The organism is Paraburkholderia unamae, from assembly GCF_003268775.1.
Taxonomy (GTDB): domain Bacteria; phylum Pseudomonadota; class Gammaproteobacteria; order Burkholderiales; family Burkholderiaceae; genus Paraburkholderia; species Paraburkholderia unamae.
Genome location: NZ_QLSU01000003.1, coordinates 347919 through 404290 on the forward strand (window position 1 = coordinate 347919; position 56372 = coordinate 404290).

General features: G+C 66.5%; 52 protein-coding genes (2 of these 52 cut by a window edge). 29 read left to right on the top strand and 23 right to left on the bottom strand.

The genetic code is table 11. The features are described from left to right. A protein-coding gene (locus tag C7401_RS06735) for a sensor histidine kinase (protein ID WP_112170569.1) crosses the window boundary here: on the bottom strand, positions 1 to 1382 show its 5' portion. The gene continues 97 nt to the left of window position 1, outside the view; only the first 1382 of its 1479 coding nucleotides appear in the window; its start codon is at positions 1380 to 1382; the stop codon falls past the left edge of the window. A gap of 480 nt (positions 1383 to 1862) precedes the next feature. Here C7401_RS06735 and C7401_RS06740 point away from each other — a divergent pair, with 480 nt between their 5' ends. Beyond that, positions 1863 to 2504, top strand: a complete 642-nt coding sequence (locus tag C7401_RS06740) for an HD domain-containing protein (RefSeq protein WP_112170570.1) — start codon at positions 1863 to 1865, stop codon at positions 2502 to 2504. A gap of 29 nt (positions 2505 to 2533) precedes the next feature. Here the strand turns inward: C7401_RS06740 and C7401_RS06745 are convergent, their stop codons facing one another. Beyond that, positions 2534 to 3775, bottom strand: coding sequence for an MFS transporter (locus C7401_RS06745; RefSeq protein ID WP_112170571.1), 1242 nt, complete (start codon positions 3773 to 3775; stop codon positions 2534 to 2536). A 107-nt stretch (positions 3776 to 3882) separates the two neighbouring features. Between C7401_RS06745 and C7401_RS06750 the strand changes: the two genes are divergently transcribed. The 3 genes from C7401_RS06750 to C7401_RS06760 all read left to right on the top strand — a co-directional run bounded on the left by C7401_RS06750 (position 3883) and on the right by C7401_RS06760 (position 8429). Continuing rightward, the gene (locus tag C7401_RS06750) at positions 3883 to 4755 is read left to right on the top strand and encodes a LysR family transcriptional regulator (protein WP_112170572.1); all 873 of its coding nucleotides are present in this window, start codon (positions 3883 to 3885) and stop codon (positions 4753 to 4755) included. A 198-nt stretch (positions 4756 to 4953) separates the two neighbouring features. Continuing rightward, a complete protein-coding gene (locus C7401_RS06755) occupies positions 4954 to 6666 on the top strand; it encodes a diguanylate cyclase (RefSeq protein ID WP_181565509.1) in 1713 nt (570 codons plus the stop codon). A 188-nt stretch (positions 6667 to 6854) separates the two neighbouring features. Next, the gene (locus C7401_RS06760) at positions 6855 to 8429 is read left to right on the top strand and encodes an EAL domain-containing protein (protein ID WP_133254453.1); all 1575 of its coding nucleotides are present in this window, start codon (positions 6855 to 6857) and stop codon (positions 8427 to 8429) included. Between the two features lie 13 nt (positions 8430 to 8442). Here C7401_RS06760 and C7401_RS06765 read toward each other — a convergent pair whose 3' ends face one another. Continuing rightward, positions 8443 to 9021 (bottom strand): GNAT family N-acetyltransferase, encoded by a 579-nt coding sequence (locus C7401_RS06765; RefSeq protein ID WP_258396921.1) that lies wholly within the window; start codon positions 9019 to 9021, stop codon positions 8443 to 8445. 179 nt (positions 9022 to 9200) lie between these two features. Next, on the bottom strand, positions 9201 to 9848 hold the full coding sequence (locus C7401_RS06770; protein WP_112170576.1) for a GntR family transcriptional regulator: 648 nt from the start codon (positions 9846 to 9848) through the stop codon (positions 9201 to 9203). Between the two features lie 107 nt (positions 9849 to 9955). On the opposite strand from C7401_RS06770, the gene C7401_RS06775 reads away from it, so the two are divergent. From C7401_RS06775 to C7401_RS45480, 3 genes are all read left to right on the top strand, one after another. After that, positions 9956 to 10435: an OsmC family protein gene (locus C7401_RS06775; RefSeq protein ID WP_112170577.1), complete on the top strand. Its 480-nt coding sequence runs from the start codon at positions 9956 to 9958 to the stop codon at positions 10433 to 10435. 177 nt (positions 10436 to 10612) lie between these two features. Continuing rightward, positions 10613 to 10903: a hypothetical protein gene (locus C7401_RS06780; RefSeq protein ID WP_112170578.1), complete on the top strand. Its 291-nt coding sequence runs from the start codon at positions 10613 to 10615 to the stop codon at positions 10901 to 10903. Between the two features lie 36 nt (positions 10904 to 10939). Further along, entirely contained in the window at positions 10940 to 11191 is a 252-nt protein-coding gene (locus C7401_RS45480) for a hypothetical protein (protein WP_112170579.1), read from the top strand. A 320-nt stretch (positions 11192 to 11511) separates the two neighbouring features. On the opposite strand, the gene C7401_RS06790 is transcribed toward C7401_RS45480, so the two are convergent. After that, positions 11512 to 12441 (bottom strand): LysR family transcriptional regulator, encoded by a 930-nt coding sequence (locus C7401_RS06790; RefSeq protein ID WP_112170580.1) that lies wholly within the window; start codon positions 12439 to 12441, stop codon positions 11512 to 11514. Between the two features lie 170 nt (positions 12442 to 12611). On the opposite strand from C7401_RS06790, the gene C7401_RS06795 reads away from it, so the two are divergent. Next, a complete protein-coding gene (locus C7401_RS06795; RefSeq protein ID WP_112170581.1) occupies positions 12612 to 13658 on the top strand; it encodes an NAD-dependent epimerase/dehydratase family protein in 1047 nt (348 codons plus the stop codon). A 48-nt stretch (positions 13659 to 13706) separates the two neighbouring features. Here C7401_RS06795 and C7401_RS06800 read toward each other — a convergent pair whose 3' ends face one another. Both C7401_RS06800 and C7401_RS06805 read right to left on the bottom strand, forming a co-directional pair. Continuing rightward, positions 13707 to 14444, bottom strand: coding sequence for a peptidoglycan DD-metalloendopeptidase family protein (locus C7401_RS06800; protein ID WP_112170582.1), 738 nt, complete (start codon positions 14442 to 14444; stop codon positions 13707 to 13709). A 270-nt stretch (positions 14445 to 14714) separates the two neighbouring features. Next, complete coding sequence (locus tag C7401_RS06805) at positions 14715 to 16457, bottom strand: IlvD/Edd family dehydratase (protein WP_112170583.1); 1743 nt, start codon at positions 16455 to 16457, stop codon at positions 14715 to 14717. A gap of 285 nt (positions 16458 to 16742) precedes the next feature. Between C7401_RS06805 and C7401_RS06810 the strand changes: the two genes are divergently transcribed. From C7401_RS06810 to C7401_RS06845, 8 genes are all read left to right on the top strand, one after another. Beyond that, entirely contained in the window at positions 16743 to 17693 is a 951-nt protein-coding gene (locus tag C7401_RS06810; RefSeq protein ID WP_372460478.1) for an ABC transporter substrate-binding protein, read from the top strand. Positions 17694 to 17788: 95 nt separating this feature from the next. Continuing rightward, the gene (locus tag C7401_RS06815; RefSeq protein WP_112170585.1) at positions 17789 to 19312 is read left to right on the top strand and encodes a sugar ABC transporter ATP-binding protein; all 1524 of its coding nucleotides are present in this window, start codon (positions 17789 to 17791) and stop codon (positions 19310 to 19312) included. Further along, positions 19309 to 20346 carry an ABC transporter permease gene (locus C7401_RS06820; RefSeq protein WP_112170586.1) on the top strand — a complete coding sequence of 346 codons (1038 nt, stop codon included), beginning with the start codon at positions 19309 to 19311 and terminating at the stop codon, positions 20344 to 20346. Before C7401_RS06815 ends, C7401_RS06820 begins: the two co-directional genes overlap by 4 nt. Positions 20347 to 20379: 33 nt before the next feature. Next, complete coding sequence (gene yjfF, locus C7401_RS06825; protein ID WP_112170587.1) at positions 20380 to 21534, top strand: galactofuranose ABC transporter, permease protein YjfF; 1155 nt, start codon at positions 20380 to 20382, stop codon at positions 21532 to 21534. Between the two features lie 224 nt (positions 21535 to 21758). Beyond that, on the top strand, positions 21759 to 22862 hold the full coding sequence (locus tag C7401_RS06830) for a sugar ABC transporter substrate-binding protein (protein WP_112170588.1): 1104 nt from the start codon (positions 21759 to 21761) through the stop codon (positions 22860 to 22862). A 14-nt stretch (positions 22863 to 22876) separates the two neighbouring features. Then, on the top strand, positions 22877 to 23890 hold the full coding sequence (locus tag C7401_RS06835) for an ABC transporter permease (protein WP_112170589.1): 1014 nt from the start codon (positions 22877 to 22879) through the stop codon (positions 23888 to 23890). Continuing rightward, positions 23887 to 24702 carry an ATP-binding cassette domain-containing protein gene (locus tag C7401_RS06840; protein ID WP_373864424.1) on the top strand — a complete coding sequence of 272 codons (816 nt, stop codon included), beginning with the start codon at positions 23887 to 23889 and terminating at the stop codon, positions 24700 to 24702. The genes C7401_RS06835 and C7401_RS06840 overlap by 4 nt, the downstream gene beginning before the upstream one ends. A 51-nt stretch (positions 24703 to 24753) precedes the next feature. Then, complete coding sequence (locus tag C7401_RS06845; RefSeq protein WP_112170591.1) at positions 24754 to 25479, top strand: FadR/GntR family transcriptional regulator; 726 nt, start codon at positions 24754 to 24756, stop codon at positions 25477 to 25479. 31 nt (positions 25480 to 25510) lie between these two features. Here the strand turns inward: C7401_RS06845 and C7401_RS06850 are convergent, their stop codons facing one another. The 8 genes from C7401_RS06850 to C7401_RS06885 all read right to left on the bottom strand — a co-directional run bounded on the left by C7401_RS06850 (position 25511) and on the right by C7401_RS06885 (position 35441). Beyond that, a complete protein-coding gene (locus C7401_RS06850) occupies positions 25511 to 26365 on the bottom strand; it encodes a DUF5672 family protein (protein ID WP_112170592.1) in 855 nt (284 codons plus the stop codon). Between the two features lie 150 nt (positions 26366 to 26515). Then, positions 26516 to 27526, bottom strand: coding sequence for an L-arabinose ABC transporter permease AraH (araH, locus tag C7401_RS06855; protein ID WP_112170593.1), 1011 nt, complete (start codon positions 27524 to 27526; stop codon positions 26516 to 26518). A gap of 83 nt (positions 27527 to 27609) precedes the next feature. Beyond that, positions 27610 to 29145 (bottom strand): L-arabinose ABC transporter ATP-binding protein AraG, encoded by a 1536-nt coding sequence (araG, locus tag C7401_RS06860; RefSeq protein ID WP_224043581.1) that lies wholly within the window; start codon positions 29143 to 29145, stop codon positions 27610 to 27612. 53 nt (positions 29146 to 29198) lie between these two features. Then, positions 29199 to 30203, bottom strand: a complete 1005-nt coding sequence (locus C7401_RS06865) for an arabinose ABC transporter substrate-binding protein (protein WP_112170595.1) — start codon at positions 30201 to 30203, stop codon at positions 29199 to 29201. 70 nt (positions 30204 to 30273) lie between these two features. After that, complete coding sequence (locus tag C7401_RS06870) at positions 30274 to 31203, bottom strand: Gfo/Idh/MocA family protein (RefSeq protein WP_112170596.1); 930 nt, start codon at positions 31201 to 31203, stop codon at positions 30274 to 30276. A gap of 55 nt (positions 31204 to 31258) precedes the next feature. Further along, positions 31259 to 32188, bottom strand: a complete 930-nt coding sequence (locus C7401_RS06875; RefSeq protein WP_112170597.1) for a dihydrodipicolinate synthase family protein — start codon at positions 32186 to 32188, stop codon at positions 31259 to 31261. 39 nt (positions 32189 to 32227) lie between these two features. Then, on the bottom strand, positions 32228 to 33586 hold the full coding sequence (locus C7401_RS06880; protein WP_112170598.1) for an MFS transporter: 1359 nt from the start codon (positions 33584 to 33586) through the stop codon (positions 32228 to 32230). Positions 33587 to 33689: 103 nt separating this feature from the next. Further along, complete coding sequence (locus C7401_RS06885; protein WP_112170723.1) at positions 33690 to 35441, bottom strand: IlvD/Edd family dehydratase; 1752 nt, start codon at positions 35439 to 35441, stop codon at positions 33690 to 33692. A gap of 154 nt (positions 35442 to 35595) precedes the next feature. On the opposite strand from C7401_RS06885, the gene C7401_RS06890 reads away from it, so the two are divergent. From C7401_RS06890 to C7401_RS06900, 3 genes are all read left to right on the top strand, one after another. Continuing rightward, positions 35596 to 36612, top strand: a complete 1017-nt coding sequence (locus C7401_RS06890; RefSeq protein WP_112170599.1) for a LysR substrate-binding domain-containing protein — start codon at positions 35596 to 35598, stop codon at positions 36610 to 36612. A gap of 34 nt (positions 36613 to 36646) precedes the next feature. After that, on the top strand, positions 36647 to 37501 hold the full coding sequence (locus C7401_RS06895; protein ID WP_112170600.1) for a class I SAM-dependent methyltransferase: 855 nt from the start codon (positions 36647 to 36649) through the stop codon (positions 37499 to 37501). A 75-nt stretch (positions 37502 to 37576) separates the two neighbouring features. After that, positions 37577 to 38794, top strand: a complete 1218-nt coding sequence (locus tag C7401_RS06900) for a tyrosine-type recombinase/integrase (RefSeq protein ID WP_112170601.1) — start codon at positions 37577 to 37579, stop codon at positions 38792 to 38794. 351 nt (positions 38795 to 39145) lie between these two features. Here the strand turns inward: C7401_RS06900 and C7401_RS06905 are convergent, their stop codons facing one another. The 5 genes from C7401_RS06905 to C7401_RS44885 form a co-directional block, all read right to left on the bottom strand. Next, on the bottom strand, positions 39146 to 39886 hold the full coding sequence (locus C7401_RS06905) for a 3-ketoacyl-ACP reductase (protein WP_112170602.1): 741 nt from the start codon (positions 39884 to 39886) through the stop codon (positions 39146 to 39148). A 466-nt stretch (positions 39887 to 40352) separates the two neighbouring features. Next, on the bottom strand, positions 40353 to 40604 hold the full coding sequence (locus tag C7401_RS06910; RefSeq protein WP_165841856.1) for a hypothetical protein: 252 nt from the start codon (positions 40602 to 40604) through the stop codon (positions 40353 to 40355). Positions 40605 to 40689: 85 nt separating this feature from the next. Next, positions 40690 to 42642 carry an AI-2E family transporter gene (locus C7401_RS06915; protein WP_112170603.1) on the bottom strand — a complete coding sequence of 651 codons (1953 nt, stop codon included), beginning with the start codon at positions 42640 to 42642 and terminating at the stop codon, positions 40690 to 40692. Between the two features lie 158 nt (positions 42643 to 42800). After that, complete coding sequence (locus C7401_RS06920; RefSeq protein WP_112170604.1) at positions 42801 to 43436, bottom strand: MlaC/ttg2D family ABC transporter substrate-binding protein; 636 nt, start codon at positions 43434 to 43436, stop codon at positions 42801 to 42803. A gap of 153 nt (positions 43437 to 43589) precedes the next feature. After that, positions 43590 to 43736, bottom strand: a complete 147-nt coding sequence (locus C7401_RS44885) for a hypothetical protein (RefSeq protein WP_181565512.1) — start codon at positions 43734 to 43736, stop codon at positions 43590 to 43592. A 401-nt stretch (positions 43737 to 44137) separates the two neighbouring features. On the opposite strand from C7401_RS44885, the gene C7401_RS06925 reads away from it, so the two are divergent. The 10 genes from C7401_RS06925 (at position 44138) to C7401_RS06970 (ending at position 52973) form a co-directional block, all read left to right on the top strand. After that, positions 44138 to 45004, top strand: coding sequence for an STAS domain-containing protein (locus C7401_RS06925; protein ID WP_112170605.1), 867 nt, complete (start codon positions 44138 to 44140; stop codon positions 45002 to 45004). 19 nt (positions 45005 to 45023) lie between these two features. After that, on the top strand, positions 45024 to 45383 hold the full coding sequence (locus C7401_RS06930; RefSeq protein WP_112170606.1) for an STAS domain-containing protein: 360 nt from the start codon (positions 45024 to 45026) through the stop codon (positions 45381 to 45383). Positions 45384 to 45409: 26 nt separating this feature from the next. Further along, entirely contained in the window at positions 45410 to 45835 is a 426-nt protein-coding gene (locus C7401_RS06935) for an anti-sigma regulatory factor (RefSeq protein WP_224043408.1), read from the top strand. After that, positions 45820 to 46977, top strand: a complete 1158-nt coding sequence (locus C7401_RS06940; protein ID WP_112170607.1) for an ATP-binding protein — start codon at positions 45820 to 45822, stop codon at positions 46975 to 46977. Before C7401_RS06935 ends, C7401_RS06940 begins: the two co-directional genes overlap by 16 nt. After that, positions 46946 to 48376 (top strand): sensor histidine kinase, encoded by a 1431-nt coding sequence (locus tag C7401_RS06945; protein WP_112170608.1) that lies wholly within the window; start codon positions 46946 to 46948, stop codon positions 48374 to 48376. Before C7401_RS06940 ends, C7401_RS06945 begins: the two co-directional genes overlap by 32 nt. Then, a complete protein-coding gene (locus tag C7401_RS06950; RefSeq protein WP_112170609.1) occupies positions 48373 to 49893 on the top strand; it encodes an ATP-binding response regulator in 1521 nt (506 codons plus the stop codon). Before C7401_RS06945 ends, C7401_RS06950 begins: the two co-directional genes overlap by 4 nt. 55 nt (positions 49894 to 49948) lie before the next feature. Next, the gene (locus C7401_RS06955; RefSeq protein WP_112170610.1) at positions 49949 to 50419 is read left to right on the top strand and encodes a GNAT family N-acetyltransferase; all 471 of its coding nucleotides are present in this window, start codon (positions 49949 to 49951) and stop codon (positions 50417 to 50419) included. 144 nt (positions 50420 to 50563) lie between these two features. Continuing rightward, the gene (locus C7401_RS06960; RefSeq protein WP_112170611.1) at positions 50564 to 50941 is read left to right on the top strand and encodes a DUF2306 domain-containing protein; all 378 of its coding nucleotides are present in this window, start codon (positions 50564 to 50566) and stop codon (positions 50939 to 50941) included. After that, complete coding sequence (locus C7401_RS06965; protein WP_112170612.1) at positions 50938 to 52107, top strand: sensor histidine kinase; 1170 nt, start codon at positions 50938 to 50940, stop codon at positions 52105 to 52107. Before C7401_RS06960 ends, C7401_RS06965 begins: the two co-directional genes overlap by 4 nt. Beyond that, positions 52104 to 52973, top strand: a complete 870-nt coding sequence (locus tag C7401_RS06970) for a LytR/AlgR family response regulator transcription factor (RefSeq protein WP_112170613.1) — start codon at positions 52104 to 52106, stop codon at positions 52971 to 52973. Before C7401_RS06965 ends, C7401_RS06970 begins: the two co-directional genes overlap by 4 nt. A gap of 30 nt (positions 52974 to 53003) precedes the next feature. Here C7401_RS06970 and C7401_RS06975 read toward each other — a convergent pair whose 3' ends face one another. The 3 genes in view from C7401_RS06975 to C7401_RS06985 are tightly spaced (at most 3 nt apart) and all read right to left on the bottom strand, a layout consistent with a single transcriptional unit that may run on beyond the window. Next, positions 53004 to 53759: an ABC transporter ATP-binding protein gene (locus C7401_RS06975; protein ID WP_112170614.1), complete on the bottom strand. Its 756-nt coding sequence runs from the start codon at positions 53757 to 53759 to the stop codon at positions 53004 to 53006. Beyond that, positions 53750 to 55609, bottom strand: coding sequence for a branched-chain amino acid ABC transporter ATP-binding protein/permease (locus tag C7401_RS06980; RefSeq protein WP_112170615.1), 1860 nt, complete (start codon positions 55607 to 55609; stop codon positions 53750 to 53752). Before C7401_RS06980 ends, C7401_RS06975 begins: the two co-directional genes overlap by 10 nt. 3 nt (positions 55610 to 55612) lie before the next feature. Beyond that, positions 55613 to 56372, bottom strand: the 3' portion of a protein-coding gene (locus C7401_RS06985; protein ID WP_112170616.1) for a branched-chain amino acid ABC transporter permease. It continues 140 nt past the right edge of the window; only the last 760 of its 900 coding nucleotides appear in the window; the start codon falls outside the window, past its right edge — the gene reads right to left on this strand; the stop codon is at positions 55613 to 55615.

The window sequence follows — 56372 nt, forward strand, 5'->3', positions numbered from 1 at the left end:
ATCGTGAAGGTCGTATGAACATGCGCCTGCGATTCGCAGGTGATCGTGCCGCCCAGCGCCTCGGCCACGCGGCGGCAGAACGTGAGACCCATGCCGGTGCCGCGCCCATGCGACTTCGTCGAATAAAACGGATCGAAAACGCGCGGCAGAATATCGGCGGGAATGCCGCAACCGTTATCGGCAAAGCGCAGCACGCAAAAGCCCCCTTCGCTCGTCGCGCTGATCTCCACACGACCCGCGTAATCGCCTGGGCGTTCCGCGCTTTCCGCGTGAATGGCGAACAGCGCGTTTTTCAGCAGATTGAACAGCACGAATACCACGAGCGAATCCGAACCCGAGAAGCTCAGTTGCGCGTCCATGGGCGCGACCTCCACCATGTCGCGCTCGCCGGGGCGAAACGGAAAACGCTCCAGCGCGGCGTTCACGCAGGAGCGCACCGGGTAGGTCTCGAAGCTGCGCCGGTCGAGCCGGTCGAGCGTGAACGAGGCAAGCGACATCTCGACCACGGTGCTCGTGCTGTCCACCTGGCGGCGGATGGAGGTGGCCAGCGACGAGAGCCGCTCGGACTGCCCCGGATACAGCCCGTCCACGCATAGCTGGTGCTGCACGGCCAGCTGGTAGCCGCGCATCAGTTCGGGCAACACGTTGCCGATTTCCTCGGCATGCATGCCGATGGCCGCGAGCGGCGTGGCGACCTCGTGCGCCACGGTGGCCGCGATGAGGTAAGGGCGCATGAGCCCATAGCGCACGATCGTGACCGCGAGTATGCCGAGACTGATGGCGATGAACACGGCGCCCGCGGGATAGAACGCGAAGCCGTAATTCACGGCGTAGTCGGTGGCGGCGAGCGCGTAGAGGCCGAGGCTCAACACGCAGAGGTCGAGCAGCGTGCGGCGGTCGTGCGCCTGCGTCTGGCGGCGCGCGGCGAACAGCAGCCAGGCGCTGCGGCACGCGAGCAGCACCGTTTGCGCCACATGCACGGGATGCAGCATGCCGGCCTTCGGATACTTGCCGAAGAAGAACGTGCCGTAGCCGTCCACGACGGCGTCGCTCGCGAGCAGCAGCACCGCGAGCAGCACGCTCAGCGCATACGAGGCAATCAGCAGCGGGCGTTCGCCACGCCGCGCGCTCACTTCGGTCACGAAGTGATAAAACGTGGTGGGCAAAAAGAGAATAAAGAAGTAGCCGACCTTGACCAGCACGCCGGAGAGTTCCGGATCGGAAGTCTGGAACAGGAAGGCCCACGTGCCTTGCCAGAAGAACGTGGTCGCGCACATCAGGGCGAACGGCACCGAAAGGCGCGTGAGGCCCTCGGTCAAGAGCACGTAGACGCCGAATCCGAGAAATAATGCGGATACGAACGCTGGCAGGATCGAATACATAGTCTGTCGCGTGGTTTCTTGTTTTACCGAGCTGGTTGGCGCAGCGCGCCCTGCAACGACACGCAAAGACACGCAAAGACACGCAACGACGCGAAGTGATGATGCCATTGCGCGCCAAAGCGCCGTCTGCCGCATGCCCGTGACCGGATTGCCCCGGCCCGGACGTCCCCGTACGGCCAAAACGACTCGACCGCCCGATTTATTCGCAGGCCGGAACCCCTCACGGCCCATGCATGGCGCATCGTAATTGCGCGCCGATCGAATCGATTTTGCCGATTATCGCCGCTAATACGGTGCAGCGGAGAAATTTTACCGTTCGCGGCGCCCTTCGATGCGCGGCGGATCAAGTGAACGTTTGCGTGCGCCGGTTCGGTGCACGTATCGCGGCCGATTTGGCAGGAAACGACGGTATGCGTCGATTGAGGACAGCGCCCGCGCGGACCAGAATGAAGCTCATCCCCACCACGACGGAGCATCATCATGAGCCCGACCCTCGCCGATGTCGCCATCCCCGACAGCAAGCTGGCCCGCGAAATCACCGAACTCGTGCGCGACACCGAGTCGCCGCTGCTGTTCCACCATTCGAGCCGCGTCTACTACTTCGGCGCGCTCACGGGCCAGCGGCGCGGCCTGAAATTCGACCGCGAACTGCTCTACGCGGGCGCGATGTTCCACGACATGGGCCTCACGCACGCTCACAGCAGCGAGCACGAACGCTTCGAAGTGGACGGCGCGAACGCCGCGCGCGACTTCCTGCGCAGCCACGGCATTTCGCAGCAGGACATCGACCTCGTGTGGACCGCCATCGCGCTGCATACGACGCCGGGTATTCCGCAGCACATGCATCCAGTGGTCGCGCTCGTGACCGCGGGCGTGGAAATGGACGTGCTCGGCATGGCCTACGACCAGTTCAGCGACGCCCAGCGCGAGGCCGTGGTGCACGCGCATCCGCGCACCGAACACTTCAAGGAGGACATCATCCAGACCTTCTACGACGGCATCAAGCACAAGCCCGCAACGACTTTCGGCAACGTGAAGGCCGACGTGCTCGCCGACAAGGAACCGCATTTCCACGCGGGCAACTTCTGTAGCGTGATCCGCCATTCCGCGTGGCGCGGCTAGGGCGCACCGGGCAGGCGAAGATCAGACGCTCATGAGGCACTGGCCTTCGCCCGGCCCGCCTGCGCGCGTGCGATGACGATCGCGAGCGCGCCGCAACCCGCAAGCAGTGCGAACGAAAAGCCCGCCACCGCCGTCCACTGTCCGTTTTGCCAGAACCACCCGCCCCACGAGCCGAGCACGCTGGAGCCGAGGTAATACGCGAGCAGATAGAGCGAGGTGGCGTGGCCTTTCGCGCCGTCGGCGAGTTGCCCGACCCAGCCGCTCGCGACCGAATGCGTCGTGAAGAAGCCCACAGTTAGCACGACGATGCCGAGCACGACCGGCGCGAGCGTATGAAAGAGCGTGAGCGCCACGCCGATCGCCGCGATGGCGACGCCGCTGCCGAGCACCAGCGCGCGCCCCCAGCGGTCCGCGAGCGCGCCGGAGACCGACGCCGCCACGATGCCGAACAGATACGCGCAGAAGATCAAGCCGGTTTGCGTGGCGTCCAGCGCGAACGGCGGCGCGAGCAGGCGAAAGCCCGCGTAGTTGTAGATCGTCACGAACACGCCCATGGCGAGGCAGCCCGTGGCGAACACGGCGGCGAGCGTGGACGATGAAAGATGCTTGCGCCACAGCGCCACGTGATGCGCCGGACTCAGGTCCGCGCGGCGCACGAAGCGGCGCGAGGGCGGCAGCAGCAAGAGGAACACGACAGCCGCGATCACGTCGATCACGCCGATCGTCAGCATGGCCGCGCGCCATGAAACATGGTCGCTCATATAGCTCATGCCCACGCGGCCGATCATGCCGCCGAAGGCCGTGCCGCCCACGTAAAGACCCATCGCGAGGCCCAGCCCGCCCGCCTCGATTTCCTCCGCGAGATACGCCATCGCCACGGCGGGCACGCCGCCGAGCGCAAGCCCCTCCAGCGCGCGCGCGACGAGCACGCCGTGCCAGCCCGGCTCCAGCGCGGCGAGCACGTTGAAAAGCGCGGCGAGGATCATGGAGGCGAAAATCAGGCCGCGCCGGCCGAGCCGTTCCGAAAGCGCGCCCGCGCAGAGAATCGCGACGGCGAGAAAGCCCGTGGAAAGCGAGAGCGCAAGCGAGCTTTGCGCGGCGCCCACGTGGAACTCGCTCGCGAACACGGGCATGAGCGGCTGCACGCAATAGAGCAGCGAAAACGTGGAAAAGCCGGCGAGAAAGAGCGCCACGCCAATGCGGCGATAAGCGGAGGAGCCCGGCAGCACGCCTGAAGCGTCGCGCGCGGGGGCCGAAATGGGAGAGTTCATGCTGTCAACCTTGTTGGGAGCGACTGGAATGCGTCCGATTGTCCTGCTCGCAACGCTATACTGTCCAATATATGGAACCAGCCCACGCCATACATTTCAGCACTAGCATGGAACTCCGCCATCTCCGCTATTTCGCCGCCGTTGCGGCCGAACGCAATTTCACGAGAGCGGCCGAACAGCTCGGCATCGGCCAGCCGCCGCTCAGCCAGCAGATCAAGTCGCTCGAGCGCGAACTAGGTGTCGAGCTTTTCGTGCGCACGCCGCAAGGCGCCGACCTCACGCCGGCGGGCGCGGCCTTCCTCGTGGAAGCGCGGCGCGTGCTGGAGGGTGCCGAACGCGCGCAGCAGGCGGCGCAGCGCGCGGCGCGCGGCGAGTCTGGGCAAATACGCGTGGGCTTTACCGGCTCGGCTGCGTTCAACCCCGTCGTGCCCGCGCTGATCCAGCGCTACACCACCCGCTTTCCCGACGTGGCGCTGACGCTCGACGAGGCGAACACGCCGGCGTTGTTGCTCGGCCTCGTGCAAGGCCGGCTCGACGCGGTGTTCTTCCGCCCTGGCGCCACGCCGCCCGAGGGCGTGGAAGTCCACGCGCTGCCCGACGAGCCGATGAAGATCGTGCTGCCCTCCAGCCACGCGCTGGCCGCGCGGCGGCGCCTGCCGCTCAGCGCGCTCGCGCACGAGCCGTTCGTGCTCGTGCCCTCGCCCGCCGGCATCGCCATGCACGACGAAATCGTGCGCGCCTGCGCCGAGGCGGGCTTCACGCCCCGGCTCGCCCAGCCCGCGCCGCAACTCGCCTCGGTCGTGAACCTCGTGGCGGCCGGGCTCGGCGTGTCGATCGTGCCCGCCGCGATCGCGCAGGTCCAGGTGAAGGGCGTGCGCTATCTCGACGTGACCGGCGTACGCATGCGCGCGCGCCTTGCACTCGGCTGGCGCGCGGGCGAAACGGCGGCCACGGTGCGCGAGTTCGTCGCCCTCGCCTGAACGCAGCCCATTCGCGCGCCCTGTTCGCGCGGCGCGCGACGCGCCCCCGTACGCCGCGCGATGCTATCCTTTTTCGCGATGCCCGGCCCGCGCCACCGGGCCACGCCGCACCGTCATGCGCGCGCTCATCCGGTGTCCGGGGGCTTCATGCAGCACACGCCAGGCCGCACGCGGCCGCACGGCTTCTCCAGCATGGTCATGAAACGGCCGCACCTCGTGGTGACGGTGTGCTTTCTCGCCGCCATGGTGCTGGTGACGCTCGTGGGCCTGCGGCAGCTCTACAACATGACCCGCTACGACCTCCAAAGCCGCCAGCGCGACCTGGAGGTGCGCGCCGTGGGCGTGGATGCGCTGATCTCGGCGGAACGCCGGCGCCTTTTGTTCCTGCGCGACTATGCGGAGCACGTGCTCGCCTCGCCCAGCCAGCAGCGCGCGGCGCTTGGTGACCCGGCCGTGCAGGCCGCGCTGCACGCGAGCGGCCAGCCGGTATGGGAGACGCCTGGTGCATTGGACGGCCCGCCCGTGTTCGGCACCAATGCGCAAGGGCTCGCGGGACTGGAGGGCTTTCACCGCGACACCGCCACGCTCGCGGCCGACATCGCGCTCACGCGCGCGATCAGTCCGCTCGTGGCGATCAGCCAGCACGCCGACACGGTCCAGAGCACGGTTGCCTATATCTCCACCAACGGCGTGTATGTGCTCTCGCCCGAGCGCCGCGACGCACACGTGACCGACCTGCTGCGGCGCTTCAGCACCATGCCGTACTACCGTTTGCAGCTTCCCGAACACAACCCGAACCGCGAGATCGTCTGGACACCGATCTATACGGAAGAGAAGCAGACCGGGGCGATTGCCACGCTCAGCGCGCCCGTCTACGCGGACGGCCGCTTTCGCGGCGCGGTAGTGATGGACGTCGCGCCGTCTCGCCTGCTCGCGTTGCAGCTCGTTTCGGCAACCCTGCCCGAGGATAATGAGCCTACCGAATTCGGACTGCTGAACAGTAACGGCGACCTCGTCTACTTCGTCGATGGCAAGATCACCGCCCAGCGCCCGGCAAACTTCGATGCGCCACTGCTCGACCTCGCGCGCCGTTCGGCGGCCGCGTGGATGCAACGCGAGCAGGGTTATGTGCAGCGCAACGGCCGCTATCTGCTCTATCAGCACGTGGGCGAATCGCACTGGATCCTGCTCACCAATACGGACGACACCGAACTCACGCTCGCCGCCGCGCGCCGCGTGTTCAGCAGCCCGCTGATCGTCGCGTGGGTGGCGATCGCCGTGCTGCTCGTGGGCACGCTGCGCATCGTCACGCATATCTTCGGCCGCTACGTCGAAGCCAGCTCGCGGCTCGAAACGCTCGCGCGCAACGACCCGCTCACGGGCCTTGCGAACCGGCGGCGCTTCCTGGAGGTGTTCGGCGAAACGCTCGAACGCGCGAGCCGCGACGACAGCGCGGCGCCCGCCATGGCCATGCTGATGCTCGACATCGACTTCTTCAAGCGCGTGAACGACCGCTATGGCCACGCAGCCGGCGACCGCGTGCTGGTGATCTTCGCGGACATCCTGAGCAAGAACCTGCGCAGCGTGGACATCCCCGCGCGCGTGGGCGGCGAGGAATTCGCGGCGCTGCTGCCCGGCGCGGACATGGCGACGGCGGCAGACGTGGCCGAACGCATACGCAGCGCGGTGGAGACGCACGCGGCGAATGCCGCCGCACCCGGCGACGCCAAGCGTCCCGACGACATCGCCTTCACGATCTCGGTGGGCGTGGCGGCCAGTCCCGCCGACTGCCCCGCCAACTACGACACGCTGATGTCGGTGGCCGACCGGCGGCTCTATGCCGCGAAGGAAGGCGGCCGCAACCGCGTCGTTGCAGAGGATTCCCGATCGATCGACCCCGCGCGCGCATGATGGCCGAAGCCCATCCATTCATGCCGCGCGCATAAATCAAACCCCGGCGGGCACTGCACTTGCTCACCCGCGCCGGACAGCGGCGCGTCGCCGGCGCGCGAAAAACGCTACCATCGGCCACGGCGATCGACAAAGGCTTCGCGTTGCGCGTCGTCTTCGTTCGCGCAGCCGGAGCGCCATCGTACGCCATGAACAGCCGCTTCACCGTCCTGACGACGTTCTGTATCGTGGCGCTCGCCGTGCTGGGCACGCTCGCGCTCGCCGTCTATGCTTCGGACGCCGTATCGGAGCGCCAGCAACGCCAGCAGGTCGACGAGTTTTCGAATCGCGCACTGCTGCGCGCGGAACTGGTGAGCTCCGAAGCCGAAACGGCATTGCGTCAGCTTGTACGCTACGACGGCACGCCGTGTTCGGACGACCACCTGAAGCAACTGCGCCAGACCGAGGAACAGTTTCGATACGTCCGCGAAGTCGGCTGGACCGATGGCGTCAAGCTGCGCTGCACCTCGGCGCGCGGTCGCGTCGACACCGCGCTGCCAGCGCCCGAATGGACCTCCGCCGCCGGCTTCACCGCCTGGCAGACCGAAACGGGCAAGCGCGGCAACGAGCGGCCCATGTTCAACGTGCGCCTGGGCGATCACGTGGTGGTGATCGACCCGCGCTTCTATCTCGACATCGTGCCGCTCGACAACACCATCGAGCTTGCCGTGCTCGAAACGCAGGACGGCACGATCATCTCGCGCTCACCAGGCGCGGACCATGAACTCTTGCGCGCGGCGCTACAGCGCAACACCAACAACGCGTACTTCGAGCGGCGCTATTACACGGTCGAGCGCTCCCACCGCTATCCGATCGCCGTGGTCGCCTACGAGCCCGAGGACCGCGTGCGCCGCAACCCGCTCGCGCAACTCAGACACGTACTCGCGCCCGCGCTCGTCGCGAGCCTGCTCGGCACCTGGTTCGTCATGCGCTGGCGGCGCAAGCTGCGTACGCCGCGCAACGCGATCCTCCAGGGCATCCGGCAGCGCCAGTTCGTGGCCTGGCTCCAGCCCATCGTTTCGCTCGAAAGCGGCCGCTGCGTCGGCGCGGAAGCGCTCGTGCGCTGGAAGCTCGAAGACGGCTCCGTGATTGCACCCGACACCTTCATTGCCATGGCCGAATCGCTCGGCCTCATCGAGCCCATTACCGACCAGGTCGTGCACTCCGTGTTCGACGGCGCCGGCTCCGTGCTGGCGCGCCGCCGTGACTTGCACGTCTCCATCAACCTGGCGGGCGAGGACCTCGTGGGCACGCGCGTGCTCGACACCTTGAAGGACTGCTTCAGAAAATACGCGGTGCGCCCCGAGCAGATCTGGTTCGAAGTCATCGAGCGCATGCTCATCGACACGGCCCGCTCCACACCCGCGCTCGCGGCGTATCGTGCGGCCGGGCACCGCATTTTCATCGATGATTTCGGCACCGGCTATTCGAGCCTTTCCTATCTCCAGGACCTGCCCGTGGACGGCATCAAGATCGACAGGTCGTTCATACGTTCGTACGCGAAGGGCGAGGAGATGAACAAGATCGTGCCGCATGTCATCGAGATGGCGCGCAGCCTCGACCTGGCGATGGTCGCCGAGGGCGTGGAAACGCGGGCGCAGGCCGATTATCTGCGCGAGCACGGCGTGCAATATGCGCAGGGCTGGCTCTATGCGAAAGCCATGCCCGCCGACGAATTCCTGCGCTACCTGGAGCGCGAGAGCGCCCGGGCACGTGAGGCGTGAGCACGACGCGCCTTCATGCAAACGGGCTCGGCGCGGGGACGTGCGCAAACGCGCCGTGCAGGTGCGCGGGCCCTTGTGCGCCGCGTGCCGCCGCGGCTTTGCTCAGCACGGCGCTGTCGTAGCCACGACCGGCAAAGCGCACGACATCGACAAGGCCGAAGCCCTGCGCGCGATAAAACGCGATCAGGTGTGCGGCGGGGAACGGCGTGTCGAGCGCGATTTGCGTATAGCCGCGCGCCGCGGCCCAATGCCCCGCGAAAGCGAGCAGCGCGCGGCCAATGCCGTGGTTCTGCCATTTCGGCTCGATGCCGAACTGATGAACCGAAGCCACGCTGCGCTGCCGATAATGTTCGCATTGCGAATCGATATCGCGGCCTTCCAGGGTGAGCGTGCCGATGATCTTGCCGTTGCAGACGGCGACGAAGCAGTCGCCGACCAGCGCCCGTTCACGCGTGAGGCTCGCTGCCTGGTCGGCGCACGAGCAGTGCAACCCGAGCACGGCCAGCCGCGCAAACGCCCGATGCAGCAGCCGCGTGAGCGCCTCCCACGAGTCGTGGCGCGGATCGAAGCGCCGCAGCACGAGCCGGCCCATGCCGGGCTGAATGCAGTTGACCCGCTCGCCCGGGCGCTGGGGTGCACGCGAGATCGACATGGCGTCTCCACTCGTTTCGATGCACCCAGTCTAGGGTTGTGCAGCCAGGTCAACAAGAAAAAATGTCGTAAAAACCGGCGCAATCCGCGTGCATGCGGCGTTGCCCGCGCAACCGCCGCCTACGCCGCCAGGCGCTCCACGACTTCGAGCACGATGCGTCTGGCCGAGTCGAGATGCGCCGCCGTCAAGGCGCGCGCGCGACGCGCATTGCGCTCATGACACGCTTGCAGGATCGCCACGTGCTCGTCCTGAAACGAGGGCGTATCGGCCAGCAGCGTGTTCTGCAAACGCTCGTAGCGCTCCACCTGTGCGCGCAATTCGCGGATGGAGGCAAGCTGCCGGGCGTTGCCGCATGCGCCGTAGAGCAGCGCGTGAAACTCGCGGTTGAGTTCGCCCTGCTTTTGCGTGGTCGCGGCCTCGCCGAGCAGGCGGTGCACGAGTTCGGCGCGCGCGAGCGTTTCCTCGTCGAGACGCTTCACGCTGCGAAAGATCGCGTCGCCTTCCAGCAGTACGCGCAGGCCATAAATCTCCTCCACGTCCTGCGCCGTGAGCGTGCGCACGACCGCGCCGCGATTGCGGAAGACCTCGACGAGCCCCTCGCGCGCGAGTTGCTGGATCGCTTCGCGCAGCGGAATGCGGCTCACCTCGAAACGCTCGGCCAGGTCGCGCTCGACAAGGCGCTCGCCGCCGCCCAGCTCGCCGCCTACGATCAGCTCGCGCAGCGCAGCGGCGACCGCGTCGGCCGTGGAGTCGAATTTTGTTTCCATGCGGGTATCGCTCAGGTCATTTCGGCATAATGGTATACCAAAATGCCACACGCTGTCATAATGCGCCGAAACGGTCGCGATCAGGTTCAATCAAACGGAGAGTGGAAATGGCGCACGGCGAACACACCTACCGCGTTTCGGTGCAATGGACGGGCAACCGCGGCACCGGCACCTCGGGCTATCGCGAGTACGGCCGCGATCACATCATTCGCGCGAACGGCAAACCGGACATTCCCGGTTCGTCGGACCCGGCCTTTCGCGGCGACGCCGCGCGCTGGAACCCCGAGGACCTGCTCGTGGCGTCGGCGTCGGCTTGCCACAAGCTCTGGTACCTGCACCTGTGCGCCGACGCGGGCATTGCGGTGCTGGTCTATGAAGACGACGCCGAAGGCACGATGGCCGATACGCCACAGCGCGGCGCTTTCACGAAGATCGTGCTGCGCCCGCGTGTGACGATCCGCGCGAGCGACGACCGCAGCGTTGCCGAGCGGCTTCATCACGCGGCGCACGAGCAGTGCTATATCGCGAATTCGGTGAATTTTCCGATTTTGTGCGAGCCGGTTATCGAACTGGCCGACTTCGAATAAGCACGCCGCACCTCACGCCGCTCCAGGCGCGCACGACGTTGAACAACGGCAGACAAGCACCTCGTTAATTTGCTGTTACCAATCTCGCAACGCCGTTTCACCTGTGTCCTGAACCGCCCTCTACACTCCAGACCGTGCTTACCAGCAACGCACACAACGTGCAAAGGAGTGACGGAAATGAACAAGACGGTTCTCGGCGTGATATTGGGCGCGGCCGCATTTGCCGTGTCGACGGCGGCAAGCGCGCACGTGGATGTCGCCTTGGGGATTGGCGTCCCTGGCGTCGCCTACGCTCCGGTTCAACCCGCGTACGTTGCCCCTCCTCCGGTTCCGGTCGCAGTGGCCTATCGCGACAACGATGACTGGCGCGCGCGCGAATGGCGCCAACATGAATGGCGCGAACACGAACGTAGCGAGCATCAATGGCGTGAACGCCAGTGGCACGACCGTGGCGATTGGCGCTATTAAACGGGTTCAACGTGTAATACGAGGCAGGTACTCATCATGAAACTGAATTATCGAATCAGCGCGCTCGTTGCGGCTGCCGCCCTGGGACTGGCCGCGACCGGACCAGCCAGTGCCGCCGGCTGCCTCAAGGGCGCAGTCGTGGGCGGCGTAGCCGGACACTATGCCGGCCACCACGCAGTCGTTGGCGCAGTCGGTGGCTGCATCGTCGGACATCACATTGCGAAGCAACATGCGCAGGAGCGGGCCGCACAGCAGCAAGCCCTCCACGCGCACCCCTTAGCCACATGATGCCGAAAGCGCCTTGCGTTGCTGTCGATGCATCCGTTGTTCGCGACGAAGGCTTGCTGGCGCTCAGACCGTAGCGACCGCGAGAAGCGGGCGCATGACATTGACGAAGGCGTTGGTGCTTTTCAGTAGCCAGGCCATCTGCTCCGCTTCGAGGTCAGTGCCTTCGCCCGGTGCAAACCTGATCTGCGCCGAGCCTGCAAGCGCTCGCGGCCCTCGGGTCCGAGGAATTTCGCCATGTCGAAGCCTTGTCAGAGTCGTCTTTTCGTTGCGGGGAACGCGGTCCTGCCGCGCACGGAATAACGGCAATTCTTACAAACGCTTTAACGGGCAGCCGATCGCTGCGCCGACAACCGGCTATCGCCGCCGATATACGCCTTCAGCCCGGCGGCAAGCGCCGCGAACGTCACGGCGCAGCGCGCGCTCCCGCGCAAATCTTCGTGCATGGCCAACCACGTATCCAGCGTCAGCGAGAACTCTCGCCGGAGCACCCGCACCAGCCGGGCATCTCTCGCCGCCAATGGCGCCTGGCACGCGCCGATGCCAAATCCGGCGCGTATCGCGCCCAATTGCGCAACGTCGCTGTCAGCCCGAAATGCGAAGTTGGTGCGATTGAATGCCTCGAATCTGTCCTGAAGCGAGCGAATGTACGCCGTCTCCCGGTCGAAGCCAATGATCGTGTGCCGGGGCAATTCGCTCATCGACTTAGGCACGCCATGCTGCGCGAGATAACGTTCGTGAGCGTGCAGCCCGACTTCGATCCCGCCGATGCGCTTCGCCACCAGCGCCTCCTGCACGGGGCGAAACATGCGCACCGCGATATCCGCCTCGCGGCGCAGGAGATCATCCGGCTCGTTCGACAACACGAGTTCTATCGTCAGTTCCGGATAGTCGTTGCGCAGCCCGGCCAGGATGGGCGGCAGAACCTCGACGCCGATGATCTCGCTCGTCGTCAGCCTCACTGTGCCGCGCACGCCGGAACCGTGACCGCTCGCCACCCGCCGCAACGCGGCCGTGGTCGACGCGAGGGCCACGGCGTATGGCCTCAACTCATTGGCGGCGTCGGTGGGCGAAAAGCCGTCGAACGAGCGTGTAAAGAGCGTCACGGCCAATGCCGCTTCGAGACTTTCGATGTGGCGGCCGACGGTCGGCTGCGTGAGACCCAGCGCGCGCGCGGCCCCGGAAAGCGAGCCCGTCTCCAGCACATGGAGAAAGCTCCGGTACCACTCCCAGCTCGGTTCCCTTTCGGTCATGACAGGCATGCTCCTGTGGCCACCCGTCATCCCGATCCGAACCATTCGGATCGGGACCGGAGACGGCTATACATAAATGTATAGCCGATCATCGGTTTTCAGCAATTTTTAATTGCCGGCACCCGGCGCAGAATGGCCTTCATGACAGATCACCCGCAAGGAGAACCGACATGAACGCCCTTCCCCTGAACCAGCAAGACCACGCGCTCGTGCTCGGCGCGAGCGGCGGCATTGGCGGCGAAGTCGCGCGCCAGTTGCGCGATGCCGGCTGGCAGGTGCGCGCGCTGCGGCGCGGCGGCGCGCCCGCCACACAGGAACATTCCGCCCGCCGCGCTGACGGTATCGAATGGCTCGACGGCGACGCGCTCTCGCGCGATGACGTACTGCGCGCGGCCCAAGGGTGCGCTGTGATCGTGCACGCCGTGAACCCGCCGGGCTACAAGCGCTGGGCGCAAGTCGTGCTGCCGATGATCGACAACACGCTCGCCGCGGCGGCCGAAGTCGGCGCGACCGTCGTGCTGCCCGGCACCGTGTACAACTACGGGCCCGAGACGTTTCCGCTGTTGCGCGAAGACTCGCCGCAGCAACCGCTCACGCGCAAGGGTGCGATTCGCGTGGCACTGGAGCGGCGCATGCAAGCCGCGAGCGAGCGCGGCGTGCGCTCGATCGTGGTGCGAGCGGGTGACTTTTTCGGGCCGCGCGTGGCCAATAGCTGGTTCGCGCAGGGTCTCGTCAAACCTCGCGTACCGGTGCGCGTCGTGCGCGAACCCGCTAGCCCCGGCGTGGGCCACGCGTGGTCGTACGTGCCCGACGTGGCGCGCACGATGCTCGAACTGATCGCGCGGCGCGACACGCTACCGCCGTTTGCGACCTACCACATGGCCGGGCACTGGGACGCCGACGGCACGCAAATCACCGAAGCCATCTGTCGCGTCGCGCGGCGTCACGGACTGGAGCCGCAACGCAAGCGCTTTTCGTGGGGGCTCGTACGCATGATGTCGCCCTTCGTGACGACGTTGCGCGAGCTGATGGAGATGCGCTATTTGTGGCGCGAGCCGCTGCAACTCGTGAATGCGCGCCTCGTGGCCGAACTCGGGCGCGAGCCTCATACGCCGCTCGACGAAGCCGTCGAGGCGACGCTCCTGGGACTCGACTGCCTCGGCACACGCGAGCCCATGCAGAAAGCCGCAACCGTTTCGTCGCGGCATTCAACTTGATTCGGATATCGAATCGAATTCAGATTGATCGCGACAGGCGTTTTATCATCACGGCATGACCGGACCGGAATCCGCCGGCAGATACGCCAGCGGATCCACCGGTCGTCCGTCCTCGCGCATTTCGAACTGCAACAGCGCGGCTTCGCCGCCGCGCGCGCCCATTTCGGCAATGGTCGCGCCGCGTTGCACCGTTGCGCCCTCCGCCACGGTAAGACGACTGTTGTTGCCGTAGGCGGTCACGAAATGATTGTCGTGCTTCACGATGACCATCAGGCCGAACTGCTTGAGCTTGTTACCGGCATAGACAACCCGCCCGCCATCCACGGCCTTGACCGGCGCGCCCAGGCGACCGGCGATTTCGATGCCGCGAGAGCCCTGCGTGCCGAATTCCTGCACCACTGTGCCGCTCGCCGGCCAGACAAAACGGTTCGCGGGCGCGTGGGCCGCGAATTGAGGCGCATGAGGCACGCTCGCCACGCCCGAGGGCGGCCCCACACGCAGCATTTGCCCCGCGCTCACCGTCGCGGCCGCGCCCAAGCCGTTCCATTGCACAAGCTCGCTGCGCTGGCGTCCGAACGAGGCCGCGATCGTGTCGAGGGAATCGCCGGGCTGCACACAGTAGTAACCGGCGGACGCACTCACGCAGGCGTTGACGGTGTAGTTGGGCATGTCGAATGGCGATCGGGTGGCGCAACCGGAAAGCAAGGCCAGCGTGAAGCACGCGCCCATGCCAAGGGCGCGCCATCCCCACGAGCGAAAGCCGGTTTGGGTGCAACGTTGTTTCATGGCGAATCTCCGCGGATGCTGAATGGAACTCTGGCCAGCCTGCCGACTGGCATCCGCTTAACGCGAGCCGTGCCCCCGCGTTGACCGCCTGTAATGACCCACGACAAACCTTTGACTGCACCCCATCAAACCTTGCGCAAAAGCCTAAACAATAAGGAAACCGAAGGTAGGGGAATGCCGAAAGAACGCTATTTGAACGTTAAATATCGGCAAAAAAAGAAGCCCGCGGCCGTGCCAGAACGCGCGGCCGCGGGCTCCCCAGACGTCATGTCAATGCGAATGACTCGGCACGTCCGCCCCGCGACACCCCACCAGAAAGTCGAAATCGCAACCCTCGTCGGCCTGGAGCACGTGCTCGACGTAGAGCTTGCGGTAGCCGCTGCGATCGGCGGGTATCGGATGCTGATTCGCGGCCCATTCGTCCAGCCGCGCGACGATGGCTTCGTCGCTGATATCCACGCGCAACGTGCCCTTCTCGCAGTCGAGTTCGATCCAGTCGCCATCGCGCACGATCGCGAGCGGCCCGCCCGCGCGCGCCTCGGGGGCCACGTGCAGCACCACCGTGCCATAGGCGGTGCCGCTCATGCGCGCGTCCGACACGCGCACCATGTCGGTCACGCCTTGCGCGAGCAGTTTAGGCGGCAGGCCCATGTTGCCCACCTCGGCCATGCCCGGATACCCCTTCGGGCCACAGTTCTTCATCACGAGCACGGAGTCCGCCGTAACATTGAGATCGGGGTCGCCGATGCGCGCCTTGTAGTCGTCGAAGTTCTCGAACACCACGGCCGGACCGCGATGCTTGAGCAGCCTTTGCGTGGCTGCCGAAGGCTTGAGCACCGCGCCGTTGGGCGCGAGATTGCCGCGCAGCACGCACAGCGCGCCGTCCTGCACGAGCGGATTGTCGAGCGGACGGATCACCTCGGCGTTATGAATGGGCGCTTCGCGCACGTTCTCCCAGAGCGTCTTGCCATTGGCCGTGAGCGCGTCGGGATGCGGCAGCAGGTTCGCTTCGCCCAGGCGCCGCAGCACGGCGGGCAGGCCGCCCGCGTAATAGAACTCCTCCATCAGGAAGCGCCCCGAAGGCTGGAGGTCGACGATGGTCGGCGTGCCGCGTCCAATGCGCGTCCAGTCGTCGAGTTCGAGCGGCACGCCTATGCGCCCCGCGATCGCCTTGAGGTGGATCGCCGCGTTGGTCGAACCGCCGATCGCCGCGTTCGTGCGGATCGCGTTTTCGAATGCCGCGCGCGTGAGCAGTTTCGACAACCGCAGGTCTTCGAGCGCCATCTCCACGATGCGCATGCCCGACAGATGCGCGAGCACGTAGCGGCGCGAGTCCACGGCGGGAATCGCCGCATTGTGCGGGAGCGTCACGCCAAGCGCCTCGGCCATGCAAGCCATGGTCGAAGCGGTGCCCATGGTGTTGCAGGTGCCCGCCGAGCGCGACATGCCCGCCTCCGCCGACATGAACTCGTGTATCGAGATCTTGCCCGCTTTCACCTGCTCGCTCAGTTGCCACACCACCGTGCCCGAGCCGATATCTCGCCCTTCGTGCTTGCCGTTGAGCATCGGGCCGCCCGTCACGGCGATGGCGGGCACATCGCAACTGGCCGCGCCCATCAACAGCGCGGGCGTGGTCTTGTCGCAGCCCACGAGCAGCACGACCGCATCCACGGGATTACCTCGTATGGATTCCTCAACATCCATCGAAGCGAGGTTGCGCGTGAACATGGCCGTGGGACGCAGGTTCGATTCGCCGTTCGAAAACACGGGAAACTCGACCGGAAAACCGCCCGCCTCGTATACGCCGCGCTTGACGTGTTCGGCGAGCTTGCGAAAATGCGCGTTGCAGGGCGTGAGCTCCGACCACGTATTGCAAATGCCGATAATCGGCTTGCCGGCAAACTCGTGATCGGGAATGCCCTGATTCTTCATCCAGCTCCGATACATGAAGCCGTTTTTGTCCGTGGTGCCGAACCACGCGGCCGAGCGAAGCTTGGGCTTACGGGTGTTCATGGCTTTGCCCACTTAGTGAGAAAGTCCAATAAATAGCATGACTATATGAGTCTGGATGATCGGGAAAACGCTAATCGATACGGCTCGAAGGGTTGCATATAGTTTGTCTATTGTGGTCAGCAGGCGAGCGATCGAAGGCAAACCGAAAGGCACGCCGGAGGTCTGGGATGGCGCGAAATTTCTCGTGATACTGTCCGGCCGTGATGGACGCGGGTGTAGCGCCATGAATTAAAGAAATACAACGATCAGGCTACATCGGAGACACGCATGAAACTGGCAACACGCATGGTAAGCGGAATCGTCGCTGCGGCGGCCGCTTTTTCATTGGCGGCGGGCGTCGCCCACGCCGAAGACAAGCAGATCACGTTGGGCTTCGCCCAGGTCGGCGCGGAAAGCGCCTGGCGCACGGCAAACACGGTATCGGTCAAGGCGGCCGCCAAGGACGCCGGCATCAACCTCAAGTTCTCTGACGCCCAGCAAAAGCAGGAAAACCAGATCAAGGCGATCCGCTCATATATCGCGCAAAAGGTGGACGTGATTGCATTCTCGCCCGTGGTGGAATCGGGCTGGGAGCCGGTGCTCCAGGAAGCCAAGCGCGCCAAGATTCCCGTGATTCTCACGGACCGCAATATCGACGTGAAGGACCAGTCGCTCTACGTGACGATGATCGGCTCGGACTTCATGGAAGAAGGCCGCCGCGCGGGCAAGTGGCTTGAAGACCACTACAAGAGCAACCCCGGCCCGATCAATATCGTCGAGTTGCAAGGCACCGTGGGCTCCGCGCCGGCCAATGACCGTCACTCGGGCCTCATGGAAGTGATCAAGAACGATCCGAAGTTCAAGATCATTGCGTCGCAAAGCGGCGACTTCACGCTGGCCGGCGGCAAGCAGGTCATGGAAGCGTTCGCGAAGACGTATGGAAACAAGATCAACGTGGTCTACGCGCATAACGACGACATGGCGCTCGGCGCGATCCAGGCCATGGAAGAAGCGGGCATGAAGCCGGGCAAGGACATCAGCGTGGTGTCGTTCGACGCCACCAAGGGCGGCTTCGAAGCGATGATCGCGGGCAAGATGAATGTCGATGTGGAGTGCAGCCCGCTGCTCGGGCCGCAACTCATGAGCGCCGTGAAGGACGTCGTGGCGGGCAAGCAGTTGCCCAAGCGCATCGTGACGAACGAAACGGTGTTCCCGATGGACGTGGCGGCGCAGGTGCTGCCGTCGCGCAAGTACTAAACTCGCTGCAAGCGGCGCGGCCTGCTTCGTAGCCCTGATCGATTCAGAGGGCTGACGGGGCGCGCCGCGCGCTCTGGCCTCTTATACGGTTGCCCATGAGCGTTTCCCCGATACTCGAAACCGTCGGTCTTACCCGAACCTTCCCCGGCGTGCGCGCGCTCGACCGGGTCAATTTTCGTCTGTTTCCCGGCGAGATTCACACGCTGATGGGGCAGAACGGCGCCGGCAAGTCCACGCTCATCAACGTGCTGACCGGCGTGCACCAGCCCGAGGCCGGCGAGATCCGCGTCGCGGGCGAACCCGTGCACTTCGCGACGCCGCAGATGGCGGAGGCCGCCGGCATCCAGACGCTCTATCAGGAAGTCAATCTCTGCCCGAATCTTTCGGTGGCGGAGAACATCTTCGCGGGCCGCCAGCCGCGCAAACGCGGTCTCGGCCTGATCGACTGGAAAGCGATTCACCGCCGCGCCGAAGCCGCGCTCGCTGAACTGAACCTCTCGCTCGACGTCACGCAATCGCTCGACACCTACCCGATCGCCATGCAGCAGATGGTGGCGATTGCGCGCGCCGTGTCCGTCGATGCGCGCATTCTGATTCTCGACGAACCGACCTCCAGCCTCGACGAAGGCGAAGTCGCGCGCCTTTTCGACGTGCTGCGCAAGCTGAAGGCGTCGGGTATCGCGATTCTCTTCGTCACGCATTTTCTGGAGCAGACCTACGCGATTTCCGATCGCATCACGGTCATGCGCAATGGCGAGCGCGAAGGCGAATATCTCGCGTCCGAATTGCCGGTGCAAACGCTGGTCGCCAAAATGGTGGGCTTGCAGAACGCGGGAGAAAGACTCACGCAAGCGGAAGCCGCGCACGGCGAAACCGCTACTGCTGACACCGAGCCTTATCTCGCCGCGCAAGGCGTGGCGCGCCGCGGCGTGCTCAATCCGCTCGACCTCGAAGTGCAGCCGGGCCAGATTCTCGGCCTCGCCGGTTTGCTTGGCTCGGGCCGCACGGAAACCGCGCGCCTCCTGTTCGGTGCGGACAAAGCCGACGCGGGCACGGTTCACATCAATGGCCGGGCCGTGAAGCTGACGTCGCCACGCGACGCCGTGCGCCACGGCATGGCGTATTGCCCCGAGGACCGCAAGAAGGAAGGCATCGTCGCGGATCTTTCGATACGCGAGAACATCGTGCTCGCGCTCCAGGCGCAACTGGGCTGGTGGCGCATGATCCGCCGCTCGCGTCAGCGCGAACTGGCCAACGAATATATCGAGCAACTCGGCATCAAGGCGCGCGACGCGGAGCAGCCCATCGGCCTGCTCTCGGGCGGCAACCAGCAGAAGGTGCTGCTCGCGCGCTGGCTCGCGACCAAGCCGCGCCTGTTGATCCTCGACGAGCCCACGCGCGGCATCGACGTGGCGGCCAAGTTCGAGATCATGGACCGCGTGCGCGCGCTTTGCGCGAAAGGCCTCGGCATTCTGTTCATTTCGTCGGAGATCAGCGAAGTGGTGCGCGTGAGCGACCGCATCGCCGTGCTGCGCGACCGCCGCAAGGTGGCCGAGCTTTCGGGCGCGGCGCGCTCCGAACACGAAGTCTACGACCTCATTGCCGGAGACCGCCGATGACGCGCCCCGCTCTTCCCGTGTGGCTTTCGCTCGTCATCCGGCATCCGCTGGTGTGGCCTGCCGTCACGCTGATCGCGCTGTTCGTCGTGGATGTCGCGCATCGCGGCAACTTTCTCTCCATCACGATGCTGGGCGGTCATCTGTTCGGCGCACCGGTCGACATTCTCATGCGCGCCGCGCCGCTCGTCGTCGTGTCGCTCGGCATGACGCTCGTGATCGCCACGCGCGGCATCGACATTTCGGTGGGCGCGGTGGTGGCGATCGCGGGCGCGGCGGCGGCCACCGTGCTCGCCGCCGACCCTTCGCGCGTGGGCCTGGCATTCGGCGCGGCGCTCGCCGTGGGCCTGCTCGCGGGTATCTGGAATGGCCTCCTCGTGGCTTTCGTGGGCATGCAGCCGATCATCGCCACGCTCATTCTGATGGTGGCGGGGCGCGGCGTGGCGCAGTTGCTCACGGGCGGGCAGATCATCCCCATCGGCGCGCCGGGTTATCTCTTTGCGGGCGGCGGCTATTTCGCGCTCATCCCGTGCGCGGTGTGGATCGCGATCGCCGTCACCTTGCTCACCGCGCTGATCGTCAATCGCACGGCGCTCGGCCTGTTCATTCGCTCGATCGGCGTGAATCCCGTGGCCGCGCGCCTGGCCGGACTTTCGTCGCAGGCCGTGGTGTTCGGCGCATACGCGTTTTGCGGCGTGACGGCCGCCATCGCGGGCATTCTCATCAGCTCGAACGTGCGCAGCGCGGACGGCAACAACGCGGGCCTGCTGCTGGAACTCGACGCCATTCTCGCCGTGACGCTCGGCGGCACTTCGCTGCTGGGCGGGCGCTTCAGTCTTGCGGGCACGGTGCTCGGCGCGCTCATCATCCAGACGCTCACTTACACCACCTATTCGATCGGCGTGCCGCCCGAGGCCACGCTCGTCGTGAAGGCCGTGGTCGTGCTGCTCGTGTGCCTGATCCAGTCGCCCGCCGCGCGCACCTTCGCGTTCCAGCAACTCAAGCGTCTTGCGCTCGCACGCCGTGCGCGCGCCTGAACCGCCAGCCCACCCATACGGGGGAAGCCAAGGATGAACCGCACTGCCCTGTCCTTATCGGACACACTCGCGAACACGCTCGCCGCGTGCCGGCGCGGCGCCATTCGCATCGTCGATCCGCGCGTGCTGCCCATTGTCGTGACCGTCGTGTTGTTCGCCGTGCTGTTCGGCTTCGGTTCGGTCATGTACACGGGGTTCTTCTCGCTCCAGGTGGCCTTCGGGCTGCTCGTGGACAACGCGTTCCTGCTGATCGTCGCCATCGGCATGACCTTCGTGATCATCTCGGGCGGTATCGATCTTTCGGTGGGCGCGGTCGTTGCGCTCACCACCATCCTGTGCGCCGTGGGCACCGAGAAGCTGCATTGGCCCGTGGCCGTGGTCGTGCCGCTCGTCCTGCTGTGCGGCGCGCTCTATGGCGCGGGCATGGGCGCGCTGATCCACTTCTTCCGCTTGCAGCCGTTCATCATCACGCTCGCGGGCATGTTCCTCGCGCGCGGCACCTGCTTTCTCATCACCACCCAATCCATTCAGATCAACGATCCCGGCTTTCACGCGCTGTCCGAATTCAGCATACCGGTGGGCAGCGGCTCGCTCACCACGGGCTCGCTCACGGCCATCGCCATGCTGATCGCGGGCATCGTGATCGCGCACTTCACGCGATTCGGGCGCAACGTCTATGCGATCGGCGGCAACGAGCGCTCCGCGCTGCTCATGGGCCTGCCGGTCGCGCGCACCAAGATCGGCGTCTATGCGCTCTCGGGCTTTTGCTCGGCGCTGGGCGGCGTGGTGTTTACGCTCTACGTGCTCTCGGGCTACGGCTTGCAGGCACAAGGCATGGAGCTGGACGCCATCGCCGCGACCGTGATCGGCGGCACGCTGCTCACGGGCGGCGTGGGCTATGTGATCGGCTCGGTGTTCGGTGTGGGCATCCTCGGCACGATCCAGACGCTCATCACCTTCGACGGCACGCTCAGCTCGTGGTGGACGCGCATCGTGATCGGCGCGCTGCTCTGCGCGTTCTGCCTCATGCAGCGCGCAACCGAGCGCCATGCGGCGCGCCGCAAGTCCACCGGCAGCGGGCGCGGCGCACCGCGCGCGGCACGCCCGGGCACGCAGGCGGCCGCGCCGATGGACCAGGCAAAGCTCGCCTCGCCGCCGCCGCGCATGCACGGCGCGAAGGGCGCATAAGCGTTACGGGTATACATGGATTAGGAGGCCTCATCACGCTGCACTAAGCTTTTTGCGGTACCGTCGGCGCCGGGCGAACGCGCGTTCGCTGCGGTCGCCCTCGTCACGCGGCTGTTTGCCAACGATTGCAGCGCGCACGCGACCCCCCGGTACTGTCCAGCATCTGCACGCTTTTCGACGAAAAGTCGACGATATCGACCACGAAGACAAGACCGGAGGAAGACATGGCGCAGGATCGGGATGACGCAAAAGACGGCAAGAGCTTGATCGACACGGGCCGGCGCGGCCTGATGCAGGGTGCGGGGTTGGGCGCGGCGCTGTCGCTGCTCGGCGCGGTGGGCGGCGGCGGATTGATCTCCACGGCGCAGGCGGCCGAAGCGGGATTCCCCTCGCACAAGAAGTGGAAAATCGTGTTCGTGAACCACGTCACCACGAATCCGTTCTTCGTGCCGACGCAATACGGCATTCAGGACGCCTGCTCGCTGCTGAACATGGACTACCAGTGGACCGGCTCGGCCACCTCCGACGCGGGCGAAATGGTGCGCGCCGTGAACTCGGCGATCGCCGCGAAGGCCGACGCGATCGCGGTGCCGATCGTCGACCCCACCGCCTTCGACAAGCCCATTCAGGCGGCGCTCGACGCGGGCATTCCGGTGTTCGCCTATAACGCCGACGCGCCGCGCGGCAAGAAGAATCCGCGCCTCGCCTATATCGGCCAGGACCTGTATCTCTCGGGCTACCAGATGGGCGAGCGCATCGTGAGCCTGATCGACAGCGGCATGGTGGCGCTTTTCATCGCCACGCCCGGCCAGCTCAATATCCAGCCGCGCCTGGACGGCGCCAGCGACGCCATCAAGAAGTCCGGCAAGAAGATCGACATCCAGACCGTGGCCACGGGCGCGACCGTCAACGAGGAGCTTTCGAAGATCAAGTCGTTCTATCTCGGCCACCAGGACGTGAAAGGCATGTTCGCCGTGGATGCGGGCAGCACCCAGGGCGTCGCCCAGGTGATGAAGGAGTCGAACCTGCCCGCCAAGGGCGTGCACGGCGGCGGCTTCGACCTGCTGCCCACCACGGTCCAGCTCATTCACGAAGGCTTCCTCGACTTCACGATCGACCAGCAGCCGTACGTGCAAGGCTTCTATACGGTCATGCAGGCGTTCGTCACGCTCGCTTCGGGCGGCCTCGTCGGTCCGGCCGATACCAACACGGGCCTGAAGTTCGTGACGAAGGACACGGTGGAGCCGTACCTCAATACGTCGACGCGCTTTGAAGGCAAGACCACCAAGCCGCAAATCGTGCCGATGAGCGGTGGAATCAAGTCATGACCAACTGCGCCTGAATGAACTCCGTGAACGAAACCGGCAAGGCTGAAGTCTCCGCGCGGGCGGCTGCCCGCCCGCGCGGGCAATGGCTCTCCGCGTGGGCGCCCGAGCTGCGCATTCTGCTCGTGGCGGTACTGCTCGCGGCGTACTTCGAATTTTCCAACCGCGACTTCCTGCTCACCAACGCGAGTCTCGTCAACCTCTCGCAGTTCATCGCGCCGGTGGCGATCATCGCGTTCGGCGAAATCATGCTGATGATCGGCGGCGACATCGATCTGTCGGCGGGCATGGTGTTCGCCTTCGCGCCATTCATGATGGTGTTCGCCAACGACGCGGGTGCGCCCATGTGGCTCGCCGTGATCGCGGGGCTCGTGGCGGCTGCGATCGTGGGCTTCGTGAACGGGGCCGTGACCGTGTGGCTGCGCCTGCCCTCGTTCGTCACGACGCTCGGCACGCTCTTTCTCATCAACGGCATCACGCTCACAGTCTCGCGCGGCACGCCGGTGCAAACGCCCGGCTCGCCCGAGTTCGCGGCTTTCATGGGCGCCTGGGGCTATAGCGAGATTCTCTGGACCGTGGTGATCGCGTTCGCCATGCACGTGCTGCTGCGGCACACGCGCTGGGGCTTGCATACGCAGGCAGCGGGCGCGAATCCGGTAGGCGCGAGCGAGGCCGGCATTCACGTGAACCGGCTGCGTCTTGGCAACTTCATCATCGCCGCCGTGCTCGCGGGCTTCACCGGCATTCTGGAAGGCTTTCGCATCACCTCGATCGACCCCCAAGCGGGCGGCAACCAGATCATGTTCCTCGCCGTGGCTTCGGCCGTGATCGGCGGCACACCGCTCACGGGCGGCTCGGGCACGATCGTGGGCGGCCTGATCGGCGCGGCCGTGCTCGGCATTCTCAACGACGGCTTCACGCTCATCGGCATCAACGCGTTCACCTTCAACATCATCCTGGGCGCCGCGATTCTCGCCGCCATGATCTTCAATATTCACGTTGGGCGGCTGCGCCGCAAGGCAGGCCGATGATGGACGAACCGCAAGACGCCCAGGGCGGCGCAACCGCTGCCGCCGACGCCCCGCTCGCGCTACGCGGCGACAAGCTCGTCAAGCGCTTCGGCGCGGTCACGGCGCTCGACGGGGTTTCGCTCACGCTCGGGCGCGGCGAGATTCTCGGCATCCTGGGCGACAACGGCGCGGGCAAGTCCACGCTCGTGAAGATCCTCACGGGCTTTCACCAGCAGACGGGCGGCACGCTACAGATAGACGGCAACGACACGCTGCTGCGCTCGGTCGATCATGCACGCTCGCTCGGCATCGAATGCGTTTATCAGGACCTCGCGCTCGCGAACTCGCTCTCGATCTATCACAACATGTTCCTGAACCGCGAGATCGTGCGGCGCGGGCCATTCAGGCTGCTCGACCACAAGCAGATGCGCGAGCGCGCCGCCCAGCTTCTCGACGACATCGGCGTGCACGTGCCTTCGGTGGATCTGCCCGTGGAGCGGCTTTCGGGCGGGCAGCGCCAGGCCATCGCCGTGGCGCGCGCGGTGCATTCGAACGCCAGGATACTCTTGCTCGACGAACCGCTCGCCGCCATGGGCGCGCGCGAAGCCGGCCTGATTATCGATCTCGTCATGCGCTTGAAGGAAAAGGGCGGGCTATCGATTATCATGATCATGCACAACTATGCGCAGACGCTCGACATTGCGGATCGCATCATGTTGATGCAGCGAGGCCGCGTGACATACGAGCAGCACAGCGCCAACACATCGGTGGCTGAGCTGATGGACATCGTGCGGCGGGAATACCGGGCAATGCGCGCCACCAGCGCGAACTGAGCCCACTACAAGGGGGGACGCTCTGACCGGGTTGCCTCCGGCCGGACCATCATGGATTACCGTAATCTAGATAAACGCAAGAGCATGCACGCGCGCATCGTGCAGGAGCTCGGCATGCAGATCGTGAGCGGCGCGCTCGCGCCGGGGCAACGCCTGCCCGCCGAGCCCACGCTATGCGAAGCCTATGGCGTGAGCCGCCCCGTGCTGCGCGAGGCCACGCGGGTGCTCGTCGCCAAGGGCCTCGTCGTGTCGAAGCCGCGCGTGGGCAGTGTGGTGCGCCCGCGCGAAGAATGGCACATGCTCGACCCCGACGTCCTGTACTGGACCGTCAACAGCATTCCCGAAGGCGAATTTTTCCGCGCGCTCATGACCGTGCGGCAGATCATCGAACCCGCCGCCGCCGCGCTCGCGGCGATTTCCGCGAGCGACGAGGACCGCGCACGCATTGCGGCCGCGTTTGCGCGCATGGAACAGGCCAGAACGGCCGCCGACCTGCTCGAGCCCGATCTGGAATTCCACCGCGCGATCATGGCCGCCACGCACAACGACATGCTCGCGTATATCGGCAACATGCTTTCGCTCGCGCTTTCCGAGTCGATCAAGCTCACGAGCCGCCATCCCAACACGCACGCGCTCTCGTTGCCGCGCCACAAGGCGATTCTCACGGCGATCGAGCATCGCGACGCGCTGGCGGCGCGCCAGGCGAGCGTGGTGCAGCTCGACAACGCGCGGGCCGACGCGAATTCGATTCTTGGCGGAGCGGCGCTGGAGACTTGAGGCACGCGGAGTTGCGCGGAATGGCGCGGAGTCACGCATTTTCGCAGATGGCCTGAAATCGGCGAGCCGCGCTTTCGTCGACACCCTTTTTCACCAGCGCGCCGATGAATTCCTCCGCGCTCCAGTGGCTGCGGTAGCGTGCGTACATCGACTTCACACAGGCAAATTTGCCCTGCTGCCAAAAGGCCACCAGGAGAAACAGCATCTCGTTCGCGGCGAACGTCCGGATGTCGATTTCACGAAGGATGTTCATGAGCACGGTGTCGTCAACGTGCCGCCACATGTTGAACACGGCGTGAAAGCCGAACGTCGGCCTGCCGGGGGGATCGCCCTCGTACGAAAAGCGCTTCGCGACGTCGACGGGCGCAAAGCGAATGCCGTACTCCGCTTCGAGCATCGGGCGCCAGGTCCGGCAGATCAGATCGTCTTCGACAGGGCTCTCGGGAATCGCGAAGCGGTCGTCCGCGAGCGCGCGCAGTAACCGCAGGGAGCGCAGCGAAAAGCCGCCGTTGCCGACCGACATGCCGTCGTTGCGATGCGGCCAATGCGCGCCGATATAGTCGTAATCGAGGAACCGGTCGCTCCAGCGCGCCCCGTCCAGCACGTAGCCGTCCCATTGCACGACCAGCACCCAGGGCGTGGCGATGTGCTGCGCAAGCTGCTTGAGCAAAAAGGTGGAGTAGGCCTCGCGGGAGCGCAAGCGGTCGATGCTCACGATGCGCGCTTGCGTCGGCACGCTTGCGTCGGTGAAGAGGATGGCGTCGCCGAAAGCGCATTGCGCCATCGAGATGTCGAGCGCGCGGGCGGCGAGCCCCGCGTTGATCGTATCGACCGCGCAGAGCGTCACATTGCGCAAATCCACCGGCGGGTTCGCATTTGTCTGCATCGGACGGGTTCCCTGGAGCGTGAAGCCGTGGCTTACGGCAGCCTGAAATACTAGCCACGTCGCCGGCTCCAGGAAACGCTGCGCCGACAGATCAACCTTCTGGATTTGTGAAGTCTGGCCCGAAGTTGAAGTCGATCAAACCCGCGTGGCTCACACCGCCCGCTTGCTGCGACGGAACTGGTCGAACAGCACCGCCAGCAACAGAATGCCGCCGCGAATCAGGTACTGGTAGAACGTCGGCACGTTCATAAGGCTCATGGCGTCCTGCACCGCGCCCATGATGAGCACGCCCACCAGCACGCCCGAGATCGTCGCGACGCCGCCCGTGAGCGACACGCCGCCCAGCACGCAGGCCGAAATCACGCCGAGCTCAAGCCCCACCGAAGTTTTCGGGTCGCCCAGGCTCATGCGCGAGGCCAGCATCACGCCCGCAAAGCCCGTAATGAGCCCTTGCAGCACGAACACCGTGATCTTGATGCGCGTGACGGGCAGGCCCGCAAGCCGCGCCGCCTCGCTGTTGCCGCCCACGGCGAGCACGTTCTTGCCGAACACGGTCTTCTTGAGCAGGAAACCGAACACCACGAACCCGATGATGTTGCTCCAGATCGGGAACGAAATGCCGAGGAACGAGCCGCCGCCCAGGTCGAAGAAACGTTCCTCCGAGATCATCACGGCGTCGCCGTTCGAGGTGAGGAACGCGAGGCCGCGCACCGCTTCCATCATTGCCAGCGTGGCGATCAACGAGTTGATCTTGAAGCGCGCGATCAGCACGCCGTTCACGAGGCCCACCGCCCCGCCCGCGAGCACGCCCGCGGCAATGCCTAGCAGCACGCTATGCGACTGCGTGATGACCGTGGACGCCACCACGCCCGAGAACGCCACGATCGAGGCGACCGAAAGATCGACCTCGCCGAGCGCGAGCACGAACATCATCGTGACGGCAATCGAGCCGATCAGCGTGACGGAGAGCAGCAGGCCCTGGATGTTGCGGGTCGTGAGGAAGTCGGGGACCGTGGCGGATAGCACCGCGAACAGCACCACGAACACCACCACGATGCCCGATTTGTTGATCATGTCCCACGCCCGCGCGCGCTGCGGGGTAAGCGGCGCGGCGGCTTCGTTGACGGTAGGCGTGCCCTGTGGCTGCATGGCTTCACTCATTTCTGGTTCATCGTTTCGGATCGGTCGCGCAACGTCGCTTGAATACGCTTCGTGCGCAACCGGCAAGGCAAAAAGCGTCCGCGTTAGCGCGGCAGCGCCATCTTGATCAATTCGTCGGGCGAGGCCTCGGCTTTCGGCAGGCTGCCCGCAATGCGCCCTTCGCGCATGACGATGATGCGGTCGGATACGCCGATCACTTCGGCGAGATCGCTCGACACCATGATCACGGTCTTGCCCGCTTCCGCGAGCTCGTAGAGCAGGTTGTAGATCTCGGCGCGCGCGCCCACGTCGATACCGCGCGTGGGCTCGTCCATCAGGAACACCTCGATGCGTTCGGCCAGCCAGCGCGACAGAATCACCTTCTGCTGGTTGCCGCCCGAGAGCGTGCCGATGGCCGTGTCGCCGTTGCGCGTCTTGATCGCGAGCTTCTTGATGTAGTCCTGCGCGAGGTCGCGCTCGCGCCGCGCGTCGAGCAGGAAGCGCGCGGGGCTGAAGTGGCGGCGCGCGCTGATGTTGAGGTTGTCGGCCACCGAGGCGATCGCGACGATGCCCTCCTGCTTGCGGTCCTCGGGGCACAGCGCGAGGCCCGCGCGCACGGCGTCGCGCGGACTCGCGAAATTCACGCGCTTGCCGTCGAGTTCGACGTGACCGGCCGTGGCGCGCGTCGCGCCGTAAATCAGCTTCATGAGTTCCGAGCGCCCCGCGCCCACGAGGCCGAAGAAGCCGACGATCTCGCCGCGCCGCGCCGCGAACGACACCGGTTCGACAAGACCGGGCCCGAGCAGCCCCTTCGCCTCGATCAACACCTCGCCCGCTTCGCGCGGACGATAGCCGTACACGTCCTCGATCGAGCGGCCCACCATCGCGGCGATCAGGCGATTGCGGTCGAGGTCGGCCACCGAGTCGAAGGTTTCGATGCGCTTGCCGTCGCGGAACACCGTCACGCGGTCGCACAGCTCATAGACTTCGTCCATGCGGTGCGTCACGTAGATGATCGCGCGGCCATCGGCGCGCAATGCATTGATGATGCGAAAGAGGTTCTCCGTCTCGCGCGCCGAGAGCGAACTGGTCGGTTCGTCGAAAGCGATCACGCGCGCGTCGCGCATGAGCGCCTTGCCGATCTCGATCATCTGACGCTGGCCGATCGAGAGATTCTTCACCGGCGTGCGCGGATCGATGCGCTCGCCAAGGCGCTTGAGTTCATCCATCGCGCGCTGGACGAGCGTGCCTTCGTCGAGCACACCGAAGCGGTTGGGCAACTGCCCGAGCATCAGGTTTTCCGCCACCGTCAGCTCGGGCACGAGATGCAGTTCCTGATAGATGATCGCGATACCCGCTTCGAGCGCCGCCTTCGTGGTCGTGAAGCGATGCTCCACGCCACCCAGCTTGAGCGTGCCTTCCTGCGGCTGGTTCACGCCCGAGAGCACCTTGAGCAGCGTGGATTTCCCCGCGCCGTTCTCGCCCATCAAGCCATGCACCTCGCCGGCACGCACTTCCAGCGCCACGCGGTCGAGCGCACGCACGCCCGGAAAGCTCACGGTAATGCCGTCGAGCTCCAGATACGCGCGTTTCCCCTGTTGAGCGCTCGCCTTTACGTGTGCCCCTGTGCCCGCGTCCATCATGGTTTCAGTCATTGCATCCCTGCCCTTTCCTGTGCGCTTTTACGCAGTCCTTAGATACCCAGCTCGCTGCGCACGGCCGTCCAGTTCTCGCGCGTCATCAGCTTGCCCGTGGTCTGCGTGTCGGCGGCGGGTTGCTTGCCGTTGCGGATCCAGTCGACGAGGTTCTCGGCGCTTTCCTTGCCGTGGTTCGTCGAGCTCACGGCGATCGTGCCGTAGAAGCCCGTGGGCTGCTTCTTCTGGAACTCGGCGAACGCTTCGCCCGCGCCGTTGATGCCCACGCCGATCACGTCAGCCGAAGGAATATGAAGTTGCTCGGTCGCGCGCACGGCGCCCAGCACGCTTTCTTCGTTGAGCGCGAACACCACCCACTTCTTGATGTTCGGGTGTTGGGCCAGCACCGGCGAAGCCGCGTTGAAGCCGCCTTCGTCGTCGGTGGTCTTTTGCGGGGCGTCGAAGATGTTTTCCTTCTTGAAGCCGCCGGCCAGCAGCGACTGCGTCGCGCCGTCCGTGCGCAGCTTCGCCGTGGGCAGCTCATAGTCGGTAATGCGCAGCGCGCCCACTTCTTCCGGCTTCCAGCCGCGACGCTTCATTTCGTCGCTGATCGCCTGACCCACCTGATTGCCGATCTTGAACGCCGACATGCCCAGGTGCGGCACGCTGCCGAGCGGCTTGCCCGACGAGTCGACGAGCTGGTCGTCCACCGTCACGAACTTCATGTTGTAGCGCTTCGCGCGCGCCTGAATCGCTGGTCCGAGACGCACGTCGGGCGCGCAGATCACGAAGCCCTGTGCGCCTTGCGCGCCGAGGTTGTCGATGGCGGCGAGCACCTTCTCGCCGTCCGGCGTGCCGATGTTCACCACCGAGAAGTTCTCCTTCTGGCCCAGCGCCGTGGCGGCCTTCTGCTCGTTGATGAACCATGCCTGCTCCGGCATCTTCACGAGGAAGCCGATCTTCACGGGCGAGTCGGCGTGCGCCGCCACGTTCATGCCGAGCGGGGCGATGCACATCGCCGCGAATGCGGCACGAAGGGTCAAGCGGCGAATCTTGCTGGTCATGCTCCTGTCTCCTCAGGTGTGGTTTTGCTACGTGTGTGTCGTGCTGAATTGATGCGTGCGCAAAGCGTTCCTAGTGGCCGAAGGCCTCGACTTCGACATGCTTGCCGAGCAGGAAGGCGTCCGCCACGAGGCGCAGCGGGCGCACGTCCACGTCGTCGGTGCCGTGGGCGATGAGCCAGTGAAAGCGCTCGTAGAGCGCCCCATACTCGCGCTCGGCTTCGAGCGCGACGGGCTCGCCCGCGATTGCGAGGCGCTTGCCGCCCTCCGAAATCGAAAGCAGGCCGTCCGTGGTTTCGACGTCGATTTCCCACTGCTCGACCGGGCCATGACGCCAGTCGAACTCGGCGCGCACCGGCACGCCGTCGGTGTCGATGCAGTCGAGTTCGGCGGCGATCGGCGTGGCGCAATCGCTCGGCACGTGCAGCGTCGCGCCGCGCAGCAGGACTTCGCGCGGCAGGATGCGCGTGACAATGGAAAGCGCGTTAATGCCCGGATCGAACACGCCGAGGCCGCCCGGCTCCCAGATCCACTGCTGGCCCGGATGCCAGCGGCGCACGTCTTCCTTCCAGCGCACGTGCACCGCGCGAATGGTGCGCTCGGCAAGCCATGCGCGCGCCGGTTCCACGGCGCTCGCGCAGCGCGAATGCCAGGTGGCGAACAGCGTGCGCCCGCGCCTTTGCGCAAGCTCGCGCAGTGCTTCGACTTCGCTCACGCTCGCGCCCGGCGGCTTTTCGAGCATCACATGCTTGCCCGCTTCGAGCGCCGCGCGCGCCTGTGCGTAGCGCACCTGCGGCGGCGCGCACAGTGAAACGGCGTCGAGGTCGCGCTCGGCGGCGAGCAACGCGTCGATGCCGGTGTAATTGCGCACGTTCTCAACCTGCGCGTTGCGGCTCGCGCTCGCCACGAGCTCGAAGCCCGGATTGCCCGCGATGGCGGGCAAGTGCTGGTCGCGCGCGATCTTGCCCACGCCGACGATGCCCAACGTATACGACGCTTTCATGACGACCTCCGCCCCTTCATATGAGGAGATTTTTTTGTTATGGATGACGAATGATTTACTTGCCCCAGCGCAGCACGAGCGGATCGAGGCGGCGCGCAATGCCGATGAGTTCCTTGCGCGTTTCCGGATGCATCGCGGGCAGCGGGTGGCGCGGCAGCTCGCAGTCGATCACGCCGCCTTCCTTCATCAGCGACTTGCAGGCGAGCAGGCCCGCCTGGCGGTTTTCGTGATTGATGAGCGGCAGCCACTTCTGGTAGAGCGCGAACGCGTCGTCGGCGCGGCCTTCGCGATGAGCTTCGATGATCGGGCGAATGCCGTCCGGAAAGCCGCCGCCCGTCATCGAGCCGGTTGCGCCGGCGTTCAGGTCCGCGAGCAGCGTGATCGCTTCTTCGCCGTCCCACGGGCCTTCGGCTGCGTCACCCGCCAGCTTGATGAGCTCGCGCAGCTTGTTCGCCGCACCCGGCGTTTCGATCTTGAAGTACGACACTTGCTCGATCTCGCGCGCCATGCGCGCGAGGAACGGGGCGCTCAGCACCGTGCCGCTCGCGGGCGCGTCCTGGATCATGATCGGAATGTCGATCGCGTCGGACACGCGCGCGTAGAAGTCGTAAATCTGCTGCTCGGGCACGCGGAAGGTCGCGCCGTGATACGGCGGCATCAGCATCACCATCGCCGCGCCCTGCTCCTGCGCGCGCCTGCTGCGCGCGGCGGCAATCGACGTGCCGTAGTGCGTGGTCGTCACGATCACGGGCACGCGGCCCGCCACGTGTTCGAGCACGGTGCGGGTGATGAGTTCGCGCTCGTCGTCGGAGAGCGAGAATTGCTCCGAGAAGTTCGCGAGGATGCATAGCCCGTCCGAGCCCGCGTCGATCATGAAATCGACGGCGCGCTTCTGGCTGGCCAGATCCAGCTCGCCGGTTTCGGTGAAGGTGGTCGGCACCACAGGGAAAATGCCCCGGTAGCGGGGCGTACGGCTCGTAGTCATGTCTTCAGTCCTGCTTGAGAAAAGGTGTCAGGCCGCGCCTCACGATTCGCTCGCCAGTTCTTCCTGCGGGGCGCGCTGCGGCGTGCGCAATACGGCGCGCACAGCGAAGGTCACGAGCACCGCGAACACCAGCGTGGCCGCGAGAAAGTAAAGCCCGGCCGCCAGGCTGCCCGTTGCGTCCTTGATGAGCCCGATGCCATAAGGGCCGAGATAGCCGCCGAGATTCGCGAGCGAGTTGATCGTCGCGATCCCCACGGCCGCGCTCGCGCCGGTGAGGAACTCGCCGGGCAGCGCCCAGACCACGGCCTGAATCGAGTAGATCGAGAAAGCAGTCAGGCAGATGAACAGCAATTGCAGCGCCGGCGCGTGGAACCACGCGCTCGCGGCCATCGTCAGCGCCGCGGCGGCCGAGACCACGGCGATGTGGCCATAGCGTTCGCGATGCTTGTCCGAATGGCGCGGCACGGTCAGCAAGCCCACCACCGCGAACAGATACGGCACCGCGGAAAGCAGGCCCGCCGTGGAATCGCTCACGCCGAACGCCTTGATAATGGTAGGCAACCAGAGCGACAAACCATAGATGCACAGCGGAAACGGCAGGAACAGCAACGCCAGCATCAGCACGCGGCGGTCCTTGAGCGCGCTGAACGGGTTGCGATGCGTGTCGAGCTGGTAGGCGCGCCGGTCGGCGGCGAGTTCGCGCTCGATCCAGCGGCGTTCGGTGTCGCCGAGCCACTTCGCATGCGCGGGCGACTCGGGCAGGAGGCGCAAGGTGGGAATGCACAGCAGCACGGCGGGCAGGCCGCTCACGACGAACAGCGTCTGCCAGTTCGACATGCCGAGAAAGCCGTGCGTTTCGAGCAGCGCGCCCGCAATCGGTCCGGTGACGATGCCCGCAATGGGCTGTGCAAGCACGAGCAGCCCGATCACGCGCGCGCGGTGGCGCATGGGAAACCAGTGCGTGAGGAAGTACAGAATGCCGGGATAGAGCCCGGCCTCCGCCGCGCCCAGCAAGAAGCGCAGCGCGTAGAAGCTTTTCGGGCCGCTCACGAGCGCCATCGCCATCGTGATCACGCCCCACGTGAAGAGGATGCGCGCGAACCACACGCGCGCGCCGAAGCGCGAGAGCGCGAGATTGCTCGGCACCTCGCACAGAAAATAGCCAATGAAGAAAAGGCCCGCGCCGAGGCCGTAGGCGGCGTCGGAAAGGCCCACGGCCGCGTTCATGTGCAGCTTGGCGAAGCCGACCACGGTGCGGTCGACGTACGCGACCACGTAAATCAGCGCGAGAAACGGCACGAGCCGGCGCGCGATGTGGCCGACGATATGCTTTTCCTCAGCGCCCACGCTCGCGTTCGACGCGAGGCTATCGGGTTGCAGCACCTGCGGGTTCGTCATCGTCTCTGTCTCCTTCCCATCTTTTGTCTTGTTGCTGCTGGCCGGTTCGCGTCGTTTGCATCGTTCACGCGTTTCGGGCACCGGCCGGCCCGCGATCATGGTGTCAGTGCGAATGCCGCGGCACCGCCGCCCCGCGCTTGCCCACGAGGAAGTCGAGATCGCAGCCTTCGTCGGCCTGAAGCACGTGATCGACATAAAGGCGCGCGTAGCCGCCCTTGCCCAGTTGCTCGGCCACGCCCGGCGCGGCAGCCGGATCGACATCGCTCAAGCGGCGTTGCAGTTCCTCGTCGCTGATGTCCAGATGCAGGCGGCCCGATTCGCAGTCGAGTTCGATCCAGTCGCCGTTGCGCACGGCCGCCAGCGGGCCGCCCGCCGCCGCTTCGGGCGCCACGTGCAGCACCACCGTGCCGTACGCGGTGCCGCTCATGCGCGCATCCGAAATACGCACCATGTCCTTCACGCCCTGGCGTAGCAGCTTGGGCGGCAGGCCCATGTTGCCGACCTCGGCCATGCCGGGGTAGCCGCGCGGGCCGCAGTTCTTCATCACGAGGATCGAGTCCTTGTCCACGTCGAGCGATTCGTCGCCGATGGTCGCCTTGTAGTGGTCGAAGTTCTCGAACACCACGGCGCGGCCGCGATGCTTGAGCAATTCGGGCGTGGCCGCCGAAGGCTTGAGCACGGCGCCGCGCGGCGCAAGATTGCCGCGCAGGATACAGATGCCGCCATCTTCGATCAACGGGTTGTCCAGCGGACGGATCACTTCGTCGTTGTAGTTCGGCGCTTCGCGCACGTTGTCCCACATGGACTTGCCGTTCACGGTGAGCGCATCCGGATGCGGCAGCAGGTTCGCTTCGCCGAGACGCCGCAGCACCGCAGGCAAACCGCCCGCGTAATAGAACTCTTCCATCAGGAAGCGGCCCGAGGGCTGAAGGTCGACGATGGTCGGCGTGTTGCGGCCAATGCGCTGCCAGTCTTCCAGTTCGAGTTCCACGCCGATGCGGCCGGCAATCGCCTTCAGGTGGATCACGGCGTTGGTCGAACCGCCGATCGCCGCGTTGGTGCGAATGGCGTTCTCGAACGCTTCGCGCGTGAGGATCTTCGAAAGCTTCAGGTCTTCCAGCGCCATCTGCACGATGCGGATGCCCGACATGTGCGCGAGCACGTAGCGGCGCGAATCCACCGCCGGAATCGCGGCGTTGTGCGGCAGCGAAACGCCGAGCGACTCGGCCATGCAGGCCATGGTCGAGGCGGTGCCCATGGTGTTGCAGGTGCCCGCCGAACGCGACATGCCCGCTTCGGCCGACAGGAACTGATGCAGGTTGATTTCGCCCGCCTTCAGTTCCTCGTGCAGACGCCAGACCACGGTGCCCGAGCCGATATCCTTGCCTTCGTGCTTGCCGTTGAGCATCGGGCCGCCCGTCACGACGATGGCGGGCACGTCCACGCTCGCCGCGCCCATCAGCAGCGCGGGCGTAGTCTTGTCGCAGCCGCACAGCAGCACGACGGCGTCGATGGGATTGCCGCGAATCGCCTCTTCCACGTCCATGGAAGCGAGATTGCGCGTGAGCATGGCCGAGGGACGCAGATTCGATTCGCCGTTCGAAAACACCGGGAACTCGACCGGGAAGCCGCCCGCTTCATAAATGCCGCGCTTCACGTGCTCCGCGAGCTTGCGGAAGTGCGCGTTGCAGGGCGTGAGTTCCGACCAGGTGTTGCAGATGCCGATGATCGGGCGGCCGTCGAATTCGTGATCGGGAATGCCCTGGTTTTTCATCCAGCTTCGGTACATGAAGCCGTTCTTGTCCGTGGTGCCGAACCACTGTTGGGAGCGCAGTTTGGGTTTGGTATCCGACATCGTGTTCGTCTTGGAGAGCAAGGAGTTCGAGCGATTGGTCCGGCACAGTCTATGGAGAACTCTGATAACCTTCTAATGAAAAAATGGACGCTTCCGATACCGAAATCAGCATTGGTATAAACACCTAAAACTATTTGGGAAATCAGGCAAAAACATGCTCGATACGAGCCCCTGGTACGTGCGCACGCGGCTGAAAACGCGGCAATTGCTGCTGGTCGTGGCGCTGGCCGAAGAAGGCAACATCCACCGCGCGGCGGCGGCGCTCAACATCACGCAGCCCGCGGCCTCGAAGCTGCTGCGCGAGCTCGAGGACATGCTCGGCGCGGTGCTGTTCGAGCGCATGCCGCGCGGCATGCGGCCCACGCACTATGGCGACGCCCTCATTCGCCACGCGCGCGCCGTGCTCGGCAGCCTCGACCAGGCGCAGGAGGAACTGAACGCGCTGAAGGCCGGGCGGCTCGGCCATGTGGCGGTGGGCGCGATCACCTCGCCTGGCGTGCGCGTGCTGCCGGCCGCGGTGGCGGCGGTCAAGCGCACGCATGCGAACCTGCGCGTGAGCGTGGAGATCGACGCGAGCAACGTGCTGCTGGAACACCTCGCACAGGACAAACTCGACGTGGTGCTGGGCCGCCTTTCCGCCGAGCACGACAAGCTCCAGTTGCGCTACGAGCCGCTCGCGGGCGAGCCCGTGTGCGCCGTGGTGCGGCCGGGGCATCCCATGCTGGGCGACCCGGAAGGCAAACCGGCCGCGCCGATCGCGCTTGCCGACATCGCGCGCGCCACGTGGGTCGTGCCGCCCGTGGGCAGCGTGCTGCGCCACCGCTTCGAACTGATGTTCCAGCGCGAGAGCCTCGCGCCGCCTTCGAACGTGGTGGAAACGCCCGCGCTCCTTTTCATCACGCGCGTGCTGGAGCAGAGCGACATGATCGCCGTGCTCACCGAAGACGTGGCGCACTATTACGCGGCGCACGGCATGGTCGCGATCCTGCCCGTGCCGATGGACTGCCAGATGGACGACTTCGGCATCATCACGCGCGCGGACGGGCTGCTCACGCCGGCCGCGAGCGTGATGATCGAGACGTTGCGCCAGGTGAGCGCCGATATCTACGGCCAGCGCGGACAAAAGTCAGGCCGGCCAGGTTCGGGCCAGGCGCGGCCCGGCGCGCGATAATCGCCCGACGAAAGCCACCCCGGAGGATCGAACCATGCCCGCCAGCGCCACCGCTCCCGATTCCACCGCCATTCGCGTCGCGCTCTGGCGCGCGCTGCACGTCCAGGTCGACGACGCGCCCCATGTGCTCGAAGACGAAATCGGCATGCAGATCGCCGCGCCCGACGCGAACTGGCGCGAGCGGCCCGACATGCACCCGGCAGGTACGCGCGGCTACCGCGCGGCGATCGTCGGCCGTGCGCGCTTTGTCGAAGATCTCGTGATCGAGCAGGCCGCGCAGGGCGTCGCGCAGTACGCGATTCTCGGCGCGGGCCTCGACACGTTTGCGCAGCGCCGCCCCGAAACCGCCTCGCGCCTGCACGTGTACGAAGTGGACAAGCCGGGCACCCAGGCGTGGAAGCGCCAGCGCCTCGACGAACTCGGCTTTCGCGAGCAGAGTTGGCAACGCTTCGTGCCGGTCGATTTCGAAGGCGGTGAATCGTGGTGGGAGCAACTGAGCGCCAACGGCTTCGACGTTGCGCGCCCGGCGGTGATCGCGTCCACGGGCGTCTCCATGTACCTCACGCGCGCGGCGAATCTCGCGACGCTGCGGCAGATCGCACAGCTTGCGCCGGGCTCGACGCTTGCCATGACCTTCCTGTTGCCGCTCGAACTCATCGACGAACCCGAACGCTCGCAGCACGCGGCCATCTATGAGCGCGCCCGCGCGGCGGGCACGCCGTTCGTGAGCTTCTTCGCGCCCGACGAGATGCTCGCGCTCGCGCGCGAAGCAGGGCTGCGCGAGGCGCGGCATGTTTCGACGGCGGACCTCACCGCGCGTTATTTCGCAGGACGTAGCGATGGTTTGCGGCCTGCGAGCGGGGAGTCGATTCTGGTGGCGACGGTGTGAACCGTGCCGCTGCATCCCCGCCTCATCCGCTATAGTCCGTAACACTTTTTGCCGCCTTCGCTTTCCCGCTTCGCCATGCAAACCGCCCTGCTTGCCCCGCGCCCCATCGAGGCGCTCGAACTCCCCGCCGACCTCGACGGCCACGACGGCGTGAACCGCGCGCCGGGGCGCATGCAGATCGCCGCCGCGAACGATCTCGACGCCGTGCGCGCCTGGCTCGCGCGCGTGGCCGATTCGAAGTCCACCTTCGAGAACTACCGCAAGGAGGCCGAGCGCCTGATGCTCTGGGCCATCGTGCAACTCGGCAAGCCGCTCTCGTCGCTCACGCACGAGGACCTGCTCGCGTATCAGCGCTTTATCGCCGATCCGCAGCCCGCGGCGCGCTGGGTGGCGGGCTGCGGGCGCAAGCACCCGCGCAGCGACGCGCGCTGGCGTCCGTTCTACGGGCCGCTTTCGCCAACGAGCCAACGCCAGGCCATGGTGATCCTCAACGCGCTGTTCTCGTGGCTCGTGAGCGCGGGCTATCTCGCAGGCAATCCGCTTTCGCTCTCGCGCCAGCGCGCGCGCCGCGCGCAGCCGCGCATCACGCGCTACCTGGAACGCGAACTCTGGGACGAGGTGAAGGCCTATGTCGACAGCCTGCCGCGCGACAGCACGCGAGAGCGCGAGCACCACGGCCGCGCGCGCTGGCTCCTCACGCTGCTCTATCTGGGCGGCCTGCGGATCTCGGAAGTGGGGACGAACACGATGGGCGACTTCTTCTCGCGCCGCGACGCGGCAGGCAAGGAGCGCTGGTGGCTCGACGTGCTCGGCAAGGGCGAGCGCCGCCGTCTCGTGCCCGCCACCGCCGAATTGATGGAAGAACTCGTACGCTACCGGCGCGAGCGCGGTCTGCCCGCGTTGCCCATGGCGCTCGAAACCACGCCGCTCGTGCTGCCGATCGGCACGAAAGTGGGAACCCAGGCAGCCCAACCGCCGAAGCCGCTCACACGCGCGGCGCTCCATGCGATCGTGAAAGGCATCTTCGCGGGTGCAGCCGAACGGTTGCGCCAGCGCGGCGCGCAAGCGGGCGCGGGTAGCGACTTCGCGGCGCGCGCGGCGCAACTCGAACGCGCGTCGGCGCACTGGCTGCGCCACAGCGCGGGCTCCCACATGGCCGACGGCGATCTCGACCTGCGCCTCGTGCGCGACAACCTGGGCCACGCTTCGCTCACCACGACGAGCCTCTACCTGCACAGCGACGACGACCGCCGCCACCGCGAGACCGAGGCACGCCACCGCATCGACTGGTGAAGCGCGGGATAGGCCTGGAAACAGGCCTTGAAACAAGCCTTGATATAGGCGTTTCCACGCACTCAACTTGTGGCGCGTCCAGCCGATAATTCACTTATGGAGCAAGACGGCGGGCCCAACGACTTGCAGGCCCGCCGCCACGCCCCATACCCTGTCCCTCACTGTCAGGGACCACGCAGAGTCGAACTTGAGCGCCGGAAGTCCGCTTCCGGCGCGTTTTTCTTTCGACGCCCTCGCCGTTCACGTCAATCGCGCAAACCATGCGCGGCCGCCCCAAAACACAAAGCGGGAGCCGGCATGACGCCGCTCCCGCTTCCGGAACCTCGTTGAGTGCGCAAGCACCCCGCACGCTCAGCTCATGTGCAAGCCGCCGTTGAGCGAGAAGTCGGCGCCGGTGGAGAAGCCGGCTTCGTCGGAGGCGAGCCAGGCGACGATCGAGGCGATTTCCAGCGGTTCGCCCAGGCGCCGCACCGGAATGCTGTCGACGATCTTCGAGAGCACCTCGGGTTTCACGGCCTTCACCATGTCCGTGCCGATATAGCCCGGCGAAACGGTGTTGACCGTCACGCCCTTGGTCGCGACTTCCTGCGCCAGGGCCATCGTGAAGCCGTGAATGCCGGCCTTGGCCGTCGAGTAGTTGGTCTGACCGAACTGGCCTTTCTGCCCGTTCACCGACGAGATGTTGATCACGCGCCCGAAGCCGCGTTCGATCATGCCGTCGATCACCTGCTTCGTGACGTTGAAGAGACTCGTGAGGTTGGTGTCCATCACGGCGGTCCAGTCTTCGTGCGTCATCTTGCGGAACACGACGTCGCGCGTGATGCCCGCGTTGTTGACCAGCACGTCGATCTCGCCCACGTCTTTCTTCACCTTCTCGAACGCCACGGCCGTGGAGTCCCAGTCGGCCACGTTGCCTTCGGATGCGACAAAGTCGTAGCCGAGCGCCTTCTGCTCGTCGAGCCAGCGGGTTTTACGCTGCGAATTCGGGCCGCAGCCCGCGACCACCGTGAAGCCATCCTTATGCAGGCGCTGGCAGATGGCGGTACCGATGCCGCCCATGCCGCCGGTCACGTAGGCGATACGCTTAGCCATAGATCCTCCTTTTACTTTAGGGGGGTAGGTGAGTTGAGGAGACTCTGGAGGACGGAGTCAGTTTGACGAGCACCATAAAGCGGTGCGATGGGGATAAACCCGTAAAGGAAAACGCCAGTCGGCCGAATGAAAGACGCGCGCCGCGAGCACCCTGCCGCGCTTGATGCTCACTTGATGCACGTTCGATGCGTGCTGAATACCGCGTCCCAAGATTGGCACGATCATTCGCATTCCATAGGAAAAGGCGTAGCGGCGATCCCTTGATCGCGCGGCTGTAATAAGGGAGCGTATCAGCCTCTGACGAGGGACACAAGACGCTCAAATACGCTGGACGTGATCCATCGCACCATTACCTGGCATTACTCAATAAATGCTTAAGCAGACAATGCATGGCGCATGTCGCGGCGGCGAGAAAACCGGTAATGCAGCAGCGCGCCGGAGCGGACGTCGGCGCGCGAAGGGTCAATCAAAGGCCGGCCGCGAGCGGCTCGCCGCCCAGCGCGCCGGGCAAGCCGGTCACGTAGTCGAGCCGCCCCACCGCTTCGAGCAGCGAGCGTCCGGCGCTCGTGAGCGAGAGCTGGCGATGGCCTTCCGTCCAGTGTTCGAGCGCAACCAGCTGGCGCTCGAGCAGCGTATCCAGCTCATGGCGGTTCATGTCGATCTGGTCCGGCGAATGGCGGACCAGCATCAGCGTGGCGAATTCATGCGGACTCAGCATCGTTGTCTCCTAGTAACTCGAATGCCGCAACCAGGGGGCACAGGGCCGCATATCTTCGGGGTTCAATGTGACGCGCGCATGACTGTCACAATTTCGCCCCGGCGCTGTATTGATCCTGCATATCTTGCGTTGTCTCCCTCTTTTCCGGCGGCGGTTCGCGCTCGGGCGAGAGCGCCGCGCCGCATTGCGCGATGAGCTCGCGCAGCGAAGCCGGAAAGAGCGTGTCGGGGTCGTCGGCAATGCCCGCGCCGTCGTCGCGCAGCATCGCGCCGATGCCCACCACGATGGTGGCGACGGGCGCGCGCTCGCGCAGCCGCCGCACGAGATTGCGCAGGTAAGGCGCCGACTCGGGCGCGTCGAGCGAGACCACGCAGATGGCCGGAGAACGCTGCCCGTCCACCATCGCCGCGCGCGTGGCGCGCACTTCGTCGTAAGTCGTGGCCGTGCAGGGAATCTCATGGCGCAGGAGCAACTGTCCGACGATCGCCACCGCCACGTCGTCGAACGCGCCGCGCCCCGGCACGCAAAGCACCTCGCCCGCATCAGGCGCCAGCTTGAACTCCGCCGGCCTGTCGCCACCGCTCCTGAGCGCCTTGTGTGCGCTCGACTCTGCGACCCTCGCGTGGCGCGAGTCGTCGACGGATTCGAGGTCTTCCACGATGTCGAGCAGCGCCTGGTTGATGCGCGCGACCTGCTCGGCGGGCAGCACGCCGCGCAAGGCGTCGTTGCGCGCGAAGCGCAGGCCCTCGAACACCACTTGCTCGTAGTAGTCGATGAGCGGCATGGTCGCCAGCAACCGGTCGGCCTGGAGCAGCGCCTCGTGCGGGTCGTCGGCGAGCAGGCGCTGGTAGCAGGTTTGCGCGGGCGTGAGCGCGGGCTGGTCGCCAAGCAGGATCGTGAGGAAGTTCAGGCGGTCCACGTAGCGGCCGAGCGTGACGATGCACAGCGTAAGCGGCGTGGACAGCACGAGCCCGATCGGCCCCCACAGCCAGCTCCAGAAGATCGCCGCCACCACCACCGCGAGCGGCGAAAGCCCCGAGCGGCGGCCATAGAGCATCGGCTCGGCGAACTGCCCGGCCACCACGTCCACGACGATGAAGAAAATCAGCGTCGTGACGCCCATGGTCCATTGCGGCTGCGTGGCCGCGGCGACGAGCGTGGCCATGATCGCGGCGATCCAGATGCCGATGTAGGGCACGAAGCGCATGAGCGCCGCCACCGCGCCGAACAGCAGCGCGCCCGGCACGCCGATGCCCGCCAGCCCCAGCGCGATCACGCCCCCCACCGTCACGTTCACGCCGAGCTGGGCGACGAAGTAACGCGAGAGCCGCTGGGAGGCGTCGTTGATGGCCGTGGTGGTGCGGTGCAGGTCGTTGGAGCCAAACACGCTGATGAGCCGGTCGCGCAGATCCTCGCGCTGGAACAGGATGAAGATCGTCACCACGAGCACGATAAAGCCCGTTTCGAGCGGCGCGACCGCCGGCGCGAGCGCCTTCTGCGCGAGCTGCAACGGCGTGGGCGCGGGCGTGTGCACTTCCACCGGCATGGGCTGCTGCGGCTGGTTGCGCGCCGCGCGCCCGCGCGGCTGCGGCGGCGCAGGCGGCGGCGTGGGCGTCACGCGTTGCAGCGTGGCGGCGGCGCGTGACATCAGCGAGTCGGCGCGGCCCACGGTCTTTTGCTGGACCGTTTCGACTTTCTGCTCGATCTCCTCCTGGTACTGCGGCAGCGAGGCGGAAAGCTGGTAGATCTGCGCGGCGATCAGCGCGCCCACGCCGGCGAGCGCCAGCACGGTGGAAAGCACCGCGACGAGGATGGCGAGGAACTGCGGCAGATGAAAGCGCCGCAGCGTCGTCACGAGCGGCGCGAGCAGGAAGCTCAGCAGCACGGAGAGCGTGATGGGAATCAGCACCGCGCGCCCGAAGTACAGGCCGCACACCACGACCACGCCGGTAATGACGGAGGCGAGGCTGTGCAGCGTCGGCGGGCTTGGCGGAAACACCCGGTTGCGTCGGCCCTGCGGCGGCAGCGGGAAATTCATGTCGGATCGAATCGGAAAAATAGGTAACGAACGGCAAAGGCAAACGCGCGACCCATTCACGCGCACAAAACGCGCCTCGAAATGGTACTGCGCGCAGATGGCGCGCGCGCGGCAAACGCCGTTGCGCGCGTGCCGTCGCGCGTCATCGGATCATGGCGTCACTGCGCCTTGCCCGACACGAGCTCCTGGTTGCGCGCGGTGAGGAACTGGATGAGCCCGTCCACGCCGCCCTGCTGGATCTTTTCATTGAACTGCTGGCGGTAGGTCTGGATCAGCCACGCGCCGAGCACGTTCAGGTCGTAAAGCCGCCAGCCCTGCGGCGCCTTGTAAAGGCGGTAATCGATTTCAACCGGGTTGGTGCTCGTTTGCGCGAGCGTGCGCACCACGATGTCGGTGTCGCCGGGCGAGCTGCGCACGGGCGGGTAGTCGATCTTCTGGTCGGGTTTCAGCTGCGCGATCGCGCCCGAGTAGAGATGGATCAGCAGCAACTGGAACTGTTGCTCAATCTGCGTGCGCTGCTCGGGCGTGGCCGTGCGCCAGTGCGGCCCCATGGCGAGGCGCGTGGTGCGGCTGAAATCGACGTAAGGCAGGATGTCGCGATTGACGATGTCCTGAATGCGCCCGATATCGTCGGGCGCGATCGACTTCGCGCGCACTTCGTCGAGCACCTGCTGCGTGGCGGTCTTGATGAGCGCCTGCGGGTCGGACTGGTCGACGTCGGCGAACGCCGCCGTGGCGGGCAAAAACGACAGGCAGCACGCAAGCAGCGCGCCAAAGCGGAATAACCTGGTCATCGAATTCTCTGAGGATTGGCAAAAAGCGGGCACGAACGCGGGGATGCGCCAGGCGCGGCACGCCGGCGCGGCGCGAAGCGCACGCCAGAGGTCAGTCTAACGGGTCGGCGGGCCGACCGGCGAATCGTTGTGCGGTCGTGCGCGGCGCGCGCCTTAGCCCGGACGGCCGGCGTGCGAGCGGTCGTCGTCCGCGAGGAACGCCTCCAGGCCGAACAGCCAGGCGAGGCAAAACGACAGGCGCGAGAGCAAAGCAGGGAAGGTCGATGGCGATGGCTGGGGCGAAGCGGATTCGGGCTCCATGGTTGTGGTGCTCCTCATTGTCGATCGGATCGTTGTTGGCGCACGCTGTGAAGCAAGTCGCATACCACCCGTCGAACCCGCGCCAGCGGTCGCGACGGCAACCGCAACCCGCGTACCCGGCATGCATAGCGCGTGTAAAAACTACAAGCGCGCCATGGCAAAGCGGCGCATCCGTGTGCCGCGCGGCCCGGCGGCGGTTGCGCGGAGCACCGGGCACCAACCAGGCACCCCCCGGGCACGCAAAAAGCACACGGTCGCACACGCGCTCGCCCGCTTTCGCTTTTTGCCCACGTAATCGCTTCAATCGATACGATGGTGTAAGGTTCAGCGGTTCGTCTCGCAGCGAGAGGCGCGGCTCATTGCCCAGGCTCGTTGCCCAGGCTCATCGCCCAGGAGATCGCATGGACACACAGGAACAAGCCCGCATTGCGGACATACTCGGCCAGCATCGCGACACGCTTCTCTCCGACTGGCTGCGCCTGCATCTACCCAACGCGCTGCGTCGCGGCCTCGCGATGGAAGGGGAAGTGCGCGAGCAGTTCACCACCTTCCTCGCTGTCTTCCTCGACACCCTGCCGAACGCCGACACCTTCGATGCAAGCCGCCCCGAGTGGGAACCGGTGCGCGCGTTCCTCGCGGGAATGTCGGCGCACCGCGCGCGCCAGGGCTACACGCCGGTGGAGACGGCCACCTTCGTGTTCTCGCTCAAGGAGCCGGTCTATGCGCGCCTGCGCGAGGCGTATGCGGGCAGGCCCGGCGAACTCGCCGAGCTGAGCTGGCAGGTGAACCTGCTGCTCGACGGCTTCGGCCTCTACACCACCGACGTTTTCCAGCGCAGCCGCGAAGCGATCATCGCGCGCCAGCAGGAGGAACTGCTCGAGCTTTCCACGCCGGTCGTGCAGCTATGGGAAGGCATCCTCGCGCTGCCGCTCATCGGCACGCTCGACTCCTCGCGCACCCAGGTCGTGATGGAAAGCCTGCTGCAAAAGATCGTCGACACGGGCGCGGGCCTCGCGATCATCGACATCACGGGCGTGCCCACCGTGGACACGCTCGTCGCGCAGCATCTGCTCAAGACCGTGGCCGCCGCGCGCCTCATGGGCGCGGACTGCATCATCAGCGGCATTCGCCCGCAGATCGCGCAGACCATCGTGCATCTGGGCGTCGATCTCACCAACGTCACCACCAAGTCCACGCTCGCCGACGCCTTCGTGATCGCGCTGCAACGCATCGGCGCGACCATCAGCACGCCGAAGGCCGCGGCTTGACGAACCCGGAACGCCCACGATGGAACGCATTCCGATTCTGCGCCTTGGCGACTGCCTGATCGTCGCGATCCAGGTGGACATGCACGACCGCCTCGCGATCGCGCTCCAGGACGACCTGACCGAGCGCATCGTGAAGGAGTCGGCCAAGGGCGTGCTCATCGACATCTCGGCGCTCGACGTGGTGGACTCGTTCATAGGCCGCATGATCAGCAACACGGCCGCCATGGCCATGGTGCTCGACGCGCAAACGGTGGTCGTCGGCATGCAGCCTTCGGTGGCGATCACGCTGGTCGAACTCGGCCTCACGCTCACGGGCGTGCGCACGGCACTGAACGTCGAGAAAGGCATGGCGCTGCTCAAGCAGCGCCAGCCGCGTTAGCGTTAGCACGTCTCTTGCATTCGATCATGAATAGCAACGACATGAACGAACGGCTCGCGGCGCAAGTGAGCCTGCGCTCCGATGAGGAAATCGTGCGGCTGCGGCAGATCGTGCGCGACGCCGCGATCGAGCAGGGCTTCTCGCTCATCGAGCAAACCAAGTTCGTGACCGCGGCAAGCGAGCTTGCGCGCAACACGTTGCAGCACGGCGGCGGCGGCGACGCGCGGCTCGAAGTGCTCGCGAGCGGCGTGCGCGTGGGGCTACGGCTCACCTTCGTCGATCAGGGCCCCGGTATCGCCGACATCGAGCGCGCGCTGAAGGACGGCTTCACGAGCGGCAACGGCCTCGGCCTCGGTTTAGGCGGCTCGCGGCGCCTGTGTGACGAGTTCACGATCGAATCGGCGCCGGGCAACGGCACGACAGTCACCATCACGAAATGGAAAGTACGCTAGACACTGCGGCCGGCTCCGGCGGCGGCATGCATCGATCCTTCGAGATCAGCGACGCGAGCAGCGTGGCCTATGCGCGGCGCGGCGCGGCCGAGGCCGCGCGCAGCGCCGCGCTCAACGAGACCGATGCCGGACGTCTCGCGATCGTGCTGACCGAAGCGGCCACCAACATCCTCAAGCACGCCGGGCACGGCGAGTTGCTCGTGCGCGCGCTCGAAGGCGCGGTCGAACTGATCGCGCTCGACCGGGGCCCCGGCATGACCGACGTGGGCGCCGCGCTCACCGACGGCCACTCCACGGCCGGCACGGCGGGCACGGGGCTCGGCGCGATCCGGCGGCTCTCCAGCCAGTTCGCGCTTTACTCGCAGCCGGGCGCGGGCGTCGTGCTGCGCGCCCTCGTGCACGCGAGCGGCGCGGGCGCGACGCATGCCGCGCGCGCCAGCCCCGAGATCGGCGCCGTGTGCGTGCCCTACCCCGGCGAGGAAGTCTGCGGCGACGGCTGGCAGGCGCAGGCCGACCAGAGCGGCTTCACGCTTGCCGTCGCCGACGGCCTCGGCCACGGCGCGCAAGCGCACGAGGCCGCAGCCGCCGCGCTCGACGTGCTGCGCCGCCGCGCGGGCCTCGCGCCCGCGGCGCTCATGGAGCTTTCGCACGCGGCGCTGCGCCCCACGCGCGGCGCGGCGCTCGCGCTCGTGCGTCTCGATCTCGCGCGCGGCGCGCTTGCGTTTTGCGGCACCGGCAACATCTCGGCCGTCGCGTACGGCACGAGCCATCCCGTGGAAAGCCGCGCGGCGCGTTCCGCGAGCGGCAGCGCCGGTGCGAACGCCAGCGCCAACGCCGCCGCGCGCGAAAGCTACCAGCTCGTGTCGCGCAACGGCATCGTCGGCCATACGATGCGCGGCACCCAGGAGTTCGAGGTTGCCTGGGGTGCGAACGCGCTCCTCATCCTGCACTCGGACGGCATCGGCACGCGCTGGGACCTCGCTGCGTGGCCCGGCCTCGCCAACCAGCCGGCGGTCGTGATCGCGGCCGTCCTCTACCGAGACTTCGCGCGCCGCCGCGACGACGCCACCGTCGTCGTGGTGCGCGCCCGCCCCGGAGTACAGTTGACCCATGAATACGCCCCTGCTGCGCATCCGGCTTGACACCGCCCAGGACGTCGTGGTCGCGCGCCGCCGCGCGCGCGAGCTCGCGGCCGGGCTCGGCTTTTCGCCGCTCGACCAGACCCGCATTGCCAGCGCCGTTTCCGAGATCGCCCGCAATGCCTTCGAATACGCGGGCGGCGGCGAAGCGACCTTCGCACTCGAAGGCGAGGGGCCGCGGCAAGCGCTCGGCGTGGAAGTGCGCGATCGCGGCCCCGGCGTGCGCGACCTCGCGGCCGTGCTCGACGGCACGCAAGCGTGCACGCCGATGAACGGTCCGGGCCCGGGCCTCGGCATTACGGGCAGCCGCCGTCTCATGGACCGCTTCGACATCCGTTCCGAGCCGGGCGCGGGCACGACGGTCGCGATGGCGCGCCTCTTGCCCGCCGAGCGGGCCGAAGTGCGCGGCGCGGAGCTGGAGCGCATCCTGCACGAAGTCTGCGAGCGCGATCCACGGGACGATTCGCTGGCCGAAGTGCAACAGCAGAACCGCGAACTGGTCTCGACGCTCGACGAACTGCGCGAGCGCCAGGACGAACTCGCGCGCCTCACCCAAGAGCTGGAGGCGACCAATCGCGGCGTGGTCGCGCTCTATGCGGAGCTCGACGAGCGCGCCGAGGAACTGCGCCGCGCGGACCTGATGAAAACGCGCTTTCTCTCCAACATGAGCCACGAGCTGCGCACGCCGCTCAGCTCGATCCGCGCGCTCGCCAACCTGCTGCTCAACCGGCTCGACGGCGACCTGAGCGTGGAGCAGGATCGCCAGGTCCGGCTGATCCTTTCGTCTGCGGAAACGCTGGGCGAAACCGTGAACGACCTGCTCGACCTGGCCAAGATCGAAGCGGGCAAGACCGAAGTCTCACCCGCGTGGTTCGACCCCGCCGACCTCTTCGCCGCGTTGCGCACGATGCTCACGCCGTTGCTCGACACGCCCCACGTGACGCTCGAATTCGCCGCCACGGCAGGCCTGCCGCTCCTTTACACCGACGAACCGAAGCTCACGCAGATCCTGCGCAACTTCGTCTCGAACGCGCTCAAGTACACCGAGCGCGGCCATATCCGCGTGGGCGCGCAGTGCGAATCTGGCGAACCCGGCGAGCCGGGCGGAGCGCCTGGCGAGCACATCACGTTCTTCGTGGCGGACACGGGCATCGGAATTGCTCCGGAACACCACCAGATCATCTTCGAGGAATTCGGCCAGGTGCAGAATCTTCTCCAGCAACGCGTGAAGGGCACAGGCCTCGGGCTGCCGCTGTGCCGCAAGCTCGCCGCGCTGCTGGGCGGCGAAGTGGGCGTGGACAGCGAGCCAGGCGTTGGCTCGACGTTTCGCGTGAGCGTGCCGGTGCGCCTTGCCGCGCCGGTCGAAGACGAACCCGAAACGTCGGACGGCGCCACGCCATGAACGCGCCTACCACGCTGATCCTCAACGTCGACGACAACGAGGGCGCACGCTACGTGAAGTCGCGCGTGCTGCGTCACGCGGGCTTCGCCGTGATCGAGGCCGCCACCGGCCAGGGCGCGCTCGAAGCCGTGCGCGAGCAGGCGCCGGCGCTCGTGCTGCTCGACGTGAAGCTGCCCGACATCAGCGGCATCGAAGTGTGCCGCCTCATCAAGTCCGACCCGCTGACCAACTCGACGCTCGTGCTGCAAACCTCGGCCGCGGCGGTGCAAACGCGCGACAAGATCCTGGCGCTCGACGGCGGCGCGGACAGCTACCTCACCGAGCCCGTCGATCCCGCCGAGCTGGTGGCCAACGTGCGCGCGCTGCTGCGCCTTTACGCCGCCGAAAAAGCACTGCGCGACGCCGACCGCCGCAAGGACAGCTTTCTCGCGACCCTCGCGCACGAGTTGCGTAACCCGCTCGCGCCCATTCGCAACGCGATCGAGCTGCTCGACCCGCGCCACGGCGCGAACGACGCCATGCGCGCCGACGCGCGGCAGATCGCAAGCCGCCAGGTCCAGCACCTCGGCCGCCTCGTCGACGACCTGCTCGACGTGTCGCGCATTTCACACGGCAAGATCGCGCTGCAAATGAGCACGCTCGACCTGCGCGAGATCGTGGATATCGCCGTGGAAACGAGCCGCCCGTTCCTCGACGCGAAATCGCAGCAACTCACCGTCGAGATCGACTGCCAGCCTTGCCACGTGACGGGCGACGCCATTCGCGTGGCGCAGATCATCAGCAATCTGCTCTCGAACGCCGCGAAGTACACGGCCGAAGGCGGCGCGATCACGCTGCGGCTCGAATCGGACGCGTTCGAGGTGGCGATCCACGTGCGCGACAACGGCATCGGCATCGCGCCCGACGAGCTGCCCTACGTGTTCGAACTCTTCATGCAGTCGCGTGACGCGCTCAAGCGCGCCGACGGCGGCCTCGGCATCGGTCTCGCGCTCGTGCGCGAGCTGGCCGAACTGCATGGCGGCTCGGTGCGCGCGCATTCCGACGGCATCGACCGAGGCTCGGAGTTCGTCGTGCGCCTGCCGATCGCGCAAGCGCCGCAATGCGCGTCGGCAAACACCCAGTCGCCCCCGACCGCCGCGCAACCCGAGCCGCCGCGCCGCCGCGTGCTGATCGCCGACGACAACATCGACTCGGCGGCGTCACTGCTCATGCTGCTCGAACTCGAAGGCCACGACGTGCGCGTGGCCCACGACGGCCCGGCCGCGCTCGCGCTCGCGCAAAGCTTCCTGCCCCACGTGGCGATACTCGACATCGGCCTGCCGGGCATGGACGGCCACGCCGTCGCCAAGGCGCTGCGCGCCGCGCCCGCCACCGCGCGCGTGCTGCTGATCGCGCTCACGGGCTATGGCCAGGCGCGCGACCGCGAGGCCGCGAGCGAAGCGGGTTTCGACCGGCATCTCGTCAAACCGGCGTCGTTCGACGAAATCCTGCGCGAAATCGGCAGAGCGCCGGTCTAGCTGAGGTACGCTGTGCGGTCCGTTTCCTGAGTTTCCTTCTTCCGGGGAAGACCGCATGGATGTGCGCCCGATCGATGTTCAAGACCTCGAACTGATTTGCCGGCACCGCGAAGCGATGTTCCGCGAGGCGGGCCGCGACGAGGCCGCACTGCGCTCGATGACGACGCACTTTCGCGCATGGCTCGCGCCGCGTCTGGCCAGCGGCGCGTATTTCGGCTATGTGCTGAGCGAGCGCGGCGTGGCGCTCGCGGGCATCGGGCTCATGTTGATCGACTGGCCGCCGCATCCTCTGCATCCCGAAACTGATCGGCGCGGGTATGTGCTCAACGTCTACGTGGAGCCCGAGGCGAGGCGCCGCGGCCTTGCACGCACGCTGATGACACTCGCCGACGAAGCGTTCGCGCAACGCGGAGTGACGTACGCGATATTGCATGCCACCGAGCAGGGGCGGCCGCTTTATCAAGGTCTCGGGTGGAGCGGGACGACCGAGATGGCAAAGGCGCTCGACGCGCCTCCGCCCGCCTGACTCGCGTCATCGATCCACTCGCGCCCTGCCGCCCACCCTTCGCGCCGCCTTTCCCGCGCTTCGTCGCAAACCGCTCGCCCGCCCTTCCCCCGCCCTCCACACTGCGGCCATCGAGTCTCCTCGACCTGCAAACGGAGGGCCAGCATGCCTGTCATCGTTGCCGCACACGTCGTCACCGCGACACTTTCTGTCATACTCGGAACCGCCGTGATGCTGACCGAAAAAGGCGGCGCACGGCACAAATGGCTCGGCCGCCTCTGGGCGCTGACGATGTGCGCCACCGCGCTCATTTCGTTCGACATCCGCGAGCTGCATCCGGGGCATTTGTCCTGGGTACACGGGCTGTCGCTGCTCACGTTCGCGAGCCTCGCGCGCGCGATCTGGGCGATCCGCCACGGCAACGTGCGCGGCCATCGCCGGGCCATGCGCGGTTCGTTCTTCGCCCTCGTCGCGGCCGGGGTCGCCGCCGTCGCGACGCCGCACCGGCTGCTCAACCTCATCGTCACCGGCTGGATCGCATGATGCCTGGCTCGCACGTCGAGTTTCCGAATGCCGCCGCCCGCCTGAGCCCGCCGGCCGCCCATGTCCTCATCGCCGGGTTCGCGCGCGAAGGCGTGATCGTCGTGATCGGCAACGCGCTGATCGCCTTCGCGCTCACGGCCGCCGGCATCGGCAAAGGCAAAGGCTTCTTCGACAACTTCGTGTTCAGCGAGGCGATCGGGATCTCGATCATGCTGCTGCTCGGCGTCGGCCGCTTCGTTTTACAGCGCCGCAATGCGCTCACGGTCCCGCGCCTCGCCCTGGTGATGGTGCTCGCCATCGTGTTCGGCGCGGCGCTCGGGCGCGGCATCGCCAGCCTCTTGCTGGGGCTCGACGTGCGCCGGACGTTCGCGGCGAAGGATCTCGCCCTGACCGGCTGGATCGCGCTCAGCGCCACACTGATCGCCACGTGGTACGGCTGGTCGCGCACGCGCATCGCGGAGCTGAGCGAGCAGGTCGCGCGCACCGCCTGGCAGAAGGAAGCCGCCGAGCGCACCGCGCTCGGCGCGCGCCTGCAAGCGCTTCAGGCGCAGATCGAACCACACTTTCTGTTCAACACGCTGGCGACGCTCGACAGCCTGATCGCCTCCGACCCGCCGCGCGCCCGCGAATTGCTCGCGAGCCTCAACCGCTTTCTACGCGCGACGCTGGAGGCCTCCCGCACGCAAAGCGAAACGCTCGCGCTCCAGTTCGCAGTGCTCGAATCGATGCTCGCCGTGCATGCCATGCGGCTCGGCCCGCGCCTCGCCTACACGTTCGATTTGCCGCGCGATTGCGTGAGGCTGGCGGTGCCGCCCATGCTGTTGCAGCCGCTGGTGGAGAACGCGCTCAAGCACGGCATTCAGGGCGCGGTCCAGGGCGGACGGATCGACGTGAGCGCCCGGCGCGACGGCTCGCATGTCGAACTGAGCGTCGCGGACACGGGCGCGGGCTTTGGCGCGACGCCCGGCACGCAGGGCGCGGGCGTCGGCCTCGCGAACGTGCGCGAGCGGCTCGCGGCGCTCTATGGCGAGAACGCCTCGCTCACGCTGATCGAGAACGCGCCGCACGGACTCATTGCGCGCGTGCGGCTGCCCGCTCACGATGCGGACGACGCGGGCAACTCCGGCGCGCCCGGCAACGCGGGAGCCACGGGAACCACGCCATGAAACGCCGCGCGCCCGCCCATGCCGCGCCCACCGCGCCCACCGCGCTGATCGCCGAAGACGAGCCGCTGATCGCCGCCGCGCTCGAACGCGAACTGGCGCACGCGTGGCCGGATCTGCATATCGCGGCGAGCGTCGGCAACGGCCATGACGCCATCGAGCGCATTGGCGCGCTCGCGCCCGATGTGGCGTTCCTCGACATCGCCATGCCGGGCGCGAGCGGCCTCGACGTCGCGCGCGCGTGCGCGCAACTCGCCGCGCCGCCGCAAATCGTGTTCGTGACGGCCTTCGACGCCTACGCGCTGGAAGCCTTCGACGCCGCTGCCATCGACTATCTGCTCAAGCCCGTCGAGGCGGCGCGGCTCGCGCGCACGGTGGAGCGGCTGCGAGAGCGGCTCGCGCGATCTTCCGGGAGCGCGGCGGGCGAGCCGGGAACCGCTCCGCAGATGCAAGCCGACCTTCAGCGCGTGCTGCGCCAACTGGAAACGATCACGCAGGACGTGCGCGAAGCGCGTGCGGGCGCGCAGGCGCGTTCAGGCCCGGCGCCGCTGCGTTATCTGCGCGCCTCCAGCGGCAACGACATCCGCATGGTTCCGGTGGAAGATGTTCTGTACTTCGAAGCCGCCGACAAATATGTCGTGGTCACGACGCACGGCGGCGAGCTGCTGATCCGCACGAGCCTGCGCGAGTTGTGCGAGCAACTGGACCCCGCGCGCTTCTGGCAGGTGCACCGCAGCACCGTGGTCAACGTGGATCAGGTGGAAAGCGCCTCGGTCAGTGCGCTCGGGAAGATGACGCTGCGCCTGCGCGGCCACGCCGGCGCGCTCGCGGTGAGCCGCCAGTACGCGCATTTGTTCCGGCAGATGTGAGCAGATGTGAGCGGCTTTGGGCGCGATGCGCTACGCCTGCCCCGGCGGTAACGCACTGCCGCCCAGATACGTCGCGCGCACGCGGTTGTCGCCCGCCAGCTCGCTCGACGAACCCGAAAGCGCCACACGGCCCCCCTCCAGCACGTAAGCCCGGCTCGCGATGCGCAGCGCCTGGCGTGCGTTCTGCTCCACAAGCAGAACGGCCGTGCCCGCGCTACTGATGCGCGCGATCACCTCGAAAATGCCGCGCACGAGCTTCGGCGCCAGGCCCATGGATGGCTCGTCGAGCAGCACGAGCTTCGGCTTGAGCATGAGCGCCCGCGCAATGGCGAGCATTTGCTGTTCGCCGCCGCTCAGCGTGCCCGCGAGCTGGTCCTTACGTTCGTGCAGTCGCGAAAATGTTTCGTAGGCCTGTGCAATGCCCTGTTCGAGCGCGGCAGCGTCGCGCCGCAGCAGGTAGCCGCCCAGGCGCAGATTCTCCTCCACGGTGAGGCCGCCAAAAATACGCCGCCCCTCGGGCACGTGGCCGATGCCGAGCGCGACGACGCGATGCGACGGCAACCCGACGAGCGCCTGCCCCTCGAACGCGATCGTGCCGCCACGCGGGCGCAGCAGCCCGGAGATCGTGCGCAGCGTCGTCGTCTTGCCCGCGCCGTTGGCCCCGAGCAGCGCGACGATCTCACCCGGCCCGACATCGAGCGAGATGCCGTGCAGCGCTTCGATGTTGCCGTAGTTCACGCGCAGGTCGCGAACGTCGAGGAGCGGGTTGCCCGCGCCTAGCTCCATAGCGACTTCTCCCCGCCGGCGGCATCGGGCCCGTCGTCTTCCTCGGCTGTGCCCAGATAGGCGTCGATGACCACGGGATCGTTCTGGATCTGCGCGGGCGCGCCCTCGGCGATGATCTCGCCGTGGTCCATCACGATAATGCGGTCCGACACGCCCATCACGAGCGCCATGTCGTGCTCGATCAGCAGCACCGTCACGCCCAGGTCGCGAATGCGGCGGATCTGCGCCATCAACGCGTGCTTTTCAGTGGGATTCATGCCCGCGGCCGGTTCGTCGAGCAGCAGCAGGCGCGGCTGGCTCGCCAGCGCACGCGCAATTTCGAGCCTGCGCTGATCGCCATAAGGCAGGTCCGAAGCATATTCGCTCGCGCGCGCGCCGAGCCCCACTAGATCGAGCCAGCGCTGGCCCAGCGCCCCGTGCTCCGCCGCTTCGTTGCGCGCGGCGCGCGTGCCCAGCAGTTCCGCCACGAAGGGCGTGTGCAGACGGTGATCCATGCCGATCAGCACGTTCTCGAACGCGCTCATGTGGTTGAACAAGCGGATGCCCTGAAACGTGCGCGCGATGCCGCGATGCACGTTGCGGTGCGGCGCGCCGCCCACAAGCGGCTCGCCGCGCCAGACAAGGCGCCCGCCGGTGGGCCGGATCACGCCGGTCAGACAGTTGAACACCGTGGTCTTGCCCGCGCCGTTCGGGCCGATCAGCGCGAGGATCTCGCCGCTGCGTACCTCGAAGCTGATGCCGCCTATGGCGCGCACGCCGCCAAAGCGGCGTTCGAGACCGTGCACTTCGAGCAGCGTTTCGCGCGCGGTGGCGGCGTCGATCGCGCTGGTGTCGGCAATGGCGACGGCCGGCGCGCTTTCGTGCCCCGCCGCTTCCGCCGCCTCCGCCTCGTGGGCCACCCTCTCCTCCTCGGGCCGGGGTGCCGCGCGCCGCACGTGCGCGGGCCACAATCCTTGCGGGCGCAACAACATGAGCACGACGAGCGCCACGGCGAAGCCGAAAATGCGCCACAGGTTCAGGAAGCGCAGCAGCTCCGGCAGCCCCGCCACGATCACCGCGCCGAGTATCACGCCGGGAATGCTGCCGCGCCCGCCCATCACCACGACGATGAGAATCGTGACCGACTGGAGATAGGTGAACGCCGTGGGATCGATGGTGCCGAAGCGCGCGGCGAAGAGACTGCCCGCCAGCCCGCCGATCAGCGCGCCCATCACGTAGGCGAGCATTTTCGCGCGCAGCGTCGCGACGCCCACCGCTTCCGCTGCGGCCTCGTCTTCGCGAATGCTGGTCCACGCGCGCCCCAGGCGCGAGCGCCCAAGGCGCACCGCGAACACCAGCACCACGATGAAAAACGCCATGCCGAGCAGATACACCGCGCGCGGCGAACTGATCTCGTAGCCGAACAGGCTGGGCGGCTCGATGCCGTAAATGCCGTTCGGTCCGCCCGTGATGTCGAGATTGGTCGCGACGATACGCGTGATCTCGCCAAAGCCGAGCGTGACGATGGCGAGATAGTCGCTGCGCAGCCGCAGCGTGGGATAGCCGATCACGATGCCCGAAGCGCCCGCGAACGCGATGCTGAACGGCAGCGTTTCCCAGAACGTGAAATGCAGCAGCGTTTCGAGCAGTGCGGTGGTGTACGCGCCGATAGCGAAGAAGGCCGCATAGCCGAGGTCGAGCAACCCCGCATAGCCCACCACGATATTGAGCCCGAGGCCGAGGATCGCATACGTGATGATGGTGAGCCCGACATCGACGATATAGCCGCTCGCGAACGCGGGAATCGCGATCGCCGCCGCGATCAGCACGATGGCGGCGACCCATGAGGTCTGCGAAGCCCGCGCGCGCATCGCTCACATCCTCTCGACAACGCGCTCGCCGAACAACCCCGTCGGCTTCACCACAAGCACGGCGATCAATACGCCGAACACGAACACGTCAGTCCATTGCGAGGACACATAGCCCGCGCCGAACGCCTCCAGCAGCCCGATCAGGAAGCCGCCCACCATCGCACCCGGAATGTTGCCGATACCGCCCAGCACCGCCGCCGTAAACGCACGCAGCCCGAGCACGAAGCCCATGAAGAAGTTGATCTGCGTGTAGAAGAGACCTTCCATCACGCCCGCCACGGCGGCCAGCGCCGAGCCGATGAAGAACGTGAGCTGGATGAGCCGCTCGACGTCGATGCCCATGAGGCGCGCCGCGTCCTGGTCGATCGCAAGCGCGCGCATGGCCGTGCCGATAAACGTATGGTGTACGAACAAATAGAGCGCGATCATGAGCGCGAAGCTCGCCGCGACGATGCCGATCTGCGCGAAGGTCACGTGCACCTGCATCACGTCGAAGCCCGTATGCGTGAGCAGATGCGGATAGGTGCGAAAGCCCGCGCCATAGGCGATCAACACGCCGTTCTCCAGCAGCAGCGAAATGCCTAGCGCGGTGATGAGGATGGACAGGCGCGGCGCGCGCAAGAGCGGCTGGTAGGCCACGCGCGCGATCGCCACGCCCAGCACGCCCGTGGCCAGCATGGCCGCCGCGAAAGCCACGAACAGCGCCAGCGCGAGCGGCAGGCGTCCGGCCGCGAGCGTGGAGAGCGCGGTCCAGCCCACGAAC

What these genes read in the sequence shown, in the direction of transcription:
- C7401_RS06740 (WP_112170570.1), top strand. Translation starts at nt 1,863, where the DNA reads ATGAGCCCGACCCTCGCCGATGTCGCCATCCCCGACAGCAAGCTGGCC.
- C7401_RS06745 (WP_112170571.1), bottom strand. Translation starts at nt 3,775, where the DNA reads ATGAACTCTCCCATTTCGGCCCCCGCGCGCGACGCTTCAGGCGTGCTG.
- C7401_RS06750 (WP_112170572.1), top strand. Translation starts at nt 3,883, where the DNA reads ATGGAACTCCGCCATCTCCGCTATTTCGCCGCCGTTGCGGCCGAACGC.
- C7401_RS06755 (WP_181565509.1), top strand. Translation starts at nt 4,954, where the DNA reads ATGAAACGGCCGCACCTCGTGGTGACGGTGTGCTTTCTCGCCGCCATG.
- C7401_RS06760 (WP_133254453.1), top strand. Translation starts at nt 6,855, where the DNA reads ATGAACAGCCGCTTCACCGTCCTGACGACGTTCTGTATCGTGGCGCTC.
- C7401_RS06765 (WP_258396921.1), bottom strand. Translation starts at nt 9,021, where the DNA reads ATGGGCCGGCTCGTGCTGCGGCGCTTCGATCCGCGCCACGACTCGTGG.
- C7401_RS06770 (WP_112170576.1), bottom strand. Translation starts at nt 9,848, where the DNA reads ATGGAAACAAAATTCGACTCCACGGCCGACGCGGTCGCCGCTGCGCTG.
- C7401_RS06775 (WP_112170577.1), top strand. Translation starts at nt 9,956, where the DNA reads ATGGCGCACGGCGAACACACCTACCGCGTTTCGGTGCAATGGACGGGC.
- C7401_RS06780 (WP_112170578.1), top strand. Translation starts at nt 10,613, where the DNA reads ATGAACAAGACGGTTCTCGGCGTGATATTGGGCGCGGCCGCATTTGCC.
- C7401_RS45480 (WP_112170579.1), top strand. Translation starts at nt 10,940, where the DNA reads ATGAAACTGAATTATCGAATCAGCGCGCTCGTTGCGGCTGCCGCCCTG.
- C7401_RS06790 (WP_112170580.1), bottom strand. Translation starts at nt 12,441, where the DNA reads ATGACCGAAAGGGAACCGAGCTGGGAGTGGTACCGGAGCTTTCTCCAT.
- C7401_RS06795 (WP_112170581.1), top strand. Translation starts at nt 12,612, where the DNA reads ATGAACGCCCTTCCCCTGAACCAGCAAGACCACGCGCTCGTGCTCGGC.
- C7401_RS06800 (WP_112170582.1), bottom strand. Translation starts at nt 14,444, where the DNA reads ATGAAACAACGTTGCACCCAAACCGGCTTTCGCTCGTGGGGATGGCGC.
- C7401_RS06805 (WP_112170583.1), bottom strand. Translation starts at nt 16,457, where the DNA reads ATGAACACCCGTAAGCCCAAGCTTCGCTCGGCCGCGTGGTTCGGCACC.
- C7401_RS06810 (WP_372460478.1), top strand. Translation starts at nt 16,743, where the DNA reads ATGGTAAGCGGAATCGTCGCTGCGGCGGCCGCTTTTTCATTGGCGGCG.
- C7401_RS06815 (WP_112170585.1), top strand. Translation starts at nt 17,789, where the DNA reads ATGAGCGTTTCCCCGATACTCGAAACCGTCGGTCTTACCCGAACCTTC.
- C7401_RS06820 (WP_112170586.1), top strand. Translation starts at nt 19,309, where the DNA reads ATGACGCGCCCCGCTCTTCCCGTGTGGCTTTCGCTCGTCATCCGGCAT.
- yjfF (WP_112170587.1), top strand. Translation starts at nt 20,380, where the DNA reads ATGAACCGCACTGCCCTGTCCTTATCGGACACACTCGCGAACACGCTC.
- C7401_RS06830 (WP_112170588.1), top strand. Translation starts at nt 21,759, where the DNA reads ATGGCGCAGGATCGGGATGACGCAAAAGACGGCAAGAGCTTGATCGAC.
- C7401_RS06835 (WP_112170589.1), top strand. Translation starts at nt 22,877, where the DNA reads ATGAACTCCGTGAACGAAACCGGCAAGGCTGAAGTCTCCGCGCGGGCG.
- C7401_RS06840 (WP_373864424.1), top strand. Translation starts at nt 23,887, where the DNA reads ATGATGGACGAACCGCAAGACGCCCAGGGCGGCGCAACCGCTGCCGCC.
- C7401_RS06845 (WP_112170591.1), top strand. Translation starts at nt 24,754, where the DNA reads ATGGATTACCGTAATCTAGATAAACGCAAGAGCATGCACGCGCGCATC.
- C7401_RS06850 (WP_112170592.1), bottom strand. Translation starts at nt 26,365, where the DNA reads ATGCAGACAAATGCGAACCCGCCGGTGGATTTGCGCAATGTGACGCTC.
- araH (WP_112170593.1), bottom strand. Translation starts at nt 27,526, where the DNA reads ATGAGTGAAGCCATGCAGCCACAGGGCACGCCTACCGTCAACGAAGCC.
- araG (WP_224043581.1), bottom strand. Translation starts at nt 29,145, where the DNA reads ATGGACGCGGGCACAGGGGCACACGTAAAGGCGAGCGCTCAACAGGGG.
- C7401_RS06865 (WP_112170595.1), bottom strand. Translation starts at nt 30,203, where the DNA reads ATGACCAGCAAGATTCGCCGCTTGACCCTTCGTGCCGCATTCGCGGCG.
- C7401_RS06870 (WP_112170596.1), bottom strand. Translation starts at nt 31,203, where the DNA reads ATGAAAGCGTCGTATACGTTGGGCATCGTCGGCGTGGGCAAGATCGCG.
- C7401_RS06875 (WP_112170597.1), bottom strand. Translation starts at nt 32,188, where the DNA reads ATGACTACGAGCCGTACGCCCCGCTACCGGGGCATTTTCCCTGTGGTG.
- C7401_RS06880 (WP_112170598.1), bottom strand. Translation starts at nt 33,586, where the DNA reads ATGACGAACCCGCAGGTGCTGCAACCCGATAGCCTCGCGTCGAACGCG.
- C7401_RS06885 (WP_112170723.1), bottom strand. Translation starts at nt 35,441, where the DNA reads ATGTCGGATACCAAACCCAAACTGCGCTCCCAACAGTGGTTCGGCACC.
- C7401_RS06890 (WP_112170599.1), top strand. Translation starts at nt 35,596, where the DNA reads ATGCTCGATACGAGCCCCTGGTACGTGCGCACGCGGCTGAAAACGCGG.
- C7401_RS06895 (WP_112170600.1), top strand. Translation starts at nt 36,647, where the DNA reads ATGCCCGCCAGCGCCACCGCTCCCGATTCCACCGCCATTCGCGTCGCG.
- C7401_RS06900 (WP_112170601.1), top strand. Translation starts at nt 37,577, where the DNA reads ATGCAAACCGCCCTGCTTGCCCCGCGCCCCATCGAGGCGCTCGAACTC.
- C7401_RS06905 (WP_112170602.1), bottom strand. Translation starts at nt 39,886, where the DNA reads ATGGCTAAGCGTATCGCCTACGTGACCGGCGGCATGGGCGGCATCGGT.
- C7401_RS06910 (WP_165841856.1), bottom strand. Translation starts at nt 40,604, where the DNA reads ATGCTGAGTCCGCATGAATTCGCCACGCTGATGCTGGTCCGCCATTCG.
- C7401_RS06915 (WP_112170603.1), bottom strand. Translation starts at nt 42,642, where the DNA reads ATGAATTTCCCGCTGCCGCCGCAGGGCCGACGCAACCGGGTGTTTCCG.
- C7401_RS06920 (WP_112170604.1), bottom strand. Translation starts at nt 43,436, where the DNA reads ATGACCAGGTTATTCCGCTTTGGCGCGCTGCTTGCGTGCTGCCTGTCG.
- C7401_RS44885 (WP_181565512.1), bottom strand. Translation starts at nt 43,736, where the DNA reads ATGGAGCCCGAATCCGCTTCGCCCCAGCCATCGCCATCGACCTTCCCT.
- C7401_RS06925 (WP_112170605.1), top strand. Translation starts at nt 44,138, where the DNA reads ATGGACACACAGGAACAAGCCCGCATTGCGGACATACTCGGCCAGCAT.
- C7401_RS06930 (WP_112170606.1), top strand. Translation starts at nt 45,024, where the DNA reads ATGGAACGCATTCCGATTCTGCGCCTTGGCGACTGCCTGATCGTCGCG.
- C7401_RS06935 (WP_224043408.1), top strand. Translation starts at nt 45,410, where the DNA reads ATGAATAGCAACGACATGAACGAACGGCTCGCGGCGCAAGTGAGCCTG.
- C7401_RS06940 (WP_112170607.1), top strand. Translation starts at nt 45,820, where the DNA reads ATGGAAAGTACGCTAGACACTGCGGCCGGCTCCGGCGGCGGCATGCAT.
- C7401_RS06945 (WP_112170608.1), top strand. Translation starts at nt 46,946, where the DNA reads ATGAATACGCCCCTGCTGCGCATCCGGCTTGACACCGCCCAGGACGTC.
- C7401_RS06950 (WP_112170609.1), top strand. Translation starts at nt 48,373, where the DNA reads ATGAACGCGCCTACCACGCTGATCCTCAACGTCGACGACAACGAGGGC.
- C7401_RS06955 (WP_112170610.1), top strand. Translation starts at nt 49,949, where the DNA reads ATGGATGTGCGCCCGATCGATGTTCAAGACCTCGAACTGATTTGCCGG.
- C7401_RS06960 (WP_112170611.1), top strand. Translation starts at nt 50,564, where the DNA reads ATGCCTGTCATCGTTGCCGCACACGTCGTCACCGCGACACTTTCTGTC.
- C7401_RS06965 (WP_112170612.1), top strand. Translation starts at nt 50,938, where the DNA reads ATGATGCCTGGCTCGCACGTCGAGTTTCCGAATGCCGCCGCCCGCCTG.
- C7401_RS06970 (WP_112170613.1), top strand. Translation starts at nt 52,104, where the DNA reads ATGAAACGCCGCGCGCCCGCCCATGCCGCGCCCACCGCGCCCACCGCG.
- C7401_RS06975 (WP_112170614.1), bottom strand. Translation starts at nt 53,759, where the DNA reads ATGGAGCTAGGCGCGGGCAACCCGCTCCTCGACGTTCGCGACCTGCGC.
- C7401_RS06980 (WP_112170615.1), bottom strand. Translation starts at nt 55,609, where the DNA reads ATGCGCGCGCGGGCTTCGCAGACCTCATGGGTCGCCGCCATCGTGCTG.